Genomic DNA, 57671 nt, shown 5'->3' on the forward strand with positions numbered 1-57671 from the left:
CGTATTGTTGGCTACTTCGTTGATTCCATGCTGCGCAGAGGCAGTGATTCTAGCGGAGTAGGTATCGGGTTTTATATCGCAACGTTTGTCGCTGAGATCATTTTTGGGATTGCAGCCTCTGTTATCGTTGCCTGGTTTTCACGTCGCCGTGAGTTTAGAGCAGATGAAGCTGGCGCGCAGTTTGGCAGCACCGCAGGAATGATTGGCGCTCTACAACGCCTTAAAGTTGAATCAGGCATGGCAGATCAACTACCTAGCCAGATGACAGCGTTTGGTATTAGCAGCCACACTAAAATGGGCTTTATGGCATTAATGTCGAGCCACCCACCGCTAGATGACCGTATTGCTGCGTTACAAAATCGCAACTAACACCTCGCTAGTAATAAAAAAGAGGCTAATGAGTAATCATTGGCCTCTTTTTTTGTTTATCAAAAAAGCTTTATTGGGTAGCTTTTTAATCAGCTTTTACAGGCTCTCGCATAGTAACGAACTCTTCAGCCGCTGTTGGATGAATACCAATGGTGCTATCAAATACCGCTTTAGTAGCACCTGCTTTAAGCGCAACCGCCAGCCCTTGAATAATTTCCCCTGCATCAGGCCCCACCATATGAACACCCAGCACTTTATCGGTACTTTTCTCAACAATCATTTTCATCAAGGTACGCTCTTCGCTACCCGACATCGTATGCTTCATCGCACGAAACTCACTACGATATACATCAATATCTTTACCTTGGTTACGCGCTTGCTCTTCTGACAAACCAACGGTACCAATATTAGGCTGACAAAAAACAGCTGTTGGGATCAAGTCATAATCAACAGCAGGGTTACCCTCCTGATAAAGATGTCGAACCAATGCCATGCCTTCTGCAAGGGCTACAGGCGTCAACTGAACACGATCAATGACGTCACCAATCGCATACACCGAAGGCACATTGGTTTGAAAGCTCTCATTCACGATGATAGCGCCATTCTTCTGCTGCTCTATACCCAATGCTTCAAGTCCGAGGTTATCAACCTTAGGAACACGCCCAGTGGCATACAGCACGCAATCCGTTTCGTGAGTGGTGCCGTCCGTTAGTTTGAGCAATAAACTGCCATCTGCCTGCTTCTCTATCGATTCAATATTGTTATTAAACTTAAGATCTACATGCTTCTTGCTTACTTCTTGAGCAACAAACTCACGCAAGTCTCTATCAAAACCTCTAAGAAAAAGGTCGCCGCGGTAGATCAAACTGGTTTCAGAACCCAAACCAGCAAAGATCCCTGCGAACTCAACAGCAATGTACCCCCCACCAACAACTACAGCGCGCTTAGGGAAGGCCTCTAAGAAAAACACTTCATTTGAGCTAATAATGTGCTCTTTACCCTTAATATCCGGCACAAATGGCCAGCCACCGGTTGCAACAATTATCCGTTCTGCTGTGTACTGCTTACCATTAACAGCAACGGTATGCTCATCCACCAGCGTGCCACGCCCTTCAAGCAACTCACAGCCCGAGTTAACCAACAGGTTACGATAAATACCATTTAAGCGGCTAATCTCATCATTCTTACGATCTCTCAGGGTCGGCCAATCAAAACTACGAGCCCCAACATTCCAGCCAAAGCCTGTTGCTTCATTAAATTCTTCTTTGTAATGAGAAGCATAAACAAATAATTTTTTAGGTACGCAACCAACATTAACGCAAGTTCCGCCCAAATAACGGTCTTCGGTTACTGCTACTTTCACGCCCATAGACGCCGCCATTCGCGCTGCTCTTACACCACCCGAACCAGCCCCAATTACAAACAGATCAAAATCATAAGCAGACAAAGCCTAACTCCCTCAATAAATTTTCATTAACTGTAACGATTCATGCCCTAAAGTACCAATCAAAGATAACTACTACGCTGATAGGTAAATGAAATCGGCATCCTGCATTTAAAACAACCAATCATGTTAGAATGGCCGCTAATTTAACAAACTGACGATGCCTATATGAAAATTATCTCTTTTAATATTAATGGATTACGTGCACGTCCTCATCAGATTGCTGCGCTCATCGAAAAGTACAGCCCCGATGTTATTGGCCTGCAAGAAATCAAAGTGGACGACCCTCAATTTCCAATAGAGATGATTGAAGCACATGGCTACCATGTTGAGTATTTTGGCCAAAAAAGCCATTACGGCGTTTGTCTTATCTCCAAACTACCGCCATTAAGCATCCAAAAAGGCTTCCATAGCGACGAACCTGATGCCCAACGCCGCATGATAATCGGTAAGTACACAACGCCTAAAGGGGATACCGTAACTATACTCAATGGCTATTTTCCACAAGGTGAGAATATTGAACACCCTACTAAGTTCCCTGCAAAAGCCCGTTTCTATGAGGACCTGCAGGAACACCTGATAACAAACCACTCTCCGGATGAAAACTTAATTGTGATGGGCGATATCAACATTTCACCCACCGAGCTTGATATAGGTATAGGTGAAGTTAATCGTAAACGCTGGCTAAAAACGGGAAAGTCTAGTTTTCAGCCAATAGAACGTGAGTGGCTTGCTCGTTTGCAGGGCTGGGGCTTAACAGATACATTTCGACAGTTTCATCCCGAAACTAATGACCGCTTCAGCTGGTTTGATTATCGCAGTAGAGGTTTTGAGCAGGAGCCTAAACGAGGTTTAAGAATTGACGTTATTTTAGCAACGAAGGTCCTTAGCCAAGCCTGTACAAATTCAGATATCGATTATGAAATAAGAGGCATGGAGAAACCTTCTGACCACGCCCCTATATGGGCAAGTTTTGATCTGTAAAAACCAAAATACTTTGTTTATTCAGTAATCGGGCTGACAAAGCCCGGTTGTTTAACCAATAAAAAATCACAGTCAACATGACCAACGATTCTCTCAACGGAGCTTCCTACCAAGAATCGATCCAAAAAGCCTCTCGATATTGAGCCCATAACAAGAAGATCAATGTTTTCGCGCTTAACAAGGGCTGGGATAACAGCATGAACATCGCCCTGCTCAAGATGTAAAATAACATCTTTACTCACCATAGCTTGCAACACGTCAGTATGTTGCTGTTTAACTTTTTCATGCATCGCCGCATAATCGATAGTCAGATGCTCATCAAAAATTGCGGCCTGTGGAATTGTAGCAAAGCTATGCACCACATGCTGCTCAGCGACCAACAACCGGCTTAACACTTGCGAATTTTTCAATACTTGATTATCCAACTTCTGAGGCTCTTCACACTGATGAAACGGATCAACCAAAGCTGCAACACGAGGGTGAACAGCCCATTGCTGGTCTCTAATTAACAACAGGGGTGTTGGGCATTGCGCTATTAACTGCCAATCTCCCTGTCTAAATAAATAATGCCCATGAGAATGTCGACCGATAGGAAAAACAACAATATCTGCTCTATACCTTAGCGCTTTACGGATGAGGCCTTCAGCAACATTACGGTTCCAAGTTACATCATAACTAACCTGCCCACCTTGTGCTTCTAACTGCTCAGCCAAGCGAATTAACTTAGCCTCCGCTTGATGTAAATATCCGGCCACAGCATGCTTTTCAGCTTCATCATCAAAGAGATAGCTTCGGTGTAAAGACTGGTTATAACAACAAGAAAACAACTCAATCATGGTTCCTTTTTTCTGAGCCAGTATCATTATTTTCTGCATCAACGTATCTGATACTTGGGCTGTATCAATATGCACCAAAACTCTTTCAGTCTTCATAAGCTTCTCCAAATACGGCATGACTTCACGATAACAAGAAAAGAATTTTTAGTCTTGGTCTTACTCAATACAAATTAACTAAAGAACAAAGATATTTACCAACATATTAGATTAAGCTAATATATATAAATACTAAATCTTATATGCTGGAGATCAATCATGACCGTTAGTGCAGCACTTCGTTTAATGGCTGGAACCGTTGTACTCATCAGCCTTGCTCTAGGAAGTTATATCAACCCAAATTGGTTTTATCTCACAGGCTTTGTGGGCTTGAATCTACTCCAATCTGCATTTACTGGCTGGTGCCCTGCTATCACTATTTTCAAGAAACTAGGCTTACAACAAGAAAGTTGCAATGTGGCTGGTATGAATGTTAATCAAGGTATACACATCATGGCTGGGTCAATAATTCTTGGAACAGTAATCGCCGTTTTATTTTTCAGCATCAACATCTTGATATTCGTTATAACAGCGATTGTCGGTGTCAGCTTATTACAATCAGCTTTTTCCGGCTGGTGCCCTGGCATGAGCATCGTACGGTTTTTAGGCTTTAAAGACGCTCAATAATTTTTATTATAAGTCTCTATTTTTGTTTAAGAGCACCTTAACAGGTGCTTTTTTATGGTAAAACCCTACATTTCACCTTATTATCCTTATACTAAAAGAGTAAAATTACAAAAAGGATTTGTAACAGGCTCAAAGATTTGTTTTATCTCAACTTAATCCTGTGGAGAGTAAGATTTGGCCCATACAATAGAAGAGTCAAGCATAAGCGCCGAGACCCTCGAGATGATGAAAACTAACGCATCACGTGCAGCGCAGCTTATGAAAGCGCTCGGCAATGAAAGCAGACTACTCATTCTTTGCTATTTGGATGGCAAAGAGCTTTCTGTAACACAACTCAATAACTGTCTTGATTTAAGTCAGTCCGCATTATCCCAGCATTTAGCCGTTCTCAGAAAAGATGGCTTAGTTAGCACTCGCCGAGAGTCACAAACTATCTATTACTCTTTATCTGGTGACACTGCTAAACGCATTATCCATACACTCCATGAAATGTACTGCCCAACAGCGTAATATCAACTCTGGTTGTTGATAGCGCAAGTTAAACAACACCTTCTCTTTCACATCATGAAGTAAGCCTCTCTAGATACAATAATATAGTACATATGTATTGCAGAGGCTTTACTATAGCGTCATCAAATAACGCACATAAAAGCACCATAAAAAAGGTATTAACAACCTTTAGCATCCCAGTTTTTATGAATGAGCTTACCTGATTAAGGCATAAGATATTGAGCCACTAGTAAACACCTAGCGACTCATAATGTTTTACTTTGTACCACTAGTGCTAATGCTGCAACCGTGTAAACTGCCAATCTTCAGTAGGTTCATTAAGTTTCATTTTCATATCAACTACTTCCTCTTCCATATTGAAAGTATTGGTAAAACCAAGCTTTAAAGCCAACCCTTGCATTCCCTTATTAGTAGGCAATGTCGACCCTTCTATCATTAATGTCTTGCGACTACGGCAGTAATCAACCGCTTTACGCATTAAAATAACACCCAGACCCTCCCCTTGCAGGTCATCTCTTATGACTACCGAAAATTCACTTTGAATATTATCAGGGTCAGTGACGACACGGACGACACCCAGCGTTTCAGGCCCCGTCCCATCCAAACTTGGCGCAGTCACAATAAATGCCATTTCACGGTCATAGTCAATTTGCGTCCAACTCGCTAGCTCTTGATGAGAAGGAACTCCCCGACTATAGAAATACCGCATACGAATAGATTCAGGGCTAAGTTTATTATAAAAATCTAGATGGCGAGGCTCATCTTCACCACGGATCGGGCGTACAACAGCAGGCCTACCTGAACGCTTCAGCGCAATTGATTCCTCTAAATCACCAGGGTAAGGAGATATGGCTAACTCAGACTTATCACCAATAGAAACCGCAACATCTACAGCTAAAATACCCATTTTGTTCAATAAAAGAGGGTTAATTTCCAATCCCTGAAGGTTCGGCAAATCAACAATCATTTCAGACAATTTAAGAATCATGTCAGAAAGCTGCTCAACATCTCTTTCAGGCTGATAGCTATGCTCTTTTATAATCTTATAAATACGCGAATTTTTAACTAGCTCTTTTGCCAAAGCCGTATTCATAGGTGGTAGCATGACATGCCTATCAGCCAATACATCAACCGTAAACCCACCTGCACCAAAGACGATAATGGGACCAAAAGTCGGATCTCTGGTAATACCTACATTTATTTGCAAAGACTGAAAACCACGTTTCATCTGTTGCACACAAAAGCCCATACTTTGGTCATCACCTATACGCTCACTAACACGGTAAGCCAATTTTGTTGTCGCATACCTAACGTCACTTGAAGAATACAGGTCTTGCGCTAAATCATTGCGGCGCTGTGAGGCTTGATCGTCATAGCTAAATGGGTAAACATTTTTACGATGCAACGCCTTTATCGCAACAGATCCTCCAATTTCTTCAGCACGTGCGACGACAGTTTCGATATCCTCTGCATAATAACTATTTTGAACAGGGATATCGTACTGATCTAATAAATCACATGCTTCATCATGTGTCAGGTAATCGCGCGGTTCAGCCAGAGCATCAGCAATGATTTTCTTTGCTTTTTGATGGTTCTGCGTATTTTGTTCGATATAGGTCGCCGGAGTTTGACGCATAACAACTTGGTTACGGCGATAATCCACCATGTGCATAAAAGCATCAATAGCTTCTTCAGGCGTAATGAAAGTGGCTACATTAGCAGCATTACAATGATTCCGTGCTTCGATGGCCGTCGCGCGCCCCATCCAACATGTCAGGATATTACGCTGCGATTTACGAATAACCTTCACGAGCTCATCAGCTGTTTCAACACTAGGGGCTAATCGTGTCGGTGCATGAATTGACAAGATAACATCTACTTCTTTATCTTTTGATAAAATTTGAGACACTTGCGCAAAACGCTCAGGGGTAGCATCTGAATTAAGATCGATGGGATTTTTTTGGTTCCAGCCAGGTAGCAGAATATTATCAAGCTGACTAATAGTCTCTTCACTCAGGGTAGCTAATTTACCACCCGAGTTTAATAAACGATCCGCGGCTAAAGCATTTGGTCCCATACCATTACAAATAATTGCTAACCGCTCACCTCTAAGAGGCTTCATACGAGACAAGGTTTCTAATGCATTAAACAACTGATCAGATGTATCTACACGCACAGCGCCAGCACGCCTTAACGCTGCATCATATACAACATCTTCATTCGGTATACCAGGGGTAGCAGCAATTTTTGATGCTTCTTCAGAAAAAATTCCAGATTTCAGCACCAGTACTAATTTATTACGGCACGCCGCGCGTAAAGCTGAAATAAAGTTTCTGGAAGAACCAGACACACGATCCATTTGCAGTAAAATAGAATGCGTATAAGGGTCCTGGGAAACATAATCGATCACTGAAGACAGGTCGACATCAACGCCGTCACCTAAGGTCATAAAGTGAGAGAAACCTATTTCGCGACCGTTGGCCCAATCAATCATTGCCGTCCCTAATAGCCCGGACTGACCAATGTAAGCAACCTTCCCCTTTTGGATATGCATATGCGAATAACTAGCATTCATATTAGAACCAGGAACCAGCAGCCCCATACAATCAGGCCCCATAATTCTTATCCCATAGGGTCTAGCCGCTTCTCGAACAGATTCACTGAGTGTTTTAGCCGCAGGGTTATTCTTAATAGATAAGCCGCCCGTTAAAATTATCGCAGCTTTCACCATATGTGCGCCTAATTTACGAATAATATCGGCCACGGAATCAGGCGGTGAACAAATAATAGCCAGATCAGGCATTTCTGGAAGCTCAGAAATACTTTGATAACACGGTACACCAAAAACTTGGTCGTAACCTTCAGGGTTAATACACATCAATACCCCAGGAAACTTACTACCCAGTAAGTTTTGGACAACAATTCCACCCATACTTCCAGGCTTCTCTGATGCGCCAAAGACCGCTATCGATTTAGGCTTAAAAAAACGTTTTAAGTATTTTGTGCTCAAATCCTGACCCTCACACTACTGTTATAAATAACGACGACCCTTATTAAAAGTATACATCCAATAGCACCTTTACGCAGTCGCAATAATACAAACATCTCAATATTAGTGGCCCAGATCAACAAAATCAAAAAGAAATGCTGCACCAGCACAATTTTAAACTTGATGGCTTTCTAAACCCAAAAAAACTAACACAACTACTTTTATGCAAACTAGCAGTATCTCTTATAAACATAAAACGTAAATTTATTTAATGTTGATTTTTTTTCAAAAAATTTCTGAAATCACCAAATTTATTTCAATTTACACATCAGCCATCCACTGTTAAATATCAATTTAGTAACGATGTTTACGAGATATTAATGACCAAGTCTGATTTTTCGTTAACATTAAATAATGTAATAACTTGCTTGGAGGTATCACTCTTATGAGAGATGAAATAAATATCAGTGATGACTCACTGGACGAAAATGATAGCTACGACTTAGATAACGATGATGTAGAGGATTTAGGTTTTATCAGCACACAGAAAAATACTCGGCGTAATATTCGACAAAACATTGAAGAAATGCTCGAAGCAAGGCGCCTTCAACGAAGTCTCGAAGACGAATTTAGTGATAATTTTTAATCTAGCGGCTAGTAAGGGGCATAAAATAACACATGCTCCTTACTAGATAAGCTCAAATTTGAAATAACAAGAGAACATGTTTATGAGCACTAAAGTACGCGTTGCAACCATCCCTTCTGATAATAATGAATGGGATGGCTCTGTATTTGAAAAAGAAAGCTTCAGCAAAAATAAGAAGCGCGCGAATTTTAATGAAGGTAAAAGAAGAAGAACGGAGCATTTTTACGAAGAACGACGCCTGAAACAGCACATTTCTCATGATTATAGTTTTGATAACATAGGCATTTAACAGACTAAAATATTTTGTCCCAAATATCATCCTAAAAGCGCTATCTTCAGGTTACGTTAGACGCTATATTGATTACTAGGCCTCGTCAGAGATTGCTTCTCCAGCGAACTGCATCTTTGGCGTAGGCCTTCATGAGTTACTCTCCACGCTGCTCAAACGCCAAACTTAACCCCAAAGTGATCATCACAGCACCTGTCGCGCCCTGTAATGTCTTTTCAACGCGCCTTCCAATCCCACAACCTTTTAACTTACACAACATTAACGTTAAAGCACAAAGCCACATCATACTTATAACAAAGTGAATCCCAGCCAAACCTAACGACTGGGCTAACAAATCAAACTCAGGGTTAATAAACTGAGGTAAAAATGCCATATAGAAAATGACTGTCTTGGGGTTAAGCACATTAGACAATAAGCCCTCTCTAATCGACCTAGACCAATTAAAGTTATGGCCAGCAACGCTCACTACATCACCTATAATAGGTTTGCGTAATGAGGTTAAGCTCTGTATGCCAAGCCAAATCAAATAAATTGCGCCCGCTAGCTTTAAAACACCAAATGCCCAAGATGACTGCAATAAAATGACAGAAATGCCCACAGCAGAAACAGTTGCATGAACAAATAGACCACTACAAATCCCAAAGCTACTAACAACACCATCTTTCCAGCCCCCTCTATTGGTATTCCTTAAAACCAATAGAGTATCGACACCCGGCGAGATAGTTAATAACGTTATGGCAACTAAAAATGCTATAAATTGCGGATCTGTCATTACTGTGCTCATGATAAAAATTGAATGAAATATACCCTAACAACGCCTACCTGGGAAGGATGTAACGCTCTTTTAAAACTGCTTGTGGTATCATACTGCCCAAAAATCATAGCAGGTATTTGCTGATGGCTATCTCACTTCAAGATCAGTTATTAAAAGCCGGTCTGGCCAATAAACAACAAGCAAAAAAAGCAAAAGCACAAAAGAAAAAAGCGACAAAACAAGACTTAGCGGCATCTAGTGCCGAGGCGCAGCGAAATCTTGAAAATTCACGTAAAGAAAAAACTGAACGTGATAAAGAATTAAATAAGCGTCGTGAAGAAGACAAAGCAAAAAAAGCTTTAGAGTCTGAAGCACGCCAGCTGATAGAGCATCACAAAGTGCGCATAAGCGATAAAGCTGAAATAGGCTACCGCTTTGTTGATGGCACACTGATAAAGAATATTTATGTCACAGCAGATCTACATAACCAACTTGCCCGTATGCAGCTGGTTATTAGCAAACTAGATGACAAATATTATTTGATACCTGCGGAGATTGCAGATCGCGTTGAAGCACGCCAGCCAACATGGCTGATTCGCCTCAAGCCCGAAGAACAACCCGAGCAAGATGATCCATATGCTGACTACGCTATCCCGGATGATTTGATGTGGTAATGTGTAACTAACAGCGCCAATACTTGTCTTTACATAACCACCGGAAAATCATCCGGTGGTTATGTCTGTTAAAAAATGTTCTGCACAAACCTCAGATAGCCCAATCAGGCGTTTCTTGCTGGCTCTTCAAATGAGCGGTCATCTGATCGTAGGTAAGAGGTTTTGTGAAGTAGTAACCCTGACCAAGATCACAGCCATATACGCGCAGAAGGGCTAATTGATCTTCATCCTCAATCCCTTCAGCAACAACTTTAAGCCCGAGCTTATGCGCCATAGTAATCACAGTATGTGTTAAGGTTGCATCACTACGATTATCAACCATATCCATGATAAAGCATCGATCAATTTTAAGCGCTGAAACTGGGAAGCGAGTTAAATAACTAAGTGAGCTATAACCAGTACCAAAGTCATCAATACTAAGTGAAACTCCCAAACTTAGAAGCTCATTAAGAACAGGCTGCACCTCTTCTAAGCGCTGAGCAAGCATAGATTCTGTTATCTCTAATTCAAGCACACTGGGGTTTAAACCAGTATCTTGTAAAACTTTGCGTACCGTTCCAACAATATCCGAGTTGGTTAACTGTGACATAGAAACATTCACGGCCATAGCGAGTGGTTGAGTCGCATGAAATTGAAATTTCTGCAGATCACGGCATGCTTCATAAAGCGCAAATTCGCCGAGCTGATCAATCACACCTATCTCTTCCGCTGCTGAAATAAACTCTTCAGGGCTCACAAAACCTAATCGCGGACTCTGCCAGCGCATGAGCGCCTCAAAGCCATATACTTCACCGGAGGAGATTCTATTTTTAGTTTGATAAACCATAAACAGCTCTTTATTAGCAAGAGCATTGCGGATCTCTGATTCTAGTTCTACTTTACGCTTATTCTTATCATCTAATTCTTGGCTGAAGAAACTATAGCAACGTCGCCCCTGGTTTTTAGATTCATAAAGCGCAATATCTGCATGCTTTAATAAATTAGAAACATCAGCACTATCTTCTGGGTAGCGTGAGATACCAATACTCACTGATATAAAGAGCTTTTTACCTTCCAGTAAGACAGGCTGCTTCATAACACTCATAATGTTATCGGCAAGATCCACTACCTCTTGCTCAGCATCAAACACAATAGACACTAGAAATTCGTCACCGCTCATATGGCAGGCGGTTCCTGAATCAGCTACAGCTTGCTGCAACCTTACAGCAATAAGCTGTAACATTTGATCGCCTAACATATGACCAAATGTATCGTTTATTTGTTTAAAATTATCTACATCCATGTAGAGCACAGCAACACGCTTATTTTCTTGCCAAGCTGTTTTCAACGTTTCAGTCAACAGCTCGTTGGTGCGGCGCCTGTTAGGAAGACCTGTTAAAGCATCATAATTTGCCTGCTTAAATAAGCGTACCTCAACTTGTTTACGCTCTGTTATATCTTGAGTAACAATCACATGATTTGTCACATGGCCAGCATCGTTGGTCATTCCACTAATTGAAAATGAAAACCACTGCTTCTGCTCTTTTGCGCGGCGTTCTCCATACCAGTTTGTGCCATGAAGTAAGTTTTCAGAAATAGCTGCAACATCAGTTTTCAATAAACTGTGAGGAAAGTGTTCAAGAAGCACTTGGCCAGAATCAAGTTTAATCAAAGATTCTGTGCCATCACTCAAACGATTATTGGCATACTCAATTAACCAATATTCATCGGTGACAATAACACTACTAGGGCTTTGCTCAATAGCTCTGGAGAGTTTGAAAACATTATGCTCAGCTACATTTCGTGCAGACTCAAAACGAGCGGCTCTGGTTAAAATAATCCTGAAAACAACAAGACCAACAATCAGAAAAATTAATACGGCCAGTGCAACATATTTCATTCTCTCTAACCAACGAGAAAATAAGTCCGCACTCTGAATTCCACTCACTATATAGAAACGATAGTCTTGAATAAAACTAGCGGTGACGAGTAGCTGCTCATCTTGATATTGCACATCACGTGTGTGCCATTCACCTGCTTTTTGCGTCAACTCTGATAAAGTATTGAGAAACTCGTCTTCTACTTTCAACGATACAAAACTTTGCCAAAAAGTATCTGATTCAGGGTAAGAAATATATACACGGCCATCATCGCCAATGATCATTGAGCGGCGCTTACTTTCAGCCTCTTCAGCCTCTTGCCAAATGGCATCATTACCTAGCAAACGATAAGCCGCTACAACATAACCCGTTTTAACACCGCTTGAATTCGTAATGACTTTTCGTACGGGCAAGATGTTTTCGCCAACAAAAGTAGGCCTAAAAGGCCGACCAATAGTCGATTCATCATTATCGAACAAATCCAGCCATTCAAGTGTATGGATATTGCCAGTTGTCGCCACTATAGAGCCTTGGGTGTCGAGCACAGCCAATACTCGCATCTGCGGCGTTGCCCTTAAGACATCATTCAAGCGGGTTTGAATAATACTATCCCGGCTGCTTGAGACAGTAATAGACTCTGCTAATTCACCAAGTAAAGCTTCTTGATGTATAAAAAAACGTTTAACAACACTTGTTAAACTTTGATTATGAGGCGTCAAAGACTCATATGCTTGCTGCTTAACATTACTCCATGTGGCATAGCTAAAAGCAAAAAGAGCTAGCAACATTAACAATGATAACAAACCATATAAAAGCTTAAACCAACGTGCTGTTTTACCATTAATCTCTTTCATTCACGCCCCAATATCCATGGCTACATAACTCACACGCTTTAACTATACTGCTACCCAGAACATTCATGATAAACACAATCAGAAAACTGCTGGTAAGCCAGCAGCATCTTGTATAAAACCACACCTACTATGGGTAATTGTAGCTATCATTTAATGATTTGCACTGCCTAAACGGCATAAGAAAATAGTAAATAGCTATTCGCCAAGACAAACTGTTTTAAACAATGATGCCAAAGATTCTTTAGCTATCTTGAGCGATACATCTGTAATCAACAACAGTTACTTTTTCAACCATCACTTTCGTTAATGGAAACACCATTAATTGCATCCTAGCCGCACCAACACCTTTTTTTATAGGTGTGCGAATTCTGCCCGCTTCTTGTAATGGCTTCACTTCACCGCCTTTTAAATGTAAAAGCACTTCCGATTCACAACGAACCTCTGCTGCGGTTTCGCTTAGCGGCCCTGTGACCGTGAAGTCAATATCTAACATACAGCTACTTACACCGCTCTTTTGCGCATTAGGTAAGCATTTTAAGTGAGCACCTATTGAGTCTGCTTTAACTGTCGTATTTTCCTGTCTATTGTCACTTTCGCGCTGCAGATAATCGGCATGCATCCAGCCTTCTACTTGGCGACCATCACTGTGCAATAAAAATATGTTAGCCCAATCTCCTTGTTTCTTTATAAAAAGAACCTGCTCTCCTTTTTTCGCTTTCAGTAACACTGAAAACTTTGTTCCCGGGCCAGAGCGAACATTTATCGGCTCATCTGTCACCCGATAGTAGTCCAAAGCAGAAACATCAAAGCTAATCAGAAATAAGCTAAATAAAACAAAAATAAACTTCTGACGCATGAGTACCCTCTTTATCCTAATCATATTCTCGCTAATTTATTGACTCGTTTTAAAATATATTTTCAAACTTTAAACGATAACTTTCAGCACTCATAAGTGCAAGTATTAACGCCCCTCTAGCACTACTCTGATTGCTTTTAGGATGCGACAATGAGTCGCATAGCCGAGCAAGTCTATAACCACTAAAATATATGAATAATGAGCACTCTAAATGACAGGAAACAAAACCATTCAACATATCAAAATTTTAACGGGGATTGCATGTTCGCTTGGGGTGTTAATACTCCTTTGGAAACTGCCCGATATGCTTGAAAGCACTCAGTCATCAAGATTGCTTACTGTCGTAGAACCCTGTGATCTTAAACAGTCAGACTGCAAAGCGAAGTACGATAAAAAAAGCATTTCACTAAACGTTAGCCCGTCCTTTATACCATCCATGGCACCACTGACCTTTACTGTGGTATTAGATAACATCCAAGCTAAAACAGTCATACTTGAGTTAAAGGGAAAGGAGATGTTTATGGGTATTAATAAAGTGCAGTTATCGCCCCTGCCTGACGGCATCACATGGAAAGGAACAACAGAGCTAGCGGTCTGTGTAACCGGCTCTATGGTTTGGCTAGCCTCGGTATTGACCTATACAGACTCTACAACTGAACCCCACAAAGCAACATTCGAGTTTGAATCGCCATGAAACATCGTACTCTTTCAACATTACGGATATTACTCATACTAACTGTTTTAATGCTTATTGGCTTAGCTGCAATTTTTGTATTAAGGCCACAAACAGTTAATAGCGACAACATCACAACCCTAGGCGGCAACTTCACACTTGAATCCCAGAACGGCCCGGTATCCCTGAGTGATTTTCACGGAAAAGTGGTGGCGCTATATATTGGCTACGCATCCTGCCCTGACGTTTGTCCTACGGCACTTGCCGTCATGACACAGGCATTTAAAGCTCTTAGTGAGAAAGAAAAGAAATCTGTTGCCGGTATATTCATTAGTGTAGACCCTGAAAGAGACACTCCAGAAAAACTAAACACCTATGTGAAGTTTTTCAGCCCAATGATCACTGGCGTAACAGGTGAAAAAACGGCCATTGATAAAGTCGTTAAACAATACGGTTCTTTCTATCGAAAAGTAGACATGAGCGACTCTGCTATGGGTTATGCCGTTGATCACTCATCAAGAATTTACCTTATTGATACTAAAGGTAAGCTCTATAAGCCTTTATCACACAATAGCTCACCTTCCGATGTGCTATTAGAAATCAGAAACTTGCTTGACCAGAAATAATAGGACAAATCCATGAAAAGAATACTGCTATCAACCATATTATTACTAACCTCTCACCTTGCTACAGCCGAGGTAAATGTTGATGGCGCGTATGTTCGTGCCGTACCTCCGGGTCAGATGAACAGTGCAGCCTTTATGCAGCTAACCAATAATGACAATCAAAACCTGAGTTTGATTTCTGCAACAAGCGATGCTGCTAAAAACGTAGAACTGCATACCCATACACAAGACAATGGCGTTATGCGTATGAGACAAATAAAAGAAATAAAGCTACCTACAGAACAACAAGTAATATTACAGCCTGGTGGCATGCATATTATGTTGATTGGCCTAACACGCAACTTAACAACAGGCGAAAACGTCAACCTCTCATTAACATTCTCTGATGGCTCAGAGCAGCCATTACAGCTTCCGATCAAAGCAGTCATGCCAATGACTGGTCACAAAATGAAGCACAAACATGGTGCCAAAGCCGAATAATTACACAAGCATTATCGAAGTAGTTTTCTTATATGAGAAAACTACTTGGTAAACTTTGCACATCGAACAACCACGAATTATTTGATCAACGTGGCTAGCGAATAGCATCTTACAAAGATGGACTTAAAAAGAAATTTACACGTAATTAATCTTATGGAAATTCAAAATTTAACATCAAAGATGATTCTTAGACCATGTTAAAGCGAAGAAAAATCAAAGCATTCAATATCAATACAATCACTTGTACGATAAAAACCACAAAGTTTTTTACGCAACTGCTCTGCTCTCTCAGGCAAGCCTTGCTTGCTATAAATTCCAACCTGAGAAAATACTGCCTGCTTAAACTCAGAAGCATCTGTTGCTTCACCATTCAAGTTGTCTGCACTGATATGAAAACGATACCCTGCTGCTGCAGATAAAACCCATTCGATTGCTTGAGGTTTAACCTCAACTTGTTCAAAAACTTTTTGCTGCTCAGCAGTACGTCCATCCGGTACATACCAATAACCAAAGTCCTCCAACTTACGCCGTTCATCCCCAGCAATTAGCCAGTGTGATATTTCATGCAAGGCACTGCTGTAATAACCATGCGCAAAATAGATAGCGTGGTAATCACGATTCTCGTCAGCAGGTAAGTAGATAGGCTCATCCCCTCCTTTCACCAAGCGAGTGTTATAAGTATCAACAAAGCACTCATTAAATAAAGTGATCAAATCCTGATAAAGGTGGGGAGCGTTACTCAACTAAGTCTTTCCTCTGTACCTATTGAAACATTAACCATGTATCTTGCTTTAACCACCAGGATTGCCCTGTCGCTTGGTCTACTCGCGCAGCGACATAGCCTTTTACATCCTTGTCTGCACGTAATAGTTGAATAGTGAAGACAGAGGGTAGCACCTCTTCAGACTCATTAAGCAGATTCCATTGCCCATTATCAGCTAACCACGACTCCCCGCTAAAGCGGTCATAGCGGATCAAGACCCACTCACCTTTCGCGGTATAGCCAGAAACTAATTGATATTGAGCGTCGGCGCGCTTAATCAAACTATTTAATCGTTTTGTTAATTGCTCAAGATCCGGGCTCTCTTCGACTGTATTCACAGAACCGTTTGTATCAGAAGGTGCTTTTTTTGTGGATTGATTAGACAACATTTGCGCACGAGCTAGCAGTATTTGAGTCGTTTTCCTCAACTCAGATGTATCTGCTTTAATTTGAATGACCTGCTCTTGCATCGTCGATAACTGGCCTGATAAATACTCTACATTGTCTGATCTGCTCGCTGCTAATGGTGCAGCCCTTCGCTCGTTAGATGCTGTCGCTGCTTGCTTATTAGTCTCTTCGGGTGAAGACGGTGCCTTTTCAGAATCAGGCTCAGGAAGAACAGCGGCTGTTTGGCAACCTGCGATGAATAAGCACAATGCAGGCATAATTATCCAGGACTTAAATACCACAACACCTTCTCCATTATCTGTTTGCTGGCTATTCTAAAAGAAACGTAGCAAAACAGATATAACCTATCAATGCAGCGGTTTATTTTCCATTACGTATTTTGAAGATTAAAAATAAAAGCACCATAAGCGCCGCAGCAATTATGGTGCTGTACTTTTATACCGGGTAATCAACAATCCCTGGGTTACCCGCAACATTTTTCAACTTTGGTGTATTAAGTTTATCAATACTAGCCACTTTGCGGTCTTTGAGATGCTCTGCTACTACATCCCAAATGTCAGCGCCTTCAGAGCGTGCACCTACCGTTGCCCAACCACTGACTTTATAGGATTTGTCAGCATCTACTTTTTCACCATTATCTAGCGTCATCTCGCTAATACGACGTCCAATAGTTTCAGCAGGGTCACAAACATAATCAAAACCGCCAACACGCACCATATCCCCACCGGATTGTAAGTAAGGCTCTGGATTGAACAAGTTGTCTGCAACATCTTCCAAAATGAGCTTCAACTCTGAACCTTTCATCTCACGAACATAAGTTTCAGGGTAAGTCAGGCATGTCTGATCTAGCACATGCTCCATCGTTACCATCTGCCCTTTGAGCACCGTTGTTCCCCAACGAAACCCTGGTGACAAGGAAATTTGTGCATCATTTACGTTACGTAGTGCATCGCAAATCACCTGATCAAAAGTACCGTTAAAGTTTCCTCGACGGAACATCAGCTCATCAGCAGGTGCTAACTCTTCAGTTAACCAAGGCAGATAGGGAGCACGAATATCCGTGATTAACTTAGCCATTCCCGCATCTGGTGCTAATAACTCAGAAAAAACTGGCATCAGGCGGTATCGGAAATCTTGGACTTTACCTTCTCGGATATCTAGATCCATAACGCCAACAAACTTGCCGTTAGAACCCACATTACAAACTAATGTTTTCCCACCATTATTCTTCACAATCGTTGGCGCGGGGATACCATCATGAGTATGGCCGCCCAAGATCACATCAACGCCTGATACCCTGCTGGCCATAGCAAGGTCAACATCCATACCGTTATGTGATATGACAATGACGGCATCAACATTTTCATTCTCTCGAATGTGGTTTACTTGCTCCTGCAATCGGTCATCGTATATATCAAACGTCCAATCTGGGATAAAACGAGCCGGGTTAGCTATTTTAGTACGAGGAAAAGCTTGCCCGATAATCGCAATACGCGCGCCACCTACTTCTTTGATGCTAAATGGTTTAAAGACATGCCCCGAATCTTCATCATGAATATACTCATCCGCACCATCAAAAAGCGCATCTTCGGTCACAAACACATTTTGCGCCAGAAACTCACCATTAAAGGCTTTAATATTCTTTAGGATCTCTTCTTGATGATAGGTGAACTCCCAGTGCCCCGTCATGAAATCAACACCTAACTCATTAGCTGCCTGGACCATATCCATGCCACGGGTTTTATAAGATGTACCAGAACCTTGCCATGTATCGCCGCCATCTAACAATAATGTATTCTCACGCCCATATGATTCTCGCAGGCGCTCTACTAATGTTTTGATATGAGCAAAGCCTCCGACTTTTCCATATTTAACAGCGGCTTCTTCATATTGCAAACAAGAAAAAGCATGGGCTTCTAATGAATTAGAATTAATACCAAAATGACTTAGCAGCTTATCCCCAACAAGGTGAGGTGCTTGGCCTTTCGCGGCCCCTATACCCAAATTAACATTAGGCTCTCTAAAGTAAATAGGTAACAATTGCGCATGACAATCTGTCATGTGTAACAAACGTACATTACCAAAATCAGCTATTTCATAAGGGTCAACAGACTGCTTAGAGGCAGCAAAACCCGTAGAGGGCAAAACACCTGCTGCACCAGCAAGGCCTAGCAGCTGAGCAAACTCACGACGTGACATAGACATATTTTTTTACCTTCAGGCAAAAAAATACCCGCAGCAGCACTGCCACTACAGGTATTTTTACAAGACATATTATTGAGGAACTGAAAGATGCCAGTTTTTCTCAGCGTAAGCATGTTGCTGTAAACCTATGCGGGCGTGGTATTTAGCCTGTGCCGCCAAGTTAAGGGCTTTACGGTAATCGCCACTCTCTACAGCTGCTTCTGCATCTTTAAGAATGCCCTTTGTGAGTTTCCACTCAAAACCAACTTTAGCCACTTCTGCATTCTGTGCTTTAGCTTTGGCAATTAAGCTTTCTGCATTTGCTTTTGTCGCATCAACACGTGCTTCTACTTCCTCTAGGTGATCCGTAGAGTACTGCTGACCAGACCAAGTAAATGTATAGCCTTTACCATGCATCGCACGGTTCATTTCAAATGCTTCATCAAAAGTTTCAGCTATTGCTGCTGTTGGAAGGAGAACAACAGTAGCTATCATCGCTATCAATTTCTTCATCTTTTATCTCTCCTATTTACGTGAACCAGGACCATTTACAACAAGACCGTTGCTCATGTATGTCTGAAAATATTCAAGATTTCGAAATGTCTCATGTTGCATGTCTAAAGGCTTAGAGCGACTATCTTTATGGCAACCTTTGTAACGACGGTGCAATGTACCTAGCTCTCCCCACTTAGAACGAAACACCGGAAAGTGACTAGTATGCCCTAATGCAGGGCCTGCAAGATCTGCGCGTATCCGCACATTTGATCCTTGTAGATGACAATTTGCACACGACAGGTTCAATTGACCACGTTTCGTGTAAAAGAACTTCTTCCCCTCTAAGTAAGCTGCAAGCGCCCCGTCATCACCTTCTGGAATTTTTATATCAAACACGTTATCACGAGAGGTCCAAGCCATATAAGCAGAGACCTGAGCAATAGGCCCTTTGCCCCACTTCAATGGTTTCTCACCATTACTTTCACGACATTCGTTTATTTCTTGCTCTAAGGTTTTCACAGTGCCGGCTTCTTTATTCCAATAAGGGAAGTTTTGGCGTATACCAACCCCTCCATTTTCGAAACAATCCGCATACCCTTTACCGTTAGCAAACGCTGTCTTAAATAAGCGCTCACCCTCTTCAACATCAAACTCATAAGGTGGGAAGGATTCAAGCTCTTCCCATTGCGCCCTTGAGTCTGCATCAACTGCGTAGATACCATTAACGTAGTCCGCTAATTCCGCATCAGGAAAACGTTTCTTAAAGAAATTTTGTAGCGCCATTCGATCAGCTTCTGGATTAACAGAGGCTAATGTCGTGCTAGGTTGTGCTGAAAAAACCAACTGAGAACTTATCAGAAGACTCAGACCGATCGTAATATTTTTTATTATTTTCATTCGCTAATACTCCACCCTTTATCGATGGGTTAAGCAGACCTACTCAATCGAGGTCTAACTCTGTTTATTTAATAGCTGCTACTTCAGTGCCTGTCTTTCCCGAGTTCTCAGTCCACGTCATCGACAACTCATCTCCGCTTGCGCCGCCATCAAATGAGAACGCCAAGTAAGGATTTTTTGAAATTGCAGGCCCCAAGTTTGCTTCAAATACCACTTTATCTGCATGTTTTATTGTCAGGTTTTGTATAAACAACGCCGGAATTAACTCACCCGTTTTTTTATCTTTGCGTTGTCCAGATTCCATAATGTGCTTAGCCATTAATTTAACTTTGGTTTTATCACCGGACGCTTTTGCTTTTACTTTTAACATTTTCTTAGCCATTTCGAGTCTCTCCAATCCGTATTAACCGCCACATCCACCGATAGTAACTTTTACTTCTTTAGCCGCGCTGTATAGTTTGCCATTGGCTTTCACAACAGCCGTTACTTTCGTTGTTTTCCCCATCCGTACACGAGTAGACACATCTGCTTTAGTGCCAGCAGGAATCATAAACTCAGCTGCAAGTGGCGATGGGTTTCCTTCAATGAAAATACTCATTGACTCAACTCCGGACATCGATGAAGTCACTGTGACAGGGACAACTGCACCATTTTCTGCAATATCAGGCGCTTTTAAATTTACTTCAGCACTCTCTTCTACTCCATCAGAGCCGAATAAAGCATTCATGGCAGCGGTTTGCTCTTTTGCTTCAAATGCGTCTTTGCTCCATGCAGCAAGTGCAATACGTGGCATTAACACACTAGCACCAATTAACGCACCACCCGTTGCAATGGCCTTAACCACAGTACGACGATCTATACTCATCTCTCTAATCCTCTTACACACCCTAGGGGTACATCAAAATTGGTATATATATTCAACCACTGCATCAATCTCTTCTTCAGAAAGAATCCAATGTTTGCCAAGTGGCGGCATAATAGTGATTGGGTTATTTTTACTCGCATCCCAAACCTGCGCACGTAGCATGCGTTTATCAGGAAAACGTTGTGTCATAGCAACCATAGGAGGCCCTTGGTTACCAGCAAGGTTCGCATCAGGGTCATTGATCTGGTGACAAGAGATGCAATTACCTCTTGATTTACCCATATAGACCGCTTTACCTTCTGCGACGGTTTCCTCAGCTGTTATCGCGATCGCAGGCGTTGTAGCAATGAGAGCTAACAAGCTTGCTGCGCACATAGAGGTGGTCAGTTTGCGCATTCTTATCTCCTCTTGAACTGTCTTAACTGACAGATTTTATTATTGTTATATAGAATAAGGCGCTTATGCAAACGCCTTATAAGCTTAGCGCTATTTACTTGATTCAACCATATAGTTGACTGCTTCTTCAACCTGCTGATCGCTTAAATCTACACGCCCACCTTTAGGTGGCATGATTCCAGAAGCCCCACTAAACCCTTTAATAGCATGCTCAACTAACACTGCAAGATCTTGTTTTACCCTTGGAGCCCACGCCTCGATATCACCCAATTTTGGGGACCCGGCAATACCCGAACCGTGGCAAACTTTACACGCATTATCAAAAGTTTCTTTACCGGCAATAGCTTTATCAGACAGTTGTACAGCCTCAGGCACAGCCTCCTCTTGAACCTCTTCTCCGGTTAGCGCAGCCTTACGAGCATGTGCTTTTTCACGCTCTAAATCTTCTTGACCTTCGTGAGAAGCAGCAGGCGCATCAGCTCCCTCTATAAAGTGCCCGACAGGCGTAATGCCTTTTAGGGTCCCCTCAATTTTCATTCTAGAAGGGTCATCACAGTCTTTCATACAACGGATATTTTTAACATCAGGACGAGGGTCGACAAAAAAACCATCTTTATTCGGCATCTGGATTTGCGCTAGGTTTTCGTGTGTTAACACAAAGTCTTCATCAACGAGTTCATTAAGATAAAGCACATAAGCCGTCAACTGATATGTCTGCTCGTTCGTTAAAGAACGCGGAGCAGTAAATGGCATTGCCCGACGAATATAGTCATACAGGGTAGATGCGTATGGCCAATAAGAACCCACAGTTTTTGTTGGTCGCTCTTCCGTAAGCGTTCCTAAACCACCCGCCAGTACCGGCCAACGTGCCTCACCCTCACCAAATAAACCATGACAAGTTGCACAAAGTTGCTCATATAATACTTCACCATCTTCAACACTGCCTCCACCATTAGGAAGGCCTTTTCCATCTGGACGGATATCAATGTCCCATCCTGCAATTTCTTCAGCAGTCGCCGCTTTACCAAAGCTATATTTCTCACCCGCATAAACAGAAGACGGGACGAATAAAGCAGCCCCTACGATGGATGCTAATAACGTTTTTTTAAGAGATCTGAACATTAGTGACCTCCCCATTGGCCGCAACTTTCCATGTATGAATTGAGTTCTTATGGTAAATAGAATTACCGCCGCGTATTTCTCGCAACTGCTTTAAAGTTGGTTGAACGTAACCAGTTTCATCAATAGCTCTTGCCTGTAATAGCCATGGTTGGCCATCCCACTTAGTCACCAAACTAAAACGCGTCAGAGCTTTAGATAAAACAAGCCCTTTCAGTTTCGCAGGCGTCCAACTAATGCCGCCATCAAACGAAACATCAACCTGTTTTATTTTTCCTCTTCCTGACCAAGCAACACCTTCTATCTCAATAACACCGCTATTCTTGATCGGGTTTTCAGGGCATGGATTAGTAATAACTGAATTAGTTTCTTGAACAAAAGTAAACTTGCGAGCACGCCCATCTGCCATTAAATCAGTATATTTAGAGGTTTCTTCGCGGTGATACCATGGCTTATCACCCACTTCTAAACGACGCAGCCATTTGATGGACGTGTTTCCTTCCCAGCCTGGGTTAATAAGCCGAAGAGGATAACCTTGCTCTGGGCGAAGCATTTCACCGTTTTGTGCATAAACAACGAGCGTGTCATCTAATGCCTTTTCAAGAGGTATTGAACGGCTCATATGCGCACCATCAGCACCTTCAGCTAAAATCCATTTTCCTTCAGTTTGAACCCCAACTTCCTCTAACAGAGTTCGCAGGGGAACGCCGGTCCATTCGCAGCAACTTAGCATGCCATGAGTAAACTGCAGTGCTTCCATCTGAGCACCTTTCCACTCCATACCACCGTTAGCGGGGCACTCAATGAATTTTATTTGTGAGACCGATGGGAAGCGCATTAAATCATCCATCGTGAAAATGATTGGCCTATCAACTAAGCCATGAATCATTAAGCGGTGCTCTTCAGGATTAATCTGTGGTACACCCGCATGATAACGCTCAAACACAAGCCCATTGGGTGTAATAATACCTTTTAAATCTTGTAATGGAGACATTGAAATTGAAGAGATAGATTCAGCAGTCAACCAAGGAACCGTACGTCTCACAACGTGACTTTCATACTTAGAAGGCTGACCGTATGGGAACTCAACAACACCGTGGCCTAACATTTTTCCCCATGAAGGTTCCATCGGTGGAAGATTGCCCCCTTGAGCCATCGTTGTACCAGCAACCATTGTCGCTGCCCCCCCACCGAGGGCCATCATTCCTTTTCTCAAAAAATCTCGTCTTTCGTTGATCGACAACCCATCCGACTCTTTTGCAAGCTGCACCATCAGCTCACGAGTACCAGGCCTCTTGATTATCTTGGACATTGCGCCTCCAACTGTTCTTGCTAAATTTTTGCTTATTATTATGTATAGCTCTTATATGTACGCTTATATCTTGTGGTAGCTGCTATCTATTTTTTCTCTGGGAAGCCTGTAATCAAAAGATTTAAAGCTATTTGTTTACAACACCCAAGCTCTTATTATTATTTTGCATAAGCATATAATATACATACAACATTAGAACATCCTAAATCAAAAAGAGTTTAAATAACAACCAACATTGCATATTTCTAATACACAATTTGTCTAACACGTGATTGGTGATCACGTGATATAGCAAACAGGTTCTAGTTTAGCTGTTAGAGAAATAGACATGACGAAAGCATTAAAGAGGTGGTGTATTATCGTTTATAAACTTTGCAGAGAGAGGCTTACAGCTTTGATTTTGTTTAATTACTTTATAATAATGAAGGCATTAAATTGAGATAGATGAATTAAGTATTTCATCTATCTTTTGGTTGCAGAAACAGAAAATAAATCTATTGCTTAAAATAGATCAACAGTGCTGCCATTCCGGCTTTCGCTTGCTTATAAAAGCATCAATACCCTCTTTGGCATCATCAAGCATAATATTTTCAGTCATAATTTTACTGCATGTCACGTATGCATCTTCAAGAGATTGCTCTTTTTGCTTATAAAAAGCTGACTTCCCTATAGCAAGGGTCTTGCGTGACTTACTGGCAATTAAGGATGCAACAGCCAATACATGCTTATCTAAAGCATCGTTACTCACGACCTGATTGATCAACCCTATCTGCTCTGCACGCGACGCATCAATAAGCCCACCGGTAAGAAGTAACTCCATTGAATGCTTTTGAGACACCGCTCGCGATAATGCCACCATAGGTGTTGAACAAAACAAACCAATGTTTACACCCGGAGTACCAAACCTTGCTGACTCTGCCGCATACGCAAGATCACAACTCGCGACCAACTGGCAGCCTGCTGCTGTAGCCACACCATGTACTTGTGCAATAACTGGAATAGAAAGACTTACTATTCGTTGCATCATCTGAGAGCAAGTATTGAAAGTACATTCATAAAAAGCCTCTTCACCAGATTCAAGCATTTCCTTAAGGTCATGCCCTGCACAAAAACCCTTGCCATCACCTTTAATAATGACAGCGCGTACCGACATATCATCATTTATTGCATCAAACTCGACTATCAATGCTTCCATCAATGGCAAAGACAAGCTGTTATACGCAGAGGCTCTTGATAAAACCAGTGTTGCAACTCCGTTTGTATCAACTCGCTGTATTAAATCACTCATACAAAACAACTCTCCAAATAATAAAGCTCAGTTCAACACTTCAATATAATCATCGCCTACTTATCGTTGCATTGAACCTTCTTTAAGAAGGTCCCGAACTCGCCAAGCAGACAGCAACAATGATGCCAAGTTACCATATAAGCCAACAAGCACCAGTGCTTCATCATTATTTTGAGTAGATGCATGAGGTGTGATTTTTGTGCAATCAAGCGTAAAGCTATCGATAGCAGCAAGTGTTTCGCCGCAACTGGTCACTAATTTATGAACAACCAAGTGGTATTTTTTACCCGGTGAAAGCAGTAAAGAACGCTCAGTTAAGGTTACCAATGCAGATAAACTATGCTGCTGAGGGTCAGGAACAACTTTTAGAATTTTTAAAAGTTGATAGCATAAGTTTTCGACCAAGGATTTCATTTGCCCAATAGCCGTATCTGGACTTTTAATCAGCAATTCTAAACAGTCATTCCATGTTTGTTGCAGTTTTTTATCATCAATAACGGGGTAGCCTATACCCGAAGAGTTTTGCTCGTCACTTCCCACTGGGGCTATTTGATCAAGAAAAACCTGAAACTCACCAATGACATAAGCTTTTCTATCCTCATGTGAAGCATAGTTATATCTCATGCTATGCCATAAACTAGGCAGGTCTTCATGCTCCACAACTAAGCTCGGCACAATATGGCTCGTCTCAGGCAAGCCCATAAAATAATGCCTGAGTTTATGGTAATCAGATTCATTTACATTACGCCCAGTCACATGCGCAATAAGTAAATTCCTTAGATAAACGGCTCTTGGATGGAGCTTACTGTTACTTCCGCTCATATTCCCTCATGAGTTTGAAATCACTGATTAAGATAATAAGACTTTAAAGCTAACTTACCCTCATTTAAGATAAGAAGCGAATCGACTCTTTTAAACTATATACCACTCTCTTACCAATTTTAGACTGACAGAAAGAAGTAAGTAGGACAATTACTTTTACCTACTCACTTAGCAAAGTTATACAGATAAAATATCTATCATTTCAGGCACATCACTTGTTTTGGCAGGCCCTTGCATTGATGGAGTAATTCCGTGACGGTACCCTACCTCTAACGACTTGAAATCAAAAACCTCAGTATCAGCTAAATGTGATGGAACAACATTCTGCAAAGACCTAAACATCGTTTCAATTCGACCAGGCGACTGCTTATCCCACGTCTGTAGCATCTCTTTAATAACCTGTCGCTGTAGCCCATCTTGTGAGCCACATAAGTTACATGGAATGATGGGGAATTCTTTCAGTGCAGCGTATTCAGCAATATCTTTCTCACGCGCATAAGCAAGCGGCCTAATAACCATATTCTTACCGTCATCAGAGACCAGTTTTGGCGGCATACTCTTTAACTTCCCACCATAAAACATGTTCAAGAAAAATGTTTCGAGAATATCATCTCGATGATGACCTAATGCAATTTTTGTTGCTCCTATTTCATCAGCAAAGCCATATAAAGTTCCCCGTCGCAATCTCGAGCAAAGTGCACAGGTTGTTTTCCCTTCTGGTACAACAGACTTCACCACAGAATAAGTATCGCGCTCAACAATATGAAATGGCACTTCTATTGATTTAAGGTATGCCGGCAAAATATGTTCAGGAAAACCTGGTTGCTTTTGATCGAGATTCACAGCGACCAACTCAAATGAGATAGGCGCACTACGCTGTAAATTCATTAAAATATCGAGCATAGCGTAAGAGTCTTTACCGCCCGATAAGCACACCATGATTTTATCGCCATCTTCAATCATGTTGAAATCTTCTATGGCTTTACCCATTTCTCGACGTAAGCGTTTCTGAAGTTTATTTTGACGGACTTTCATCTTTTTATCCAAACTTACATCAGTATCAATTTGTTCAGTCATTAGCTAAAAATTCAATGGTTGCATTAAAAACATCAGTATAACGAAAAGCAGCATATCTCCCTACTAGATAAATAAAAAAGCCCCGGCATTAGGCCGAGGCTTGAGAAATATCAAGTAGCTATGAAAATCAATCTACAATCAATTTTCCGCTTCCTAGTAAATCTTCTATTATTTGCTGATCATTAGTAAAGCTACCTACCAAGTCCGTATTTTGGAAGATAATTGTCTGATCTTCAGCTCCAGCATTATAGCCTCCAGAAAAACCTCCGTTAGAGCTAACATGAGCAACCGTATCTGCTCCTACCTGCTCAAAGTGTAGATAGTTAAGTAATGAGCCTAGATCAGACGCATCTTCACCTTGTAACAGGTCACTTAAGTCTAATACATCACCGCCGCTAGCTGCCGCAACAGAATCAAAATCAGTAATACGATCTATCGCAGGTGTTCCGCTAATGCCTTTATCTGATTGAGACCACTGGAAGATATCAGCACCTAAATCACCGCTTAAAATATCATTCCCTGAGCCGCCAATAAGCAAATCATTACCCGAACCACCATTAAGTGAGTCATCACCAGCACCACCGACAAGCTGATCATGTCCTAAGCCACCAATGAGAATGTCATCACCTTCACCGCCTTCGAGGATATCATTACCTGCGCCACCATTAATAACATCGTCACCAGCAAGCCCTGCTACCCTATCGTTACCAGCGGTCCCTGTTAGAGACGTATTATCAGCTTCATCCCCAACAATAGTATTACTGACTGTTCTTAACGTTAGCGTAGTGCTTGAGCTATCTCCATCAACATCCGTTAACGTATACCCAATCTCAACAGGTGCTATTTCAGCAGCGGTTGCATCTATCAATACAGGATCAAAATTCATTCCATACATGCTGGCATAAGCATCACTTGACGCCGTAATTTCAATTCGTCCTACATTGCTGTATTCAGACGGCAGTTGAAACTGAGCTTCAGTGTTACTGTAATATTGTCCCAACAAAGAACCATCAATGTGATAAACAGAGTAAGTTAAAGCGCGTGACCCTCCTAAATTACTATTACTATTATCAACATTAAAGCCAATATTAGTGACACCATTCTCGTAAACTGAACGATCGAAATTTAATACCAGAGTCTCAAGATTATCGATTCTTGTACTGTTACTGCCGCCCTGCACACCAACACCGTCAGACGTTATACGAACACCAGCGTTATCAGTAGTAGAATCCCGAGCAACACCCGTCATGACAACACCATTCTGAGAGAGGCTACTCCCTGAAGTACTGGTTGCTGAAAAACCAACGTTAACTGTTGATGATGTTAAAGATGTGGGTAAGTCTGCAGCAGGAGGGGCATATTGATAATACCCATCTTCATTAAATACTAACGAGCTACCGTCAAAATCATGCGCCCATGTGAGACGGCCTCCAGAAACACTGTAACTATAATCAGCACCACTGCCAGTCGAATCAGTCCCTAAATTAAATACTTGCCCTGCGAAAGTAATTGAACTCACCAAAGAGCCGTCAACAGCAACATCAACGCCTGTACCCTGAGGAGCAAACTCTGTCACCTTATTACCCAAAGCTAGACCACCGTCAGTCCCTAACCCACTAATAACATTACCTTGAAATGAAGTTTGGTTAGCAAACAGTGTATCTATATCTGCGTTCGCTACTGGCTGACCATCTACAACGTTGAATGTCAGTGATACGGGGGGCGTTATGTCTCCGTCCCCATCTTGTGCAGTGAACGAAATATCAAAACTATCTCCTTGCCCTGCAGTACCTCCGGTGAAGTACGTATAATCAGCAGTGCTGAAATTAAACGTCAATGAGCCGAAGTTAAAGCCTGTAGTAGCATCCAATGTCAGTAAGTCACCCGTAGTAGGAAAACCCATTAAGAAACCACTGTTCTCTGATATTTCGTCTGTCGTACTATTATAAGTGAAGGTAACATCTTGGTCCGGTGTTCCATCTGAATTACTATCAAGCCGAATAGTCACTTCTTGGACATGCCCTCCATCAGCACCCAGTGCACTATTAACATTACCACTACCCACCAAATTACCACCAACCGCTACCGGGATTGTGGATATCAATGTGTCTTCAAGCTGATTCAAATCAGGCACTATGATTGCCGGGTCAACAACACCGTCTAGATCCGAGTCGACATTATGAATCGAGTCCAACGCACCGGTATTTGAAATACCCGTACCAACACCAACACCGTAAGATTTAATATCATTAGTGTTGAGGAAGGTATCGTAACCTGAAGCACCAACGGGGTCTGACGTATTACCCGCAGTAGGAGCACCATCCGATATAAAGTAGACCAAGTTTTCAACCGAACTATCGACTGTACCAAATGCAGTTTGAGTAGCATTTAGAGCACTTTCATAGTTAGTACCACCGCTACCATTAATGGATTCAATAGCACTCACTGCTGATGTTTTATCTGTAAAAGCAACATTACCATTCAAAATGCTAGAGCCACTTGCGAAAGTAACAATTTTAATCGATACATTTTGAGCTTGATTAAAGTATTCAGAAACTAAACCGACCATCGCTTCTTTAGCTAAATCAAGTCGAGTATTAATAGCCACTGTACCATCAGCATTAATTTGGCGAACCTGACCACCGTATTGCGCTTGCGACATACTACCCGACACGTCTAAAACCAAAACAATATTGTAATCAGGTAACGCATCTTCCGTCACATTCACAACACGATCAAACGCTTGTGGCTGGTCATCAACGACGTTCACATGAAGCGACGCTGAGGTCGTATCTGAGACATAATTAAACGAATCAGTAACCGCCAAATCATCGGCTGGTGCACTATTATCAGCAGCATTATTCAACGTATATGTATAATCACCAGCATCAGCCCCAGAGGAATCAACCACTAAAGACCCAAGGCTAGTATCTATACCAATATACCCTGAGCGGTCATCAGTATCGCCAATACCACCATCAACAATCCCGTCAATATTCAAGATAGAAGAGCCGCCACTATCGTTATCAAGAATATTACCCGTAGCAATAGTGCTGCCGCCGCCAGTACCATCAGTCAAAGCACTTTCATAAACAGTAGCCAAGTCATCCATAGGATCGACAACCGTTAGGTCAACCGTTGCTGTAGAGGTTTCACCGTCATCATCAGTTAATGTGTAAGTGAAGTTAGCAGGTCCCGCAACAGTTGGAGTATAAGTCCAAGTCCCGTTACCATTATCAACCAGTGAACCGCTACTTACCGCACTCACATTAGTAATGGTTGCATGATCAGCCAACACATCATTAGAGAGCAACTGGCCCTCAGTAATGATTATCGGGGTGCCTAATGTTGTAGTAAACGCGTCATCTCCAGCAACAGGTGCGCCATCATCAACAGGACTAACATTAACCGTCACTGTTGCTGTGCTCACATCACCGTTTGCATCTGTAATAGTGTAAGTAAATGAGTCAGTGCCACTAAAATTTGCTATAGGTGTGTAACTATAAGAGCCATCAGGATTAACCGTAACATCTCCATTGGATGCACTGGTTGCTAGCGCCCAAATATTCCCACCATCTAAACTCGGCGTATCATTAGCAGCAAGCGTCCCCGAAACCGAAGAATCTTCAAGCATATCAATACTGTCATCAACAGCTATAGGTGTATCTTGCAGACTATAACTTTCGGTATCTGTTGCTGTTGCCTCACCATTAAAGTCCCCCGTCGTGGTAGTAACACTGGCATTAATTAACAAACTAGGATCATCAACCAAATCAGACCCCATAACACCAATACTGAACCTCAGAGTTCCTCCATCATCGTAAACAAGTCCTGTTGTAGAGACGCCATTAACTGTTAATGTAACCGTATCATTAACAGCAACATCTCCTCCAACAATACCCTTAATAGCCACTACTCCTACAGCTTCTGTAGCATCTATAACATCATTTGTTGTGATACTTGCATCCAAAGTAATAGATGCAGTAACGAATGAAGTATCAACAGTAAACGGAGTTGTACTAGCCGTGTCGGTGTTGCCATACGGGTCGGTTGCACTGGCCACGATGGTATGCGGACCGTCGCTCAGTGGGGTCGTTGGCGTAAAGCTCCAGCTGCCATCCGGCTGCACCGTGGTGCTACCGATGACCGTGCCGTTATCACTCAGTTCGATCGTGCTGCCCGGCTCGCCGCTGCCGCCCAGTGTCGGGGTGTTATCCGCCGTGTCGGCAATCGGGTCCAAGGTGACCGTGGTGACGGTGTCTTTTTCAATCGTGTCGCTGACTTGCGGCGCGGTGTTACCTAACGCATCGCTGGCATCTAAGGTTACCGTCAGGGTGCCGTCATCGAGGCCGCTGACATCCACAACCGCGGTCCAGTTACCGGTGAGCGGATCAATCACCAGGTTGCTGATCGGGCCACTATTACCATTGCCATCGCTGACCGTCAGGGTATCGATGCTGCCACCCGCTTCAACCGTGCCTTGGAGGACGGTGAGGTTCGGGTCGTCGATGCTGCTGATCATGTCATCGTTGAGGCTGTCATCTTTGATATCCACCGTGGCGGCCGTCGCCGTATCCACGCTGAACAACCCGGCTTCTCTTATGATTTCAGGTTGTGTCCGAGCCAAACCAATAGTTTCGTATCCAGCTTCAGGGTTACCCTCTAACGCTGTTCGTTCGATCAGCTCAAATGTATTCCCTTCATTGTCTGTGTTTCCGCCATCTGCTGTATTACCAGCAGCTGCCTCTTCAGCAATTAATGTAGGATCAAGACCTTCTAAGATGGCTTGTTGAATAGCGTCGACTGATGCCAATTCAGCATCAACTACGGCTTTATCTACAGGATAATTTTCGGTGGATGTATATGTTTCAGCGGTAACCAGCCAACTTTGCCCGCCTTCAAGCACAACCGACTCACCATTGGACATGGATACTTCAATCTTGGCATCCGGCGACGTTCGTATAGCCTCATCAGCATATACATCGTCCCCCAGTGCTAAAAGTCTCTGCGTTCCATCTGCTTTAATTGCATATGCTTGCCCAACAATAAAGCTTACAGATCCTACAACAGTAGCCATGCGATTTTACCCCATAGAAATTTTGTCTAGTTACAGACCATTTAACTGATTTCAATTGTTTTTTTAAATTGTACCGTGGTACAGGATAGTCGACTGTAAGAAACTTTGCCCAAGCAGGCGGCTCTAGCTTGCACTAAAACCTATAACCCTGCTCTCTATCAAAGTCTGAAGAAATGACGTTAAGAGTTAAGCCTTAGCTTTTTGAAGGCGCTCATACGCGGCTAACAGTGAAGAGTGCTTTTTAAGTTGATATAAATCCATATCAACATTCATTAAATGATCAAATACATTCTTGCCATTAATAAGATCCTGGCACTTCGCCAATAAGTCAGAACCATATAAGTCTTTAAGTACTATTGAGAAGGCATCTGTCTTGCTCTTTTCAAGCAAGGTAAATTGCAACATCTGGTTAAGACAGCGATGAACTTTTTGCTGCGACTTATTTAACTCTCCAAACTGTAGTAACCAATCATTACATTCAAGTGCTACGCCATGATCTTGTAAGCACAATGCAATTAAACACTTTAACTCAACTACTCTAAGCCCTTCATAACAACTACCCGCATCTGGAGCAATACCTATAAGATCAGAGATCAACTGCTGATCGTCCAAACCTAACGCCGCCAACTCCTCATAAAGCTCCTCGAGCTCTAGATTAGTCAGATTAGTTAGCGTCATGATTCTGTTGCGCATAGGCACGCCAATATTATTGTTATTCCATACTAGCTCTTCTACTGGATAGATCTCAGACATACCAGGCACAATAACACGGCAGCAGTAAATACCCAGGTGCTCATAATCTGCAATATATATATCCATATCTACTTTGTGAATCAGGTAGCACAGGTGTTCAAATTCGGCTTTTGTATCCCCTTCTATATTCCATTCAACAAACTCATAATCTGCATCAGAAGAAAACAACTCCCATGACACCAATCCACTTGAGTCGATAAAATGAGTTTCTAAGTTATGAGAATCTGCGACTAGCTGAATATCAAAAGAAGGTTCAGGAAAATCTGATAGCTGATCAAGAGCACGACCCTGCAACAACTCAGTAACCGTTCGTTCTAACGCCACCTCAAACTTTGGATGAGCACCAAAAGAAGCACAGCAACCACCATTCTCAGGATTAAATAGCGTTACATTCACCAGCGGAAACTTACCACCCAACGAAGCATCTAGAACATAAATAACAAAACCGTGCTCACGCAACGCAGCTATTGCTTCTAGCACTTTTGGATATCGCCCTACTACTTCATCCGGTATTTTGGGCAAGCTAATGCCTGATGAGATGATAGTGCTCTTTATATGCCTTTCGAATATCTCTGATATAGCCTGAACTCTTGCTTCATATAAGGTATTCCCTGCAGCCATACCATTACTAGCGTAAAGATTACCTATAATGTTGACGGGGAACCAAACCTCCTCATTCGCTTTCTGTTTTACAAATGGTAAAGCACAAATACCTCTTTCACGATTTCCTGAGTTTGTATCTATTAGCATGGGCGCTTTTAGCTCATCGTCCATGTTGTAATGACTTAATGTTGCATCATCCAATAAGCCCTCTGGTATTTCATCAGACTCAACTGAAAACCACCTTTCATTTGGGTAATGAACAAAGTCACCCTCAGCTACATTTTTACCTAGATAGAAGTCTGAGAAAAAATAGTTGCAGCTTAGGCGCTCAAAGTACTCACCTAACGCACTTGCTCTGGCGGCATCTTGAGTAGCCCCTTTTCCATTTGTAAACAACATGGGGCAACTCTTATCTCTTATATGCACGGACCACACATTGGGCACAGGATTTAACCAATTAACCTCCTCTATATCAAAACCCAACTCTGACAATAAGCGGGACATTTTTTCTATTGAGTCTTCTAACGGCGCATCTTTACCCGTAATACATGTCATATCACATCTCTATTCAGCTTTTTCTTGCAGATTCAAATCGGCTTATATTGTTATTTCGTAGCAACCACTTCGTATAGAAGTACACCCTCTATTAATGCCTATATTGCACCACATGTAACACTGAAATATAAGAAGTTAGTTAATATGATTAAAAACAATGACTTTATTAAAAATAATTAGCAAAATTCGCTTGACGACATGTGCCTCCATCACTAATATACGCGCCCACAGGTTGAGTCGTTCCTCGATAGCTCAGTTGGTAGAGCAGTAGACTGTTAATCTATTGGTCGCTGGTTCGAGTCCAGCTCGAGGAGCCAATAACTTGTGAATTGTGTCGGAGCATAGCGCAGCCTGGTAGCGCATCTGGTTTGGGACCAGAGGGTCGCAGGTTCGAATCCTGCTGCTCCGACCATTTATCCCAAAGAACTTTATTTTATATATTGTTCGACACGTCGGAGCATAGCGCAGCCTGGTAGCGCATCTGGTTTGGGACCAGAGGGTCGCAGGTTCGAATCCTGCTGCTCCGACCATTTTATCCCAAAGAACTTTATATCCTATATACTGTTCTACTCGTCGGAGCATAGCGCAGCCTGGTAGCGCATCTGGTTTGGGACCAGAGGGTCGCAGGTTCGAATCCTGCTGCTCCGACCACTATATACTCATATATTCTTTAGCTACTTTTCATTTGCATCACCACGACTCTTACTTTTAAATAAGCACCAGCAATTTTTTCATCAAGGAATGACATGTGCGGGTATTACTTTATTTAATTTGTATTTTAGGCCTTTTGCCCCTACCAGCTATTTCCTCAGAACAGGTGACTCTTCAACTACGCTGGCACCACCAAGCACAATTTATTGGCTACTACACCGCAAAGTCAAAAGGCTATTATGATGAAGCCGGGTTAGATGTCACAATTAAAGCAGGCGGCCCAGGCATCATCCCTTGGCAAGAGGTTGTTAACGGCCGTGCAGATTATGGCGTTGAAAACAGCAACGCTCTTACCGCTTTCATGTATGGAGAGCCTGTCACGGCACTAGCAGCCATCTACCAACACTCCCCTAGCGTATTTCTCACAAAACGCTCGTCAGGCATAAAAAAACCCGCAGACCTTGCCGGAAAAAATGTCATGATATTCCCAGGCGCCCAGGACCCCGAACTAATGCTGCTATTAAAACAGCAAAAATTATCGAAGTTTGATCTTAACCTGATAGCAACCAGCACTGACCTTAACGATCTAATTAATAATGAAGTCGATGCTTTCAACGCCTACATCTCTAATGAACCTTATGCTCTAGAACAACTGGGCATACCTTACTATTTAATCAAGCCTACAGACTACGGCATTGATTTTTACAGCGACATTTTAATTACTAATAAATTATCCATTTCCACCCACCAAAAACGCACAGACGCATTCATCGCCGCCAGCCTTAAAGGCTGGCAGTATGCTTTAAGCCACCCAGAAGAAGCTATAACACTCTTCAAAAATGAATACCCTACCAAGAAAGACTTAGGACACCTTCGCTTTGAGCTCAACATGGCACACGAGCTTATAATGCCGGAGCTGATTGAAATCGGACACATGAATCCAAAAAGATGGCAACATATGGCGGACATGCTTACTGAAGCCGGGATTATTAGAAATAAGCATAGCCTGGAAGGCTTTATCTATAAATATAAAAGCAGTATAGATTGGAGCTTTTGGAAGCCCATCATTTACTTTGCATTAGGCCTAATGACAATACTTGCCAGTATTAGTTTTTATTTACTCTCCTTAAACGTAAAGCTAAAACGCGAAGTATCAACTCGACGCGCAGCTGAAGAACAGCTTATCCACTTAGCAACGCACGATTCCCTAACTGGACTGGCTAATCGCTCAGCACTGTCATCTTATTTAGATATGTTCATAAAGCTTGCCAAGAGAAATGATTTAACACCCGCCATTCTCTATATAGACCTTGACGGTTTTAAAGCTATAAATGACACTCACGGTCATTCGGCTGGAGATCAAGCACTTATCCGTTTTACCAAGAAAACGCAAACGTTACTCAGGTCCAGTGATATCTTTGGTCGACTCGGAGGCGATGAGTTTCTCATCCTACTAGAGAACAGCACACGTGAAGGCTCACACCACCTCGCCCACAAAATTCTTGCCAGTTTAGAAATACCTCTTAAATTCAACAATTCGCATAGCAAATTGGGCGCTAGTATTGGCATTGCCATTTACAAAAATCATGAAGAAACTTTTGATCAGTTTCTAACCCGCGCAGATAGAGCCATGTATTACGTTAAAAATAACGGAAAATCAGGCATTGGCGTTGCGGCTCCTTTTAAAGCAAATAAATGACAAGCACAGCTTTCACATAAGAAACTTTTTTTCAAATCCACTATAATCTGCAAAAACACGCCCGAAACCCAACAATATTCAGATTAATGATGACTCTCTAATACGATTCACCTGAGAACACATAAGAATAAACGGAGACATTCATGCCTGACCAACAACTACCCCAACACAGCGAAAACCCTGCTTTCAATGTCACTCGAAGTGTGACCAGCGAAGATACAGTTGAACCTCTTCAGCTAGGGAAGCGGGTTCGCGAAATTAGACTAAGCCAAAGCCTAACACTAGAAGAAGCCAGCAAGCTAACAGGACTAGCCCGCTCTACATTATCAAAAATTGAAAACGAACAAATATCACCTACCTTTACTGCCGTATCAAAGCTAGTTAAAGGACTGGGTATTGATATACCCCAGCTATTCTCCCAGCCTTCACGCTCAGCCGGTGCAGGCGGCAGGAGAGACATTACTCGCGCCGGAGAAGGCAAGCCTCACCCGACACCAACATATGAGCACGAATTATTAGCAAACCAGCTCACCAGCAAAAAAATGTTACCTTATCGCACGACTATTCGCGCGAGGTCTTTTGAAGAATTTGGCGATTGGGTCAGACACGAAGGCGAAGAACTTCTCTATGTAATAAGTGGCAGCATCACCTTTTATTCAGAGTTTTACGAGCCCGTCAACCTAGATGAAGGTGATAGTGCATATTATGATTGTGAAATGGGCCATGCGGTCACATCGACCAGCGAGAACGATGCAGTCATTCTTTGGGTAACCGCTTAAAGCCCAATAAAATATATACACTCACAACTCTTGCCGCATAAATTACTTGGTGCTAAATTATATGCAACATCAAGAGAAGGGCTGACGTCCTCGCCAACCTGCCAACCTGGGCAAGGTGGATACCGAATTTCGGTGATGCGGTCTATCGACAATTAACCAGGCCCTCTATTTCGTCAGCTTTTGATTTTTTAATATCAGAGGCATACATGTTTGAAGCACACCAACCTACTGCGGATCTATCACCAAGCCAGACCCGCCATGAAGACACCTCTATTGATGAGCAAATTTTAGATCAGATTATCAATAGCAAAACCCATAACTGCCCTTTACGTATTTGGAGCAGCCACGGAAAACGAAAAGACAACCTTGGCAAACCAAACACTTTTCTATTTTTATACATCGAATACAAAGACCATCGAAACAATTCCTGCTATCTATGCAAAGAACTAGACAGCGGCCTCCTACTCGACCATCAGTTTCTGATAATGCTGGCAGAATCGGTCTTACTAAAAGACATTTCAGCACAACAAACACGAGAGTGGCTTAGTAATAACCAGTAATATGGCTTATTACCAACGCTAAGCCGCTGCTCTAAATGAATAATGCGTATTTTCTACTCAAAACATACCTATATCCCATTAGCGCATTAAAACTGCGGCCTGTACTAAGCGGGCCAAACCTTCTATAATGCCTCATTATCATTCCATTCCGGTCGATCTAATCGACCTAGATTTATAACAGGTTCAATTAGATGTCATTAGACGACCAGCCCGCCTTTAAAGAACTGGGCTTGGCCGCTCCTTTGTTGCAAGTGCTTCAAGAGATCGGTTACGAAACACCTTCGCCAATTCAAGCTCAATGTATCCCTCACCTTCTTGAAGGAACAGATCTGCTTGGACAGGCACAAACTGGTACAGGTAAAACTGGTGCCTTTGCTCTGCCTATCATGACGCGTATTGATATTAATACGAAGAATCCGCAGCTATTAGTTTTGGCTCCAACACGAGAACTGGCTATTCAAGTAGCCGAAGCTTTTCAGACTTATGCTCGTCACATGCCTAACTTCCATGTACTTCCTATTTACGGCGGTCAGGCTTACGATGTTCAATTACGTCAATTACGTCGCGGTGTACACGTTGTTGTAGGTACTCCTGGACGCGTGATGGATCATATCCGTCGCGGCTCTCTAGTCCTAGACAACCTACAAACACTCGTACTTGATGAAGCAGATGAAATGCTACGCATGGGCTTTATTGATGATGTTGACTGGATACTGAGTCACACACCACCTACACGCCAAATTGCTCTGTTTTCAGCAACAATGCCACAAGCAATTCGCAAGTTAGCACTGCAACATCTTAAAAGCCCTGTTGAAATTAAGATCGCAAGCAAAACAGCGACAGCTACAACAATCAAGCAGCACTACTGGCGTGTCAGCGGTGTTCATAAACTAGACGCGCTTACTCGTATTCTTGAAATGCAGCAGTTTGACGCAATGCTAGTGTTTGTACGCACCAAATCTGCGACCACTGAATTGTCAGAAAAGCTATCTGCTCGCGGCTATGCTTGCGAAGCACTTAACGGAGATATTTCTCAGCAAGTGCGTGAACGTACAGTTGAGCGCCTTAAGAATGGCAAGCTAGATATTCTTATTGCGACTGATGTTGTAGCTCGTGGTCTTGACGTTGAACGCATAAGCCATGTTCTTAACTACGACATTCCTTATGATACAGAGTCTTACGTCCACCGTATTGGTCGTACAGGCCGTGCCGGACGTTCTGGTGAAGCTATTTTATTCGTTGCTCCTCGTGAACAGCGCATGCTACGCATGATTGAACAAGCAACACGTCAGAAAATTCAGCCAATGGAGCTTCCATCTGCAGCAGATATCAATGTAAAACGCTTGGATCGCTTTAAACAGCAGATCAGCGAAACGATGGACAGCCAGGATCTATCTCAATATCTAGACCTGCTAACTGAGTATCAGCAAGAACACGATACCGATCCTATTAATATTGCTGCTGCTTTAGCTGTACTATTACAAGGCCAAACACCTCTACTTATCAGTGAAAAAGAGCTTCGTGGCCCTAAATCATTTGATGATAGAGATAGCCGCTCTGATCGCGGAGAACGCAGACCTCGTAGACAACGAGGTGAGAACTCCAATGCAGACATGCAACGCTATTGCCTCTCCGTTGGGCAAGAGCATGGCGTTAAACCAGGTAACATTGTTGGCGCAATCGCAAACGAAGCTGATATTGAAAGCCGCTTCATTGGCCAGATTGAGATCAAAGACAAAGCTACTTTTGTTGACCTTCCTGCCGGCTTACCAAAAGAAACCGTTGCCGTTCTACAAAAGATTGTAGTCTGTGGACAACGTCTAAACCTTAAAGCAGTTGACGGTGCTGGCACACCACCCAAAGGTGGCCGCTCATCTAACAGAGGACCAAGATCATCTGCTCCTCGCAAGCCTCGCGCTAGCAAAGATTAAGTTTTAGTGACAATAAAAAGGCGGATTTAATAATCCGCCTTTTTTATACCCACCATTTGAGAAAACTCAGTAATGAGTAGCTTATCTAGTAAACAATACGCGCTACGCCGCCTCTTTTAAGCAGGCGCACCTGCTCGCCAACTCTGAAGAAAGCCTGATTCTGTACTTCCTGAACTATAGACAAGGTTTCCCCATTGGATAAACGCACCGTCACTTCCTGGCCTTGCTTGCGAGTAGCATTCCCTTCTACCGCTTGACCAACCATACCACCTGCAACAGCACCAAGCACCGCTGCAATACTACTACCTTTACCAGCACCAATAGTGCTTCCTGCAATGCCGCCGACGATAGCACCAGCACCGGTACCAACAACTCCATCCTTGCGGCCTTCAATCACAACAGGAGTTGCGGATAAAACCGTACCATAACGGACAGTTTGAACCTTTCTTGCTTCGCTTTGGCTATAGGTTTTACCCGTTAAACCTGGCGAAGCACAACCTGATAGCACCAAGGCCATAGCGATAGTACCTAATACGGTACCGCGCATTGTTTTTTTAGGAAAAATCATTTTATCGCCTCATTCAATAAACTCGAGAAGAACAACTCTCTGTTTTACTTACTACTGTCGACTAAAGACAATAGCCAATGTATTCACTGTAATTACACAACTAATGCTGCCCGTAAAGACGAGCATAGAGCCCATCCTGTTCAATTAATTGGTGATGCCCACCCTCTTCAGCAACTTTTCCATCCTCAAAAACATAAACGTGATCGGCTTGCTTAACCGCACTTAAGCGATGCGCAACAATGAGGGTAGTCCTTTCTTTCAAAAAGTTTTGCAACGCATCATGCAAAGCACGCTCTGTTTCAGTATCCAATGCAGAGGTCGCTTCATCAAGAATAACCACTTTTGGATCTGCTAACACCATTCTAGCTACAGCCAAGCGCTGCCTCTGACCTCCTGACAGTCGAACGCCCTGCCGACCCACTAACGCATATAAGCCTTTATCTAATGCGCGAATAAACTTATCCAACTGCGCTATTTTTAAGGCTTCCCATATAGACTCTTCGCTAAAATCTTTCCCCATACATAGATTACTATGAATAGTGCCATTAAATAGCGCAGGGTGCTGCAAAACGGTCGCCACATTATCTCTGACCACATCAAGGCCAATCTGTTCTACTGGGATGCCATTAAAACGAACCTTCCCAGATTGTGGTATGTACAGCCCTAACAACACTTGGACGAACGTTGACTTACCCCCACCACTGGCCCCGACTAATGCTATCTTTTGCCCTTTCTTAATCTGCAAAGAAAGGCCCTTTAATATTTCAGTACCATCGTTATATGAGAAGTAAACATCATCAATTTCAATACTGACACTGCGTGACGACTCAAACGGATTCGACACAGCAGGATACTGCGGCTCCTGCTGCAGCTCCAAAATTCGATTGAGTCGAGCCAGCGCAGCCTTAGCTCCATAATATGCATACTGAATCCCTAACACTTCCTGAACCGGCCCCATCATGAACCATAAATAGCCAAATACCGCCATCATTTGCCCAATAGATAGATCCGAAAATACCACCATCAGCATCGATACGGCTCTAAATAGGTCAAAACCGATTAAAAAACTAAAAACTAAACCGCCCCGCCGCTTCACTTTTCCATTCATATGCACTGGAATTGTCACGAACTTCGCGAGCATCACCTACTAAACGACTTAAATAATGTTGCTCACGGTTGCTCGCTCGAATCTGCTGAATAGCATCTAAGGTTTCAGTAAGCGCGCCCTGAAAAACCTCATAAGATTTATTCTCATGCTTCTTTAATTCTTTTACCCGCTTACCGATTACCGTTGTAAAGTAGATAACAACCGGGTTCAAAAACATTATAAAAAGCGCTAATGCCCAGTGCATCCAAAGAAGAATGATGGCCGTACCAATAATCGACAATGATGCAATTAATAAGCGACTAACAGAACTGCCGATAAAACGGTCAACCGTATCAAGATCGGTTACAAAATGAGAACTAACGGCACCACTACCCAGTGTTTCATACTCAGCCATGGATATTCTTCCTAGCCTGTGCAGCATCATCTTTCTCATCCTGAAAATGATGTCTTTAGAGATAATGGTAAACTGACGTGCCTGCCAAATGTTAAGCACCAGTGCGATTGCCCGCAGCACCACAGTGATAATTAAGATGGCTACTATATAGAGCACAGGGCCGTGCCACTGCTCAGGAAAAAAAGGCCCTAATGTCTCAATCAGCATTCCCGGCTTTTCGAGTAAAACCTCATCCACCAGCAACGGCATCAGCAAAGGCAAAGGAACAGAAGCAACGGTGGCAAAAATCGCTACCCAGTTTGCAAAAATGAGCTCGCGCTTATGCTCAAGGGTAATACTTAAAATATAATTCCAACTAAATCGAAAAGACGACATATCACCCTATCTAAATAAAAATACAAATGAGGTATTTATACCACATACCCCTATTTCGAGTATTGCAGCAGATACAAAAACACCCGCGATGGCGGGTGTTTTATTTAGCGTTGTACGAGCAATATCTATTGAGAAAACAGCGTACCTAACTCTCGTTATGCTGAAGCGCGCAGCATTGCGTATAACTGGTCTTTTAAATGAAGACGCTTAACCTTTAGCTCTTCTTCTGTATACGTTGTAACCGGCTCTGCTTCTGACTCCATGCGCTCAACTTGCTTAGTGAGAGTATGATATTCAGCGAACAATTTGGAGAAATGTGCATCATTCATTTTAAGAGAGTGAATCTGATCGCGAAACTCTGGTAATTCATGTATTAAATCGTGATGTTCAATGCTCATATTATGTATTTCCTTGATGGGTTACATTTTTCTTTTTTCTTCATAAGCAGTATCCCTGATATAGAGTTATCGTTCATTGACGCTCATCAACATAGCTTACTGAATACGCTAAAAGCCCCTATCAGCAAAAGATAAATATCACTATTTATAGATATTTTTTATGTATTTACTCTCGACCTTATGAGCAACACAAGGTAGGTTATATACCCCTGATAATTGTCCACTATAGAGCCCTAAATTTAATGGAAAGCCTGACACTCCAGCCTATTTCTTCTGTTGCCGGTGAGGTACAGATTCCAGGTTCAAAAAGCCTATCTAATCGTATTTTGCTGCTTGCTGCCCTCGCAGAAGGCGATACTACTATCACCAACCTATTAGACAGTGATGATATACGCCATATGCTGACAGCATTAAGCTCACTTGGTATTAGTTATAAGCTATCGGAAGACCGCCAATCTTGCACCGTTAGCGGACGAGGACAGTCTTTAGGGAAAACAGAACACCCACTGTTTTTGGGCAATGCAGGAACAGCTATGCGCCCCCTCTGCGCAGCTCTTTGCCTAGGCAGTGGAGAATATGAATTAACAGGTGAACCACGCATGTACGAGCGCCCAATTGGCGACCTCGTAGACGCATTAAGAACTCTCGGTGCTGACATCGATTACCTTGGTACGCAGGGCTATCCACCTCTTAATATCAAAGCCAATGGATTACAAGGCGGCGAAGTTAGTATTAAGGGTAATATCTCAAGCCAGTTCCTAACGGCATTACTCATGGCAGCCCCACTGGCTAAAAACGACTTAACCATCCATGTTGATGGCGAACTTGTGTCTAAGCCTTATATCGATATCACCTTACATACCATGTCCTTATTTGGTGTTGAGGTGATTAATAACAATTACCAGTCATTTGTTATTCGCTCGGGACAACAGTACCGCTCACCTGGCGAGATTATGGTTGAAGGAGATGCATCCTCTGCATCCTACTTCCTAGCAGCGGCTGCTATTGCCGGCGGTACTGTGCGCGTTTATGGCGTGGGAGCTGACAGCGTACAAGGTGATAAACGCTTTGCCGAAGTACTTGAAGCGATGGGAGCCAAGGTTACTTACGGGCCAACCTTTATAGAGGTCACAAAAGGCAAAGAGCTAACCGCTGTTGATATGGATCTAAACCACATACCCGATGCCGCTATGACAATTGCCACAACCGCACTGTTTGCTAAAGGCACCACAGCGATTCGAAACATCTACAATTGGCGAGTAAAAGAGACAGACCGCCTAGCAGCAATGACAACAGAGCTACGTAAAGTGGGCGCCATTGTCGTTGAAGGTGATGACTTTATTGAAGTAACCCCACCTGCACAGCTCCAACACGCCGCCATTGATACCTACGATGATCACCGCATGGCTATGTGCTTTTCACTGGTTGCTCTTAGTGACACACCGGTAACAATTAATGACCCGGGATGCACACGCAAAACATTCCCTGAGTACTTTGATCTATTTAAAAGCATTTGCCAATAAAACGCACAATGCGTGCCCGTTATGATGACTGGCACGCCCTTCCACACCTAAAGCCTCTAAATGTGGTCCATAACCCACAAGCATGTCTTTTTAAGCCACACGCCACCCCATCAAACACCTTACTTCTCTAGGCTCTAGAATAACCTCTTAACTGGCCCTACCCGAAAGATCAACAACTAACAGAATATGCAACAAAAGGGTAACGGCATACAGCTCACTGTCATCTTCATTTACCCCGTCTTTACAACAGATCATTTAAATTTTTATTCGGAGAGACACTCAATGACCAAAGCGATTGTTCTGGTTACCTCGGCTACTGGGCGCATTGGAAAAGAACTGGTTGCTCGCTTATCTCAAGCTGGAAAATTCACGGTACGGGCCTGTTATCACACTGAATCAAAAATTGCCGACCTGAAAGCAGTAGGCGCTGATGAAACAGTTTTTTTTGACCTCAACGATGCAACCAGCTGGGATACAGCCTTAAACGGTGTTAGTGCCATCTATTCTGCATCACTTGACCCTATGCTCGAAGGGCACCTGAATTTCTGTAAAGAGTTGGCAAATCGCACTGACACCATCAAACACGTGGTGCGTGTGAGTTGTATGGGTGCGGACACCAACACGGCATCTTACCAAGCAGACCAACATTCTTCCCGAGAAGGTGCGTCGATCCCATTGATGTTGCAACATTACTGGTGGGGCGAGAAAGCGTTGATCGATACAGGCCTGAACTTAACCGTACTGCGTAATAACTTCTTTATGAATCACCTCTTAAAGACCGATTGCGACAATATCGCCCAAGAAGGTTGGTTCAGCAACCCCTTAGGTAAAGCACGCAACTCCTTTGTCGCCACTCGGGATATTGCAGAAGCAGCAGCCATAGTGCTGAGCGAAGGCCCCGAGTACCACGCTAACAAGTTTTATGATATTACCGGCCCTCAGTCACAGACGATGGCAGAAATCGCTGCTGATCTTGGCCGTGCAATGAACAAGACTATCGAGTATCGCGCACAATCAATGGTTGATTTCGAAAACGACTTCGGTGCTACTCGTGCAGAGTTCTTCGAATACCTAGTCAATGGCTTTTACTGTCGCTGCAGCCCGGATTTTTACAATCTTAGCGGCCACAAACCTACCGCCTATTACGACTACCTGACGACTCGAGGCGCATCTGGCGAAACAGGCTTAGAAGAGCTGTGGCAAGGTAACCTTTGGAAAAAAGGCCAAGATGCCATGAAAGAAGCAACGGCCGTTAAAAGCTAAAAAGCCTCTCATTAAGGCCTTCGCGTGTCAGTTATTCTAACTGACACGCTTTAATGTGTGACTAGACAACTATCAACCACTGATTGAGATAAAACCCGCCAAAGATCAGCATAACAAAGAGCATTAACGACAACACCATTGGCTTAACGCCGGCCTGCCTAATAGTACTCCAGCGCGTTTGAACACCTAAAGCCGCCATTGCTATTGCTAAAGAGAACTGACTAGCCAGCTGTAGAGTACTTAGCAACGCCTCTGGTAACAGCAATAAGCTATTGAGACCCGAAGCCGCAATAAAGCCAAATACAAACCACGGTATAGCAATTTTACCACCAGAAGAACCATCACTACTGCGGGTAAGAAAAGCACTTAATATAAGAATAAAAGGCGCTAGCATCATCACTCGAATTAATTTAACAACGACTGCGTTTTGTAATGCCTCCCCTCCGATAGCCTCTCCTGCCGCGACTGCTTGCGCTACTTCATGCACCGTACTACCAATGTAAATACCGAAGGCTTGTTCGCTCATTCCAGAAAACTGAAAAATAAACGGATAACTAAACATGGCCAGCGTGCCAAACAAAACCACCGTAGCAACAGCAACCGTAACACTCTGCTGACGTGGTTTTAATACAGACTCAGTAGCCAGAATAGCCGCCGCACCACAAATAGCACTCCCAACTGACGTTAGAATCGCTAGCTCTCGATCTAATTTAAAAAAGCGGATGCCAACATAAGTACCAACACAAAATATACTCGTAATCACTAATAGATCGAGTACAAGCGCTTGCCATCCCACAGAGATAATCTGCTGAAAGCTCAAACTGAACCCGAAAAGAATGATCCCCGCGCGCAGCAACTTTTGCTGACAAAAGCGTGTGAATATAACTTCCTTATCAGCCGTTTTACGCGTATTTAAATGACCAACAACAATGCCCAGAATGATAGCCAGTGGCAAAGCACTTAAACCGAATTGAGCAATAGCGGGTACTTTGGAGAGCAGAATAGCTACTATCGCAATCAACGGTAACGCTATTATTTGAGACATGGGGAAAAGCTCCGTGTGAAAACCTATTTCGCTCATAATCCACCTATACAAACATTAAGTAAAATGGGATTATTAAATACAAAACATTAGAAAAACCGAACAATTATTATGAAACCCCCATCACAAACCATTTTCTACGGGCGTATTTTCTATGAGCGTATCTGTTAAGCAATTAAGAGTCTTTGAGGCAACGGCTAGGCTCGGCCGATTAACAGCCGCTGCCGATGAGCAAGCCATGAGCCAATCTGCCGCCAGCCAATCGCTAAGAGAACTTGAATCAACATTAGACTACCCGCTCTTTCAGCGGGTAGGACGTGAGCTAATGATTACGGAAGCGGGCCGGGACACGCTGCCTAAAATCAACCAAATACTCCATCTAATCGACAGCCTAGATACACCCGGCGACGGTGCAATAGCAGGCCCTTTACGCATTGCAGCCAGCGTTACCATTGCGACTTACCTTCTCCCTCGCCTACTAGCAGAATTTGTTCAACTACACCCCAAAGTAATACCAGACGTTAAGATAACCAATACTCAGCAGGTTATTGCCACATTAGAAAAGGGGCAGGGACATATTGGTTTAATCGAAGGCCCTGCTCAACATCGTCAATTACAGATAACACCTTGGCACGAAGACAAACTAGAAGTGTTTTGCCATACAAGCCACCCGCAAGCACAAGCTGGGCAACTACACCGCGAGCAGATAGAGCAACAGCGCTGGATATTACGTGAAGACGGCTCAGGAACCCGGCGGATTTTTGATACCGCCATGCAAGCCATTAATGCTCAGGCACAAGTAGCTTTTGCATTAAACCGGCAAGAAGCCATTAAACAATCTGTTAAAGCTGGGCTCGGCGTGGGGTGTTTATCACAACTTTCGATCGCAGAAGAGGTAAAGTCAGGCAGTTTGGTGGTGCTTAACTCTCCTTTGGAGTTAACGCGGCGCTTCTCCCTTGTTACTCAACCTACGCATAACAACAAGCTAACCGAAACATTTATTGAGTTTATAAAATCACAAACTCAATCTATTTTCTGCAAAGGTTAAATAAAGAGTATTGCTGATTCAGCCACTACCAATCATTCGTGTAAAAATAGATTTTTGGTAAAGGTGAGCAGGGATTCTGTCTTCAATCTCTGCATGAAGCGCCGGTAGTTTGGACCAATGAACACCTTGTTTATGGTGATGCGCTGTATGATAACCGAGGTTACCAGTCAAACGGTTGAACAGTGGATCTAGGTTGTTATAAGACGCTTCGAATTCATTTTTCGTATCAAGGCCTGAATGGTGCTCGTACGTCACGTAAGCAGTAAACAGAAGGCTGGTGATCATCGGCAATACAAATAACATTAAGCCGGCAACCGGCTTATACCAAACAAGAATCGCCACAATAATAAATGTTATCGCCGTATAAATAAGAAACGTAGATAGCTGCTTAGGGTGCTTTTTACCTACTCTATAGCCGCGAGAGTATGCGGTCAGGGCAACATTAAGTGTGTACTCTCCCATTCCCATCCGGGTTCCGTCTTTGCGTTTCCAACGACTCTCATCCTGCTCTTGGTCAAGAAAATTTAAATGATGACCCAATACATGATGTAACCGCCAAAGATGTGTGGTTACCCCTGTGTGCAAGGCGTAAACAAACTCTAAACCGCGATTAAGAAAAGCATGGCGAAATGTAAAGAGGTGTTGATGGTGGTGATTCCACGCGCATATCACTCCCTTTGGAAGTAGCATCAACAAATAGTAGCCACCCAAAACAGCTATATCATTGATAGTAAAGTACAAAATAAAATCAATAACTGTCAGCGCTAATACAATAAAGACAGGCCAACGGTCTTCTTTATACCTAAACCCATTCAAGCTGTTTTGTTTTTTAAGCATTTTTTACGTATTTTCCAGTAAAACAATATTTATCAGCATGTTAATAAAAATGCATTGCCCCGCTTCTTACTGCCTGCACTTGTCATATCGCTTTAATAACCCACTATTCAGCAGATACTACAAAGAACTCACATCTCCACTTTTTGGCTGCTTCGACTGTTAAAAGGCTAAGCAAGGTAAAAACATAAAGTAAAATCAAAGAGTTGTATATAAGCAAATAGCCACTGCAACCCCACATTTTTTATGGGTGATTCTAATCGCCTGTAAAATTACATTCAATTCACGAATGATCTATTTGAACGTCATTTGGAAAAGGTTTGCCCACACCAAGCTCAAGCGAATCTTTAAGACTAATCAAAAAAACAGCCCACTTGGTACTACAGTGTGCCATAAAATCGCTGGGCTCTTTCCAACCAGAATGAGTAAACCTTACAAACGTCTGCTCTTGACCCGTGTCGATCTGAAATGAGATCTCTGTCCCTACCCAGGAGTCGGGCACACTGCCTGAATGCTGCCAGCCTACGGTTTTATTGGGGATAAGCTCTTTCACAACAAAATCTGGGCCACCACCATTAAACCGAAATTCAATGATGGAGCCTACGTCCCCTGCGCCCGATACATCATTCGTCCACCATGTAGCGAGGCCGGCATCTGTAGTCAAAGCCTCATAGATTGCCTCAGGTGAAGATTTGATGCCAACCCGATGGTTTATATCCGCCATAATATTCTCCCAAACGTTAAGACGAAGATAACACCTCAAGAAGAGACACGCTTGATTTGTGATGTTTTTAAGGGCTCGTTTACACTTCTTGAAGTGCCATTGATGCCATTTTCATCGTACTTTCAAACGATTCGGCACCCGCAATAAATAAACCATTATGGCAAAACATCGCATCATCAATACCGGTTACTTCTTTAAGCTCATTACCCGACAAACCAGCCCACTGCTTAGGCAGCGACTTTTTATCTTCGAATGAACCTAACTCAACAGGGACGGCTTGGATTCTCCATTGGCCAGACTCTGATGGATAAACGATATATAACGCCTCTTTAGATAAGGCGTGTACTGTTGTTTTCCATGGGGTGTATTTGTCTAAAACAATCACACGCGGGTCTTGTGCATTATCAATTGCTTTAGCAACAATTGATTTGGCACTAATACCACCATTAGCAGAGGCTATAAACCGCGCTAAAACACGCGATGCAAACTCAACCGCTTCATCAAAACAGGCATCAAAGTGGCTCTCTTCTTGCCATGTAGGGTTAAACATCGAGATAGTTTGGCTAAGGCTAACGCCTTTAGATACACCTTCAGCATAACCACAATCAATAGCATCAATCGCTGATACTAAGCCCGTATCAACCGCATTGGCGACCTCTTGGTTACCCCCAGATATTTCTAAACCATACTTCTGCCAAACCAAACCGAATGAGGAATAAGGAATACCATTGTCGCGCTCACCCGCCCCACCACGTTGGTGATGATCAAAACGCCCTGCCTCTGGGTCATATTCACCCCCAACATCAATCACAATGTCTGCCTTACTAATCAATTCCAAATCACGTGTACGTACGAGGTTAAAAGAAGGGAAAATGCTTTTAAGTGCAGCAATACTGAAAACATCGTCTGCATGAAAATTACCACTGTGAGTTGCTATCGTTTTATCATTCATTTTTTTGCATCATATAAGAAAGAAGTAAGGAGGCGCCGCTCGTTAAACTTTAATGATTTGGAGCTTCTCAATTTTTAAAGTTTACTAAGCAAAAAATTATAGGGAGGATCCTATACGAAGACAGCGAACAAAAATAGCTGATTTTGTATAACTAAAACGCTTCATCTTCACTGTAAACACTCACAGCAAGCTCGCCATTAACACTTTCACAAACCAAAAAATTAATGGGCTTACAACAGACTTGGCAATCTTCAATATACTGTTGATCCAAATCGGTTGAATCAATCAAAACGTCAATCGTTTCACCGCAGTATGGGCACCCTATGGATTGTTCTATTAATTGATTCAAATTACGGTACTCCTTATTTACCTAAATACATAATACCGCCATAACAGGGCCAAGTTACTTAACCGTAAGCCTTCTATTATTGCTAGTGTACATAGACTTTTTACCCTGATATTTTACGTAAAGCTCATTGTGAGCGACCATAGAAAAAGTATCGGTTCTTTTAGGATATAAGGCTATCCAATCAAGTAGCCTACTTAAGTTAACATCTTGGGCGTGCTTACTCACATATTTATGAGGCTCCCACGGTCTATTTTTGGCATTTGCGATACACGTATCCACTGGAAGATTCATAAAAATGATTTCATTGGATTCTGGTATGGCAACCTCTAGCAGATCCGAATAACAGCCTTCAATCACCCAACCGTGATTTGACTCGATAAATTTAGAAATCTGTTTCTGTGAATCCATTAATGGTTTTCTTGAAGGCGGCATTGTCGGGAGCCATGCCAAGGTATCTAAATCCAGATGAGCCAGCGCTTCCCTCTCGCACAACGCTATTGCGAGAGTCGATTTACCAGAGGCAGAGTTCCCAAATACCAACACTTTACGCATTCTCAGTGCCTCAATAGATACATAGCGCCACGGTAAAAGTGAATTCTGGACACCAAATATGAACTGCAACTTGGGCACCGACACTGGGAGAGCTGGTGATTGCAAAACATCATGAATATGCCCATGATAAATGGCAGAAAGAAAAGATAGTAGGAAAAGGACCAAGGGCTAGCCATGACGAATATTGCTGCAATGAAGAACCCTGCAACCCCCACCTTCAGTCGCCCTTTCCACCTATCGAACTCAGTGAAACCGTTTCGCTCCATACTTAGACTCTGACTCTTAACGCCACGTTAGCATTGCAGTTTACATTGAACTCACAATTGGTAACCCTAACTTTTTAATTAGTGCTGAAAACTGCCCTTTTGTATAAGGCCCATAAACAAATTCATCGTGATTGGCAAACTTGTGATCTTTAATTTTATCAATGTAGAAAAAACCGCAAGTTTCATATGGGCAAGCATAGACCGAAATGTATTTTTCGTTAGTTTCAATATGTATTGGTTCATCTATACGCCCAATATATGCACCTTCACCAAGGCTATGACCTAACGTTTTAGTGCCGTCAATGTAATACACTTCATAAGGTTGCTCTTCCCAAGCGGGAGAACAGCCAATTAAAAATAATGACGCCAAAATTAGAAACACTCTCACAAACTTCCCTGCATGCTAGCGCTTAGGGTGCGAAGCGCGAAGCATCCCAACGAGCCACGGGTTATGTGCCACGATTGTTTAAATGCACGAGGCATTTCTTTAGCCATGCAGGAAAATAAAACGAGCATAAACCTAACAACAAAAATAGGATGGCTGTCCTTGTTAAATTTAGAAACCCTCAGGGTGCGCTGACAGCCATTCATTGTGCTTTTCCTTGAGTTGGTCTCTTTCCTTTGTGGATGCCACCACAATGTCGGCACCACCATCATAAGGGTGGAATACCACGCCTTTGCTGGGATTAATAATCATAATGTTGCCAGCTTCATCGTTGGCCACCAGGCGAAATAAACTATTTAGCTCGCACCCAGTGAAACTAACTTCAGATACATGAAGATGCCAATATAATTCGTAGTCGTCATCTTCTTCATGCTGCTCTAGTGAGCACCAAGGTTCTGTAGTTGGAAATATCGCTGTTAGTTCAGGCTCAGGCTTCGCGGGTTCTTTTGATTCAGAGTACTCAGGTAAAACAACAAGAACATTATTTTTACCGACCAACTCTTGAAGCACGATATTGTGCCTACGAAGGACCTCAAGATACTCCTGCTCGTTTTCCGGATACCTTTTCGATTCTGGTAACGAATAAAATCGAACCCAGCGATCCTTGAACTCATGCTTCAAGTTGTGTGCTTCAGGAGGAAAGCTATCGAATTCTCTTTCCCAGAATTTGGCTAGATCTTTAATCATAGTGAAATTTAACGCCTTGCTCAGCGGAAAACGACGAGCGCGAGCGAGTTAATTTTCCGATGAAGTAACTTGTTAGGCTTTTGTATCAGCCTGTATATCTTTTAAGCCTAGGATGATTGCAGCACCGATAATAAACGTACCGCAAACTTTATTAAAATATTTGCCGTATGAATTACTAAATTTTTTAGCAATAACCTCAGAGAATTTGCCATAGAAAGATAAAAACAATCCGTCAATTACAAGATAAGTGATGCTCAAAATTACAAACTGAATAAGTAACGGTTCCGTTGGATTAATAAATTGAGGGAAAAGTGCTGCAAAGAAAATAACGGCTTTTGGATTTACAGCAGAAGTAATAAAACCCTGCCAGAATAACGATGATGAAGTACGTTGTTGTTTTGAACCTTTTACATTATGAGGGCTTTCAGTAAAAAATAGTTTTAAACCGACGTACACAAGATAAGCAACACCAGCCCATTTTACCAAAATGAAAAATTCTTGTGCATTTTGTATAAGACTAACTAAGCCTAAAGAAGCAACAAGCATTTGTAAAAAGTTGGCTGATAAGTCACCGATTGCTGTAGCTAGAGACTTTTTAAAACCGTTTTGAATACTATTAGAAAGCATCAAAAGATGACTTGGACCTGGAGTTATCATAAAAACTAAAACAGTACTAAGAAATGCAATGAAAATCTCTATATTCATATCTATATCTCCAGATTTAAATTGATGTTAATTTTTGAAGCCTAACGCCTTGCTAAGAGGAAAATTATGGTTGGCTATAATGCGCGAAGCGCGAGCCAACTGTAATTTTTCCTTTTGAGCAGTTTGTTATGTTTGTTTCTGATAAGCAATCAGCAAATTCAATTCTAGCTATCATCCCCCCGACAAACTTAATTGTTAACAACTTTTCTTCGTATAATATAGATACCAGCTTCTTTAGGGTCTTTTTCGACTTTCCACATATCATTACCTTTATTCATTGTAACAATTAGAACAGCCAGCTCTGGTATTCTAGTATCAAGATAAAGGTTCATATCAGGATCGAATATAAATTCTCTTTTCCACTCGAATGTAAACGCTTTGAATTTTAATACTTCACCTCCAAATTTTAAGTTAAAATACCCTGTTGAATCCCACCCTTTCTCTGCTTGCTGGCTTGAATATCGCAAGTAGGATTTTTCCCTACGTTTATGTGCCTCTAGATATATTGGATTTGTAGTATCTTTCCATTTATAAGAAGGAGTGATTTCATCTGCTACTTTGTAAAAAACCTCTTCATTTTTCATTGTAGTAGCATGTTTAAATGCTTTTTGGCTTAATTCTTCTTTTGTTGCTGACATGTCATAATCTTCTGGTAATTCAATTTCAATTACCATCCAGTGCCCATCTATTCGTAACAAGCATCTTGCAAGATACTCTTCTGATTCATACTGTAAAAATGTGGTATAAATAACCTTTTCAGCTAGGTCTAAATATTGATTAAATTCATTTATTGACAAAGTCGATGCATGAATGCGTTTACTATATTTTTTTCTATCTTTATTTCCTGTTAAAGGCCAGTCAATATAATAGTCTTTAGCAAGAAAAAGATTGCTCGTCAGCGATTCACCTTCTCCGCGAATGTATGAACTAATGAAATTCCCGTTGCTATCTATTAAAATGTATGAGGATAGGCTTAATTCAATCATAAGGTTTTTATTTTCAATGAGAAGGTTCATTGAACTAGATTGGTTCGGATCGTCCCAGTCAGCAACTTTAATTAGCTCATAACTGGGCGACTCAATGCTATCGAAGCCTAACTGAGGGTAAGTATCATATATGTGTTCTATGGTTGTTGTCTTACACCCTGGTATTAACCCAATTAATACGATTAATTCTAGTAATTTTTTCAAAAGAGATACTCATATCATTAAATACGACAGTAGAGAGTTACTGCGACCAGATTCGTCTGCATATAAACTAAAATGTATAAGTGAACAGTTAATCGATATTATATGTACTCAAGCTGTATAACAGAATATAACGCCGCAATAAGCGGAAAATTACTGTTGGCTAAAATGTTTGAGGAACGAAAAACAGCCAACTGTAAATTTTCCGTTTAATTGCCTTGTTAGGCATTTTTAAGTTATTTACGATTTTTCGTGTTAGACCAAGATGCTGTAGCATATTTACCATCGCCTTTAGCCAGGTCTTTACGAGCAATGATATGCCCTTGAAAAGTAAAATCTTTGTTTATTTTGATGATTAGAAGCTTGTTAAAATTACCTGCACGCTTAACTTTGACTTGGTCTTTATTTTTCTCAGGTGAGATTGTTTTTACTTCAATAAAATCATTACCGAGTTTACCGTCTGAACCTTTAGTATACGGCTTGTGTCGCTTTATGCCATATTCAATCTCAGCAAATAACTCACCTAACTCTCCCCAAATTTGTAAATAACGATTCGTCAATGCATAGAATGATTCTGCATTTTGAACCAAATTTTCAAAAATGGTCACTAGCTCGGGATTGACCGACAAACGCTCAGAAATATATTCGTCTTCATCGATTATCTCCCAGTCATCGGAAGAATACCCTAAAGCGTCTATATCTACTTCGTCCGGGTTGTACCCACAAGCAGCAGCATCTGCGATTTGATCTGGGCTATAACCGTCATTATGCATATCGTGCAAAAAATCCCAATCACTCATATTTACTCCATGTGCTCAAATTAGTGCTGATGCCTAACGCCGCTATAAAAGGCGCGCGTTAGCGCGTCCAGTGGAGGCCGTTTTTTGGCCGGAACGATTTTTGATAGCCTTGTTATGAGTTGGACGCTTGCGCATTAGTTTGTGCCTGAAACAATAAATGAATAAGTTGACCCAGCCAATAGCAAAATAACTGGGGTTACTGTGAAGGCCAAAAACCCTGACTTAGAGTTTGCTTTGAATGCACGAAAGCCATCAAGCATACATGCCAATGCGATCAATATACCAACGCAACCAACTACTAAATGGGTTCGATACTCCGGCTCTAAACCAATAGCAATAAATAGTGGACCGAACGCTGCCCCTAACCAGGCGAACGCAACACCTTTTACACCTATAAATGTTTGATAGATATCTTTGCTCATTCGATCTTAAGACTCATAACGCTGCCAGCAGGGGACGAAAAACCAGAGCGAAGCGGCGGTTTTTGGTTCCCTCTGGCTGGTCTTGTTAGCATTCTGGTTCAAGTACAAAGGGCGTTACTTCTTTAGCAGATCTAGCCTTATTTAGATCACCATCACTTGTTGGAAAGGCCTCAGACTCAGTATTTATCTCAAGATACTCTGATTGAATGGCCTCAGCTTGCTTCCATAGGTCTTCTGGTGAGAAAGGGATATCTTGGTGCTTTCGAAGTACTTTTTTGCAGTTTCTTGATATTTTCAGATATCTGTTACCTACAGAGCTATGCCCCTCTGCTGCTTTATGAAAGTTGAAAAACGTTTGTAGGGCACTTAGTGACGCGGCCATAAAAGCTAATACGGCAGAACTAATTCCAATCCATTGATCTGCTGTACCGTCAGAAAGTAATGAAACAATTACAGTACCAATTAGAACATTAATGACGATTACAGGAATGCCCACCCAATTGTGAAGCTTCATTTTTCTGCGGCTGGCATTGAAATGTTTGTCCTTTCCTAGCTTTGCATCAGTACGGAGCTCGTCTAATAGATTAATTGCTCCGTCATGCTTTACGTTTTCCATTGATACCTCATAGTTAATTTGTATGTAGTGATAACGCCTCGCTAAGAGGCAAATTATAGTTGGTTAAAATAAGCGACGAAGGAGCAAAAACCAACTGTTATTTGTCCTTTTGAGTGACTTGTTATGTGTTTTTTTACTGTCTAATTGGTGGAGCATGGGGGATTTGAACCCCCACGGCGCGCTCCTAGGTAAATTACAATTCATACTTTCTTCTCTGCGACTCGCTCGGATTAGAATCTGCAACCAGCTGCTCCAGTAACGCCACGATTCCACCTTTTACGTTTTTCATAAAGTTCCCCTTATTATTGCTCTTCATTTTATTTTTCTCTTGCACCATTGTTGCCTTTGGAGCCGTCATAGATAATTCCAATCCGAGCGAAGCATCTAAATCAATATTTGTCGTAATTCCTGTTCCTAAGTTGGTACATTAAATTTATTAGTTTATCGCCTAAAATCGAGAAACACATAACATTTGTATATACGGGGGTCCGTGTATCTACCCTCACCGTCATTGGTTAAAAACAGATGCAATCGTTTGAAAAGAAAGGGAAATATTTAGCAATATAGAGGCACCTTCCGTGACAAACCGCGCATGCGTATTAACAAGTGATATACGGGGGTCCGTATATCTACCCATGCTAGACATCCATCTGTCTGATTTACTTATGCTTTTAACTCAGTACCTAATGCAATACAAGAATTTACGTCGTTAAAGTTTGTGAAAACAAGCATAAATATTGTCAACTCACAAATATACTGTATATTTAAACAGCAATTGTAAGGGGGTGATTTTATGTCTCAAAGTCCGTTTTTAATAAAAGTGAGAAAAGAGATTCGTCTACGGGGCTACAGTATACGAACAGAAAAAACCTATATGTACTGGATCAAGCAATACATATATTTTCATCATTACAAACACCCCGAGATAATGGGTGCGGAAGAAGTCAAAAGCTATCTTTCACATATGGCCGAAAATAGATCTATGGCTATTAACACTCAAAAAGTGGCTTTAAATAGATTAGTTTTTCTTTACCACAAAATAATCAACTGCACGAGCAGGCGAAATAAAACCATTTACTTCAGGATGGCCGTGATATCAGGACAGTTCAAGAACTGCTTGGACATAATGATGTGAAAACAACACAGATTTACACTCATGTTATTGGATTACACTATGCAGGGACAAGCAGCCCGCTTGATTCATTAAATTTATAGCCAAACGCCGCGCTAAAAAGCAATAGCAATCAGCTTTTAGAACCACCTTTACATGCCGGTGAAGCCATGACTTCACCGTTCTTCTTAGACCATTCCTCTTGAGTATAGAGATGCATTGATAATGCATGGATCGGGGTTTGTAATTCTTGAGCAAGAATTTTGTAGATCATTTGATGGCGCTGTACTAAGCGCTTACCTGCAAAGTCATCCGATACAAGCACAAGCTTAAAATGGCTGTCTGCAGCCGGCCCCGAATGCATATGGCTTTCATTAACGATTTGTAATTCACTTACGCTAATATCTGTACGCAACTTTTCTTCAACTACGATCGCAATACTCATATTATTTCTTCACCTTATCACGCACTTTTTCATCAGCTAGATCTGCATCTCGCTGCTCTTTTGCCAAAGCAAGAAAATGCTTATGGATTTTACGGGTAGCTAACCATACGCTACCGA

59 protein-coding genes, 4 tRNA genes, 1 pseudogene and 1 riboswitch (2 of these 65 running past the window's edge) are annotated in these 57671 nt (G+C 42.2%); of the genes and pseudogenes, 23 read left to right on the top strand and 41 right to left on the bottom strand.

Translation table 11 applies throughout. The annotated features are described in order from the left end of the window. Positions 1-369, top strand: the 3' end of a protein-coding gene (gene htpX / locus NEJAP_RS11440; RefSeq protein WP_201350592.1) for a protease HtpX. 519 nt of this gene lie to the left of the window's left edge; 369 of the gene's 888 nt are visible here — the last part of the coding sequence; its start codon lies off the left edge, out of view; the stop codon is at positions 367-369. Between the two features lie 85 nt (positions 370-454). Here the strand turns inward: htpX and gorA are convergent, their stop codons facing one another. Next, entirely contained in the window at positions 455-1816 is a 1362-nt protein-coding gene (gene gorA, locus NEJAP_RS11445) for a glutathione-disulfide reductase (RefSeq protein WP_201347369.1), read from the bottom strand. A gap of 165 nt (positions 1817-1981) precedes the next feature. Here gorA and xthA point away from each other — a divergent pair, with 165 nt between their 5' ends. Further along, positions 1982-2797: an exodeoxyribonuclease III gene (xthA, locus tag NEJAP_RS11450; protein ID WP_201347370.1), complete on the top strand. Its 816-nt coding sequence runs from the start codon at positions 1982-1984 to the stop codon at positions 2795-2797. A 17-nt stretch (positions 2798-2814) separates the two neighbouring features. Here the strand turns inward: xthA and NEJAP_RS11455 are convergent, their stop codons facing one another. Beyond that, positions 2815-3729 (bottom strand): universal stress protein, encoded by a 915-nt coding sequence (locus NEJAP_RS11455; protein WP_201347371.1) that lies wholly within the window; start codon positions 3727-3729, stop codon positions 2815-2817. Positions 3730-3888: 159 nt separating this feature from the next. On the opposite strand from NEJAP_RS11455, the gene NEJAP_RS11460 reads away from it, so the two are divergent. After that, entirely contained in the window at positions 3889-4296 is a 408-nt protein-coding gene (locus NEJAP_RS11460) for a YgaP family membrane protein (RefSeq protein ID WP_201347372.1), read from the top strand. Between the two features lie 225 nt (positions 4297-4521). Beyond that, positions 4522-4806: an ArsR/SmtB family transcription factor gene (locus tag NEJAP_RS11465; protein ID WP_028470727.1), complete on the top strand. Its 285-nt coding sequence runs from the start codon at positions 4522-4524 to the stop codon at positions 4804-4806. 274 nt (positions 4807-5080) lie between these two features. Here NEJAP_RS11465 and NEJAP_RS11470 read toward each other — a convergent pair whose 3' ends face one another. Further along, positions 5081-7816 carry a bifunctional acetate--CoA ligase family protein/GNAT family N-acetyltransferase gene (locus NEJAP_RS11470; protein WP_201347373.1) on the bottom strand — a complete coding sequence of 912 codons (2736 nt, stop codon included), beginning with the start codon at positions 7814-7816 and terminating at the stop codon, positions 5081-5083. A 424-nt stretch (positions 7817-8240) separates the two neighbouring features. On the opposite strand from NEJAP_RS11470, the gene NEJAP_RS11475 reads away from it, so the two are divergent. Both NEJAP_RS11475 and NEJAP_RS11480 read left to right on the top strand, forming a co-directional pair. Beyond that, positions 8241-8441 (top strand): PA3496 family putative envelope integrity protein, encoded by a 201-nt coding sequence (locus tag NEJAP_RS11475; protein WP_201347374.1) that lies wholly within the window; start codon positions 8241-8243, stop codon positions 8439-8441. 82 nt (positions 8442-8523) lie between these two features. Next, positions 8524-8730, top strand: coding sequence for a PA3496 family putative envelope integrity protein (locus NEJAP_RS11480; RefSeq protein ID WP_201347375.1), 207 nt, complete (start codon positions 8524-8526; stop codon positions 8728-8730). A gap of 136 nt (positions 8731-8866) precedes the next feature. On the opposite strand, the gene NEJAP_RS11485 is transcribed toward NEJAP_RS11480, so the two are convergent. Beyond that, a complete protein-coding gene (locus tag NEJAP_RS11485) occupies positions 8867-9502 on the bottom strand; it encodes a LysE family translocator (RefSeq protein WP_236590908.1) in 636 nt (211 codons plus the stop codon). Positions 9503-9627: 125 nt separating this feature from the next. Here NEJAP_RS11485 and NEJAP_RS11490 point away from each other — a divergent pair, with 125 nt between their 5' ends. After that, positions 9628-10158, top strand: coding sequence for a DUF2058 domain-containing protein (locus tag NEJAP_RS11490; protein ID WP_201347377.1), 531 nt, complete (start codon positions 9628-9630; stop codon positions 10156-10158). A gap of 91 nt (positions 10159-10249) precedes the next feature. On the opposite strand, the gene NEJAP_RS11495 is transcribed toward NEJAP_RS11490, so the two are convergent. Then, a complete protein-coding gene (locus NEJAP_RS11495) occupies positions 10250-12871 on the bottom strand; it encodes an EAL domain-containing protein (protein ID WP_201347378.1) in 2622 nt (873 codons plus the stop codon). Positions 12872-13112: 241 nt separating this feature from the next. Further along, positions 13113-13727 (bottom strand): SH3 domain-containing protein, encoded by a 615-nt coding sequence (locus NEJAP_RS11500; protein WP_201347379.1) that lies wholly within the window; start codon positions 13725-13727, stop codon positions 13113-13115. Between the two features lie 211 nt (positions 13728-13938). On the opposite strand from NEJAP_RS11500, the gene NEJAP_RS11505 reads away from it, so the two are divergent. From NEJAP_RS11505 to NEJAP_RS11515, 3 genes are read left to right on the top strand one after another with little or no spacing between them, the layout of a single operon-like run. Next, positions 13939-14421, top strand: coding sequence for a hypothetical protein (locus tag NEJAP_RS11505; RefSeq protein ID WP_201347380.1), 483 nt, complete (start codon positions 13939-13941; stop codon positions 14419-14421). Continuing rightward, on the top strand, positions 14418-15026 hold the full coding sequence (locus NEJAP_RS11510; protein ID WP_201347381.1) for an SCO family protein: 609 nt from the start codon (positions 14418-14420) through the stop codon (positions 15024-15026). Before NEJAP_RS11505 ends, NEJAP_RS11510 begins: the two co-directional genes overlap by 4 nt. 12 nt (positions 15027-15038) lie before the next feature. Next, the gene (locus tag NEJAP_RS11515) at positions 15039-15506 is read left to right on the top strand and encodes a copper chaperone PCu(A)C (protein ID WP_201347382.1); all 468 of its coding nucleotides are present in this window, start codon (positions 15039-15041) and stop codon (positions 15504-15506) included. A 197-nt stretch (positions 15507-15703) separates the two neighbouring features. Here the strand turns inward: NEJAP_RS11515 and NEJAP_RS11520 are convergent, their stop codons facing one another. From NEJAP_RS11520 to ycaO, 15 genes are all read right to left on the bottom strand, one after another. Further along, on the bottom strand, positions 15704-16249 hold the full coding sequence (locus tag NEJAP_RS11520; protein WP_201347383.1) for an elongation factor P hydroxylase: 546 nt from the start codon (positions 16247-16249) through the stop codon (positions 15704-15706). Positions 16250-16268: 19 nt separating this feature from the next. Beyond that, the gene (locus tag NEJAP_RS11525; protein WP_201347384.1) at positions 16269-16958 is read right to left on the bottom strand and encodes a hypothetical protein; all 690 of its coding nucleotides are present in this window, start codon (positions 16956-16958) and stop codon (positions 16269-16271) included. A 154-nt stretch (positions 16959-17112) separates the two neighbouring features. After that, complete coding sequence (gene soxB / locus NEJAP_RS11530) at positions 17113-18882, bottom strand: thiosulfohydrolase SoxB (RefSeq protein WP_201347385.1); 1770 nt, start codon at positions 18880-18882, stop codon at positions 17113-17115. Between the two features lie 69 nt (positions 18883-18951). Then, complete coding sequence (locus tag NEJAP_RS11535; protein WP_201347386.1) at positions 18952-19374, bottom strand: hypothetical protein; 423 nt, start codon at positions 19372-19374, stop codon at positions 18952-18954. A gap of 12 nt (positions 19375-19386) precedes the next feature. Beyond that, the gene (soxA, locus tag NEJAP_RS11540) at positions 19387-20253 is read right to left on the bottom strand and encodes a sulfur oxidation c-type cytochrome SoxA (protein ID WP_201347387.1); all 867 of its coding nucleotides are present in this window, start codon (positions 20251-20253) and stop codon (positions 19387-19389) included. 64 nt (positions 20254-20317) lie between these two features. Further along, positions 20318-20635, bottom strand: a complete 318-nt coding sequence (soxZ, locus tag NEJAP_RS11545) for a thiosulfate oxidation carrier complex protein SoxZ (RefSeq protein ID WP_201347388.1) — start codon at positions 20633-20635, stop codon at positions 20318-20320. A gap of 21 nt (positions 20636-20656) precedes the next feature. Beyond that, positions 20657-21118 carry a thiosulfate oxidation carrier protein SoxY gene (gene soxY, locus NEJAP_RS11550; RefSeq protein WP_201347389.1) on the bottom strand — a complete coding sequence of 154 codons (462 nt, stop codon included), beginning with the start codon at positions 21116-21118 and terminating at the stop codon, positions 20657-20659. A 33-nt stretch (positions 21119-21151) separates the two neighbouring features. Next, positions 21152-21514 (bottom strand): sulfur oxidation c-type cytochrome SoxX, encoded by a 363-nt coding sequence (soxX, locus tag NEJAP_RS11555; RefSeq protein ID WP_201347390.1) that lies wholly within the window; start codon positions 21512-21514, stop codon positions 21152-21154. Between the two features lie 90 nt (positions 21515-21604). Then, complete coding sequence (locus tag NEJAP_RS11560; protein ID WP_201347391.1) at positions 21605-22636, bottom strand: c-type cytochrome; 1032 nt, start codon at positions 22634-22636, stop codon at positions 21605-21607. Then, positions 22620-23945: a sulfite dehydrogenase gene (gene soxC, locus NEJAP_RS11565; RefSeq protein WP_201347392.1), complete on the bottom strand. Its 1326-nt coding sequence runs from the start codon at positions 23943-23945 to the stop codon at positions 22620-22622. Before soxC ends, NEJAP_RS11560 begins: the two co-directional genes overlap by 17 nt. A 511-nt stretch (positions 23946-24456) precedes the next feature. Further along, positions 24457-25233 carry an enoyl-CoA hydratase gene (locus NEJAP_RS11570; RefSeq protein ID WP_201347393.1) on the bottom strand — a complete coding sequence of 259 codons (777 nt, stop codon included), beginning with the start codon at positions 25231-25233 and terminating at the stop codon, positions 24457-24459. A 60-nt stretch (positions 25234-25293) separates the two neighbouring features. Continuing rightward, entirely contained in the window at positions 25294-26055 is a 762-nt protein-coding gene (locus NEJAP_RS11575; RefSeq protein WP_201347394.1) for a hypothetical protein, read from the bottom strand. Positions 26056-26232: 177 nt separating this feature from the next. Continuing rightward, positions 26233-27132, bottom strand: coding sequence for a tRNA 2-thiocytidine(32) synthetase TtcA (ttcA, locus tag NEJAP_RS11580; protein WP_201347395.1), 900 nt, complete (start codon positions 27130-27132; stop codon positions 26233-26235). A gap of 127 nt (positions 27133-27259) precedes the next feature. Continuing rightward, positions 27260-32209 (bottom strand): retention module-containing protein, encoded by a 4950-nt coding sequence (locus NEJAP_RS11585; RefSeq protein ID WP_201347396.1) that lies wholly within the window; start codon positions 32207-32209, stop codon positions 27260-27262. Between the two features lie 186 nt (positions 32210-32395). Next, positions 32396-34120 (bottom strand): 30S ribosomal protein S12 methylthiotransferase accessory factor YcaO, encoded by a 1725-nt coding sequence (gene ycaO / locus NEJAP_RS11590; RefSeq protein ID WP_201347397.1) that lies wholly within the window; start codon positions 34118-34120, stop codon positions 32396-32398. A 241-nt stretch (positions 34121-34361) separates the two neighbouring features. Between ycaO and NEJAP_RS11595 the strand changes: the two genes are divergently transcribed. The 8 genes from NEJAP_RS11595 (at position 34362) to NEJAP_RS11630 (ending at position 39740) form a co-directional block, all read left to right on the top strand. Further along, positions 34362-34437: transfer RNA gene (locus NEJAP_RS11595), tRNA-Asn, on the top strand. An 18-nt stretch (positions 34438-34455) separates the two neighbouring features. Further along, positions 34456-34532: transfer RNA gene (locus NEJAP_RS11600), tRNA-Pro, on the top strand. 41 nt (positions 34533-34573) lie between these two features. Further along, positions 34574-34650 (top strand) — tRNA-Pro (locus tag NEJAP_RS11605). A 44-nt stretch (positions 34651-34694) separates the two neighbouring features. After that, positions 34695-34771: transfer RNA gene (locus NEJAP_RS11610), tRNA-Pro, on the top strand. A gap of 97 nt (positions 34772-34868) precedes the next feature. Next, positions 34869-36470: a GGDEF domain-containing protein gene (locus NEJAP_RS11615; protein ID WP_201347398.1), complete on the top strand. Its 1602-nt coding sequence runs from the start codon at positions 34869-34871 to the stop codon at positions 36468-36470. 143 nt (positions 36471-36613) lie between these two features. After that, positions 36614-37249, top strand: coding sequence for a helix-turn-helix domain-containing protein (locus NEJAP_RS11620; RefSeq protein WP_201347399.1), 636 nt, complete (start codon positions 36614-36616; stop codon positions 37247-37249). Positions 37250-37310: 61 nt separating this feature from the next. Continuing rightward, positions 37311-37415: riboswitch (SAM-I-IV-variant riboswitch) on the top strand. A 40-nt stretch (positions 37416-37455) separates the two neighbouring features. Next, positions 37456-37809, top strand: coding sequence for a hypothetical protein (locus tag NEJAP_RS11625; RefSeq protein ID WP_201347400.1), 354 nt, complete (start codon positions 37456-37458; stop codon positions 37807-37809). Between the two features lie 191 nt (positions 37810-38000). Then, on the top strand, positions 38001-39740 hold the full coding sequence (locus NEJAP_RS11630; protein ID WP_201347401.1) for a DEAD/DEAH box helicase: 1740 nt from the start codon (positions 38001-38003) through the stop codon (positions 39738-39740). A gap of 85 nt (positions 39741-39825) precedes the next feature. Here NEJAP_RS11630 and NEJAP_RS11635 read toward each other — a convergent pair whose 3' ends face one another. The 4 genes from NEJAP_RS11635 to NEJAP_RS11645 form a co-directional block, all read right to left on the bottom strand. Beyond that, entirely contained in the window at positions 39826-40308 is a 483-nt protein-coding gene (locus NEJAP_RS11635) for a glycine zipper 2TM domain-containing protein (protein ID WP_201347402.1), read from the bottom strand. 100 nt (positions 40309-40408) lie between these two features. Continuing rightward, positions 40409-41434, bottom strand: coding sequence for an ABC transporter ATP-binding protein (locus NEJAP_RS19370; protein ID WP_236590909.1), 1026 nt, complete (start codon positions 41432-41434; stop codon positions 40409-40411). Continuing rightward, on the bottom strand, positions 41376-42185 hold the full coding sequence (locus NEJAP_RS19375; protein ID WP_236590910.1) for an ABC transporter transmembrane domain-containing protein: 810 nt from the start codon (positions 42183-42185) through the stop codon (positions 41376-41378). Before NEJAP_RS19375 ends, NEJAP_RS19370 begins: the two co-directional genes overlap by 59 nt. Before the next feature lie 155 nt (positions 42186-42340). Continuing rightward, the gene (locus NEJAP_RS11645; protein WP_201347403.1) at positions 42341-42583 is read right to left on the bottom strand and encodes a YdcH family protein; all 243 of its coding nucleotides are present in this window, start codon (positions 42581-42583) and stop codon (positions 42341-42343) included. A 242-nt stretch (positions 42584-42825) separates the two neighbouring features. Between NEJAP_RS11645 and aroA the strand changes: the two genes are divergently transcribed. After that, positions 42826-44106 (top strand): 3-phosphoshikimate 1-carboxyvinyltransferase, encoded by a 1281-nt coding sequence (aroA, locus tag NEJAP_RS11650; RefSeq protein WP_201347404.1) that lies wholly within the window; start codon positions 42826-42828, stop codon positions 44104-44106. A gap of 282 nt (positions 44107-44388) precedes the next feature. Further along, positions 44389-45369, top strand: a complete 981-nt coding sequence (locus tag NEJAP_RS11655) for an SDR family oxidoreductase (protein WP_201347405.1) — start codon at positions 44389-44391, stop codon at positions 45367-45369. Between the two features lie 61 nt (positions 45370-45430). On the opposite strand, the gene NEJAP_RS11660 is transcribed toward NEJAP_RS11655, so the two are convergent. Further along, positions 45431-46414 (bottom strand): YeiH family protein, encoded by a 984-nt coding sequence (locus tag NEJAP_RS11660; RefSeq protein WP_201347406.1) that lies wholly within the window; start codon positions 46412-46414, stop codon positions 45431-45433. 151 nt (positions 46415-46565) lie between these two features. Between NEJAP_RS11660 and NEJAP_RS11665 the strand changes: the two genes are divergently transcribed. Continuing rightward, a complete protein-coding gene (locus NEJAP_RS11665) occupies positions 46566-47459 on the top strand; it encodes a LysR family transcriptional regulator (protein WP_201347407.1) in 894 nt (297 codons plus the stop codon). An 18-nt stretch (positions 47460-47477) separates the two neighbouring features. Here NEJAP_RS11665 and NEJAP_RS11670 read toward each other — a convergent pair whose 3' ends face one another. The 13 genes from NEJAP_RS11670 to NEJAP_RS11730 all read right to left on the bottom strand — a co-directional run bounded on the left by NEJAP_RS11670 (position 47478) and on the right by NEJAP_RS11730 (position 56356). Next, the gene (locus NEJAP_RS11670) at positions 47478-48296 is read right to left on the bottom strand and encodes a fatty acid desaturase (RefSeq protein WP_201347408.1); all 819 of its coding nucleotides are present in this window, start codon (positions 48294-48296) and stop codon (positions 47478-47480) included. 280 nt (positions 48297-48576) lie between these two features. Further along, a complete protein-coding gene (locus NEJAP_RS11675; RefSeq protein WP_201347409.1) occupies positions 48577-49017 on the bottom strand; it encodes an SRPBCC family protein in 441 nt (146 codons plus the stop codon). Between the two features lie 79 nt (positions 49018-49096). After that, the gene (locus NEJAP_RS11680; protein ID WP_201347410.1) at positions 49097-49969 is read right to left on the bottom strand and encodes an MYG1 family protein; all 873 of its coding nucleotides are present in this window, start codon (positions 49967-49969) and stop codon (positions 49097-49099) included. A 151-nt stretch (positions 49970-50120) separates the two neighbouring features. Beyond that, entirely contained in the window at positions 50121-50318 is a 198-nt protein-coding gene (locus NEJAP_RS11685; RefSeq protein WP_201347411.1) for a CPXCG motif-containing cysteine-rich protein, read from the bottom strand. A 54-nt stretch (positions 50319-50372) separates the two neighbouring features. Further along, the gene (locus NEJAP_RS11690) at positions 50373-50870 is read right to left on the bottom strand and encodes a shikimate kinase (protein ID WP_201347412.1); all 498 of its coding nucleotides are present in this window, start codon (positions 50868-50870) and stop codon (positions 50373-50375) included. A gap of 306 nt (positions 50871-51176) precedes the next feature. Further along, complete coding sequence (locus NEJAP_RS11695) at positions 51177-51524, bottom strand: hypothetical protein (RefSeq protein WP_201347413.1); 348 nt, start codon at positions 51522-51524, stop codon at positions 51177-51179. Positions 51525-51692: 168 nt separating this feature from the next. Continuing rightward, positions 51693-52268, bottom strand: coding sequence for a DUF3885 domain-containing protein (locus NEJAP_RS11700; protein WP_201347414.1), 576 nt, complete (start codon positions 52266-52268; stop codon positions 51693-51695). Positions 52269-52340: 72 nt separating this feature from the next. After that, positions 52341-52973 carry a LysE family translocator gene (locus NEJAP_RS11705; RefSeq protein ID WP_201347415.1) on the bottom strand — a complete coding sequence of 211 codons (633 nt, stop codon included), beginning with the start codon at positions 52971-52973 and terminating at the stop codon, positions 52341-52343. A gap of 188 nt (positions 52974-53161) precedes the next feature. Beyond that, entirely contained in the window at positions 53162-54163 is a 1002-nt protein-coding gene (locus tag NEJAP_RS11710; protein WP_201347416.1) for a hypothetical protein, read from the bottom strand. A 233-nt stretch (positions 54164-54396) separates the two neighbouring features. Further along, complete coding sequence (locus NEJAP_RS11715; RefSeq protein WP_236590911.1) at positions 54397-54960, bottom strand: hypothetical protein; 564 nt, start codon at positions 54958-54960, stop codon at positions 54397-54399. Positions 54961-55094: 134 nt separating this feature from the next. Next, positions 55095-55382 (bottom strand): hypothetical protein, encoded by a 288-nt coding sequence (locus NEJAP_RS11720; RefSeq protein ID WP_201347417.1) that lies wholly within the window; start codon positions 55380-55382, stop codon positions 55095-55097. 85 nt (positions 55383-55467) lie between these two features. Next, positions 55468-55998 (bottom strand): SLATT domain-containing protein, encoded by a 531-nt coding sequence (locus NEJAP_RS11725; RefSeq protein WP_201347418.1) that lies wholly within the window; start codon positions 55996-55998, stop codon positions 55468-55470. A gap of 193 nt (positions 55999-56191) precedes the next feature. Next, positions 56192-56356, bottom strand: coding sequence for a hypothetical protein (locus NEJAP_RS11730; protein WP_201347419.1), 165 nt, complete (start codon positions 56354-56356; stop codon positions 56192-56194). 435 nt (positions 56357-56791) lie between these two features. On the opposite strand from NEJAP_RS11730, the gene NEJAP_RS11735 reads away from it, so the two are divergent. Further along, positions 56792-57133 carry a site-specific integrase gene (locus NEJAP_RS11735; protein ID WP_329610901.1) on the top strand — a complete coding sequence of 114 codons (342 nt, stop codon included), beginning with the start codon at positions 56792-56794 and terminating at the stop codon, positions 57131-57133. Then, positions 57073-57213, top strand: a pseudogene (locus tag NEJAP_RS19485) (tyrosine-type recombinase/integrase); the annotation flags it as partial. The gene NEJAP_RS11735 and the pseudogene NEJAP_RS19485, both read left to right, overlap by 61 nt. A gap of 29 nt (positions 57214-57242) precedes the next feature. On the opposite strand, the gene NEJAP_RS11740 reads toward NEJAP_RS19485, so the two are convergent. Next, a complete protein-coding gene (locus tag NEJAP_RS11740; RefSeq protein ID WP_201347420.1) occupies positions 57243-57554 on the bottom strand; it encodes a BolA family protein in 312 nt (103 codons plus the stop codon). Between the two features lies 1 nt (position 57555). After that, a protein-coding gene (locus tag NEJAP_RS11745; RefSeq protein WP_236590912.1) for a DUF3422 family protein crosses the window boundary here: on the bottom strand, positions 57556-57671 show its end. Its footprint extends 1258 nt past the window's final position; 116 of the gene's 1374 nt are visible here — the last part of the coding sequence; its start codon lies beyond the right edge, outside the window — the gene reads right to left on this strand; its stop codon occupies positions 57556-57558.

Source organism: Neptunomonas japonica JAMM 1380 (genome assembly GCF_016592555.1).
GTDB classification, from domain to species: domain Bacteria; phylum Pseudomonadota; class Gammaproteobacteria; order Pseudomonadales; family Balneatricaceae; genus Neptunomonas; species Neptunomonas japonica_A.

Coding starts and splice junctions, on each gene's coding strand:
- soxB (WP_201347385.1), bottom strand. CDS start 18,882: ATGTCTATGTCACGTCGTGAGTTTGCTCAGCTGCTAGGCCTTGCTGGT.
- NEJAP_RS19375 (WP_236590910.1), bottom strand. CDS start 42,185: ATGTCGTCTTTTCGATTTAGTTGGAATTATATTTTAAGTATTACCCTT.
- soxZ (WP_201347388.1), bottom strand. CDS start 20,635: ATGGCTAAGAAAATGTTAAAAGTAAAAGCAAAAGCGTCCGGTGATAAA.
- NEJAP_RS11690 (WP_201347412.1), bottom strand. CDS start 50,870: ATGCGTAAAGTGTTGGTATTTGGGAACTCTGCCTCTGGTAAATCGACT.
- NEJAP_RS11505 (WP_201347380.1), top strand. CDS start 13,939: ATGACAGGAAACAAAACCATTCAACATATCAAAATTTTAACGGGGATT.
- NEJAP_RS11495 (WP_201347378.1), bottom strand. CDS start 12,871: ATGAAAGAGATTAATGGTAAAACAGCACGTTGGTTTAAGCTTTTATAT.
- NEJAP_RS11455 (WP_201347371.1), bottom strand. CDS start 3,729: ATGAAGACTGAAAGAGTTTTGGTGCATATTGATACAGCCCAAGTATCA.
- NEJAP_RS11645 (WP_201347403.1), bottom strand. CDS start 42,583: ATGAGCATTGAACATCACGATTTAATACATGAATTACCAGAGTTTCGC.
- NEJAP_RS11655 (WP_201347405.1), top strand. CDS start 44,389: ATGACCAAAGCGATTGTTCTGGTTACCTCGGCTACTGGGCGCATTGGA.
- NEJAP_RS11480 (WP_201347375.1), top strand. CDS start 8,524: ATGAGCACTAAAGTACGCGTTGCAACCATCCCTTCTGATAATAATGAA.
- NEJAP_RS11720 (WP_201347417.1), bottom strand. CDS start 55,382: ATGAGCAAAGATATCTATCAAACATTTATAGGTGTAAAAGGTGTTGCG.
- NEJAP_RS11515 (WP_201347382.1), top strand. CDS start 15,039: ATGAAAAGAATACTGCTATCAACCATATTATTACTAACCTCTCACCTT.
- NEJAP_RS11705 (WP_201347415.1), bottom strand. CDS start 52,973: ATGAATATAGAGATTTTCATTGCATTTCTTAGTACTGTTTTAGTTTTT.
- NEJAP_RS11485 (WP_236590908.1), bottom strand. CDS start 9,502: ATGACAGATCCGCAATTTATAGCATTTTTAGTTGCCATAACGTTATTA.
- NEJAP_RS11625 (WP_201347400.1), top strand. CDS start 37,456: ATGTTTGAAGCACACCAACCTACTGCGGATCTATCACCAAGCCAGACC.
- NEJAP_RS11475 (WP_201347374.1), top strand. CDS start 8,241: ATGAGAGATGAAATAAATATCAGTGATGACTCACTGGACGAAAATGAT.
- NEJAP_RS11660 (WP_201347406.1), bottom strand. CDS start 46,414: ATGTCTCAAATAATAGCGTTACCGTTGATTGCGATAGTAGCTATTCTG.
- NEJAP_RS11670 (WP_201347408.1), bottom strand. CDS start 48,296: ATGCTTAAAAAACAAAACAGCTTGAATGGGTTTAGGTATAAAGAAGAC.
- NEJAP_RS11665 (WP_201347407.1), top strand. CDS start 46,566: ATGAGCGTATCTGTTAAGCAATTAAGAGTCTTTGAGGCAACGGCTAGG.
- NEJAP_RS11585 (WP_201347396.1), bottom strand. CDS start 32,209: ATGGCTACTGTTGTAGGATCTGTAAGCTTTATTGTTGGGCAAGCATAT.
- NEJAP_RS11740 (WP_201347420.1), bottom strand. CDS start 57,554: ATGAGTATTGCGATCGTAGTTGAAGAAAAGTTGCGTACAGATATTAGC.
- NEJAP_RS11630 (WP_201347401.1), top strand. CDS start 38,001: ATGTCATTAGACGACCAGCCCGCCTTTAAAGAACTGGGCTTGGCCGCT.
- NEJAP_RS11560 (WP_201347391.1), bottom strand. CDS start 22,636: ATGTTCAGATCTCTTAAAAAAACGTTATTAGCATCCATCGTAGGGGCT.
- NEJAP_RS11680 (WP_201347410.1), bottom strand. CDS start 49,969: ATGAATGATAAAACGATAGCAACTCACAGTGGTAATTTTCATGCAGAC.
- NEJAP_RS11735 (WP_329610901.1), top strand. CDS start 56,792: ATGTCTCAAAGTCCGTTTTTAATAAAAGTGAGAAAAGAGATTCGTCTA.
- NEJAP_RS11620 (WP_201347399.1), top strand. CDS start 36,614: ATGCCTGACCAACAACTACCCCAACACAGCGAAAACCCTGCTTTCAAT.
- NEJAP_RS11460 (WP_201347372.1), top strand. CDS start 3,889: ATGACCGTTAGTGCAGCACTTCGTTTAATGGCTGGAACCGTTGTACTC.
- soxA (WP_201347387.1), bottom strand. CDS start 20,253: ATGAAAATAATAAAAAATATTACGATCGGTCTGAGTCTTCTGATAAGT.
- NEJAP_RS11715 (WP_236590911.1), bottom strand. CDS start 54,960: ATGAGTGATTGGGATTTTTTGCACGATATGCATAATGACGGTTATAGC.
- ycaO (WP_201347397.1), bottom strand. CDS start 34,120: ATGACATGTATTACGGGTAAAGATGCGCCGTTAGAAGACTCAATAGAA.
- soxX (WP_201347390.1), bottom strand. CDS start 21,514: ATGCGCAAACTGACCACCTCTATGTGCGCAGCAAGCTTGTTAGCTCTC.
- NEJAP_RS11500 (WP_201347379.1), bottom strand. CDS start 13,727: ATGCGTCAGAAGTTTATTTTTGTTTTATTTAGCTTATTTCTGATTAGC.
- NEJAP_RS11510 (WP_201347381.1), top strand. CDS start 14,418: ATGAAACATCGTACTCTTTCAACATTACGGATATTACTCATACTAACT.
- ttcA (WP_201347395.1), bottom strand. CDS start 27,132: ATGACTGAACAAATTGATACTGATGTAAGTTTGGATAAAAAGATGAAA.
- NEJAP_RS11575 (WP_201347394.1), bottom strand. CDS start 26,055: ATGAGCGGAAGTAACAGTAAGCTCCATCCAAGAGCCGTTTATCTAAGG.
- xthA (WP_201347370.1), top strand. CDS start 1,982: ATGAAAATTATCTCTTTTAATATTAATGGATTACGTGCACGTCCTCAT.
- NEJAP_RS11465 (WP_028470727.1), top strand. CDS start 4,522: ATGAAAACTAACGCATCACGTGCAGCGCAGCTTATGAAAGCGCTCGGC.
- soxC (WP_201347392.1), bottom strand. CDS start 23,945: ATGTCCAAGATAATCAAGAGGCCTGGTACTCGTGAGCTGATGGTGCAG.
- NEJAP_RS11675 (WP_201347409.1), bottom strand. CDS start 49,017: ATGGCGGATATAAACCATCGGGTTGGCATCAAATCTTCACCTGAGGCA.
- aroA (WP_201347404.1), top strand. CDS start 42,826: ATGGAAAGCCTGACACTCCAGCCTATTTCTTCTGTTGCCGGTGAGGTA.
- NEJAP_RS11725 (WP_201347418.1), bottom strand. CDS start 55,998: ATGGAAAACGTAAAGCATGACGGAGCAATTAATCTATTAGACGAGCTC.
- soxY (WP_201347389.1), bottom strand. CDS start 21,118: ATGAGTATAGATCGTCGTACTGTGGTTAAGGCCATTGCAACGGGTGGT.
- NEJAP_RS11570 (WP_201347393.1), bottom strand. CDS start 25,233: ATGAGTGATTTAATACAGCGAGTTGATACAAACGGAGTTGCAACACTG.
- NEJAP_RS11490 (WP_201347377.1), top strand. CDS start 9,628: ATGGCTATCTCACTTCAAGATCAGTTATTAAAAGCCGGTCTGGCCAAT.
- NEJAP_RS11535 (WP_201347386.1), bottom strand. CDS start 19,374: ATGAAGAAATTGATAGCGATGATAGCTACTGTTGTTCTCCTTCCAACA.
- NEJAP_RS11700 (WP_201347414.1), bottom strand. CDS start 52,268: ATGATTAAAGATCTAGCCAAATTCTGGGAAAGAGAATTCGATAGCTTT.
- NEJAP_RS11730 (WP_201347419.1), bottom strand. CDS start 56,356: ATGACGGCTCCAAAGGCAACAATGGTGCAAGAGAAAAATAAAATGAAG.
- NEJAP_RS11635 (WP_201347402.1), bottom strand. CDS start 40,308: ATGATTTTTCCTAAAAAAACAATGCGCGGTACCGTATTAGGTACTATC.